Consider the following 57,671-nt stretch of genomic DNA (forward strand, 5'->3'; position numbering starts at 1 on the left):
GAACCAGCGACAGCTTGTTATGAAACTGCAACATTTAATACTACATCATGTATGTGGGAAGTAACAGGATCTCAACCGGCAGAACCAGCGACAGCTTGTTATGAAACAGCGACTTTTAATACTACATCATGTATGTGGGAAGTAACAGATAACGGTACAGGAAACACATATTATAACGATAATGATGGTGATGGATTTGGAAATCCTAACATATCAATTGTTGATTGTACTGCTCCAACTGGATATGTTATTGATAACACAGATTGTGATGATACTGATTTAACTATTTATCCTGGAGCACCAGAAGTTGCAAATGATGGTATCGATCAAGATTGTGATGGATCAGACCTAACTACTTTAGATCTAGATAAATTAAATATTAATAATATACTGGTTACACCAAATCCTTTTAATAATAATATTACTATTAACTTACCTTTAGGTTTTGATAATAATGAATTTAGTATTAAAGTATTTGATTTGAATGGTCGTCTTATAATTGACAGAAAATATACTAGTATGAACAGTAAAATTAATGTTGATGATTTAGATAAATTAGATCAAGCACCTTACTTATTTAAGATAGTAGATATTAAAACTGGTTTAACTTCTTACAAGAGATTGATTAAGTATTAATATTAGTTAACAACTAAAAAAAGGGATGAATATAAATTCATCCCTTTTTTTGTTAAATATTGTTAATTTTTTTAAAAATAAGGAATCAAATACAATATTTTAAATAACTGATTTTCATGTACTTATATTATTATAATGCATTTCATCGATTATATTTGTATTTCATGGAGTAATAATATACTTTTGAGACATAATAATTAGTCCCAACCTAAATTTAACCTCTTATGAAAAATATTACTTTTTTAATAAGGTCTTTTATTCTTATTTTAAGTATAATGCTTTCGGCTTATTCATACTCTCAAGTTTCTATTGCTAGCCAATCATTCGATTCTAATGCATCTGGTTATGCAGATGATTTAGGATATACTGTTTCAAGAACAGATCGTGTAGCTATTAGCAACACAACATTTGAATCTTCGCCAAATTCTTTAAGGTTTCGAAGAAATAGTGGCTCAAATAGAGATTCTGATGTAATATTCGATAATGTTGATATTAGTGCCTATACAAATGTTACTGTAACGGTTTCATTTAGGGCTGATAATGTAGATAATGATGAAGATTTAGATTTTTATATATCCTATAATAATGGAACTAGTTACACATTAATAGAAGAGCTTATTGATGGTAATAATTGGAATGAAGACAGAGATTGGGGAGAAACGGATACAAGTGGTGGCACAGCAACTTCTAACCCTTATACTTTTAATGTACCAAACGGAAACACTCAAGTACGTCTACAAATTCAAGCTGAAAACTTAGATAATGGTGAATTCTTTTATATTGATAATATTTTAATAGAAGGAGATTTAGCATCAACTACTCAAGAAATTAACATAAGCGGAAATAGCACTTCAATCACCTCTGGTGATACAACACCAAGCACAACAGATGATACAGATTTTGGAGATGTAGATATTGCTTCTGATACAAATGCAAATACATTTACTATAGAAAATATTGGAGTATTACCATTAAACTTAACTGGTGCTTCTCCTTATGTAACAATAACTGGAGCACATGCTTCAGATTTTACTTTAACAACCATTCCTTCCTCTCCTATAGCGGCAGGCGGAAGCACAAATTTCATAATTACATTTAACCCTAGTGCACCAGGTTTAAGAACAGCTACAATTAGTGTAGCCAATGATGATTCAGATGAAAACCCTTATACTTTTAATATTGAAGGAACTGGTATTGTTGGCCCAGTAGCAATTTATTCTGAAGATTTCACATCTGGTACTGGAGGCTGGACCGTTACTAGTACAGGATCCGGAACAGGTGCTTGGATTAACGGCACTAACGCAGCACATTCTGCAGGTGCAACAGGAAATTATTTTTACACACAAAGATATTCAACAAATTATAATAGTAACACTTATATTATCGCAACGAGTCCAACAATAAACACAGTTGGTTATACTAACATAACATTTGATTTTGATGCTTGGTATAATACTGAATCTGGTTGGGATGGTATGCAAGTTGAATATTCTCTTAATAATGGAGCTACTTGGGCAGATTTAGGTGTTGTTGGAGGCAATTGGTATAATGATACTGATGTTGATGGAATTACTAATAATGCTGATGGCTGGTCTGGAGATAGTTCTGGTTGGATAAACAGGAACATGGACTTAAGTGCTTTTAATGCAGGTTTTGATGGAAATGCTCAAGTACAATTTAGAGTTATTTTTGGATCTGATGGAAGTGTTACAGATATTGGAGCAGCATTCGATGAAATACTAGTTCAAGGAATTAGCTCTTCTGCACCAGAAATAAATATAGAAGGTAATTCAGTTTCAATAGTTGATGGAGATACTACTCCAAATACCACAGATGACACAGATTTTGGTTCAATAGTAACTTCTACAACTTTAGACCATACATTTACAATACAAAACATTGGTACAGGCACTTTAAATCTTACTGGAGGAACACCTATAGTTGATATAAGTGGACATGCAGCTTTTACAATTTTAACACAACCTACTGCAAATAATATTGCATCTGGTGGAAGTGATTTAACATTTGTAGTTAGGTTTGCTCCAACTGCTGATGTTACTAATGTTCAAGCAACCATATCTATTGATAATGATGATAGTAGTGAGAACCCATATACTTTTGTAGTACAGGGGTCTTCTTATACACCAGGTCCTGAAATAAACATTCTAGGAAACGCTACAACTATTACTGATGGCGACACAACACCTGTGACAAGTGACGATACAGAATTTGGAGCTATTGCTAATTCTACGACACTAGACCACACATTTACCATTGAAAATACAGGTACAGCTACTTTAAATTTAACTGGAGGAACTCCAATAATAGATATAAGTGGTCATGCTGCTTTTACAATTTTAACTCAGCCTACTGCAAATAGTATAGCTAGTGGAGGTGGCAACCTTACTTTTGTTGTAAGATTTGCTCCTACTGCTATTGTTACTAACGTACAAGCAACCATATCTATTGACAATAATGATAGTAATGAAAACCCATATACTTTTGTAGTTCAAGGGTCTTCATTTAATCCTGCTCCAGAAATAAATATTACTGGAAATGGAACTAATATTAATGATGGTGATACAACACCAGCAGTTACTGATGATACTGAGTTTGGAAATACACCTATAGGCTCAACCATAGACCATACATTTACTATTCAAAATATTGGCACAGCAACTTTAAACCTAACTGGTGGATCACCTTTGGTTGATATAAGTGGACATGCTGCTTTCACAATTTTAACTCAACCCGCTGTAAATAGCATCAATTCTGGTGGAAGTGATCTTACTTTTGTTGTTCGTTTTGCACCAACTGCTATAATAACAAATGTTCAAGCAACTATATCTATTGATAATAATGATAGTAGTGAAAATCCATATAATTTTGTAATTCAAGGATCTGGAATAACAGGTGTTCCTGAAATTGATATTGAAGGAAACTCAACAAGTATTTCTGATGGTGATACAACTCCAAGTTTATTAGATGACACAGATTTTGGAACAATTAGTACTAGTGGTGGTACAAATACTAGAACTTTTACTATAAGAAATACTGGAACTAATCCTTTAAATTTAACTGGTACAACACCATATGTAAATATTACTGGTGCACACGCTGGAGATTTTACAGTAACAGCTACACCAGCAACACCAATAGCAACTAGTTCATTTACTACGTTTAATATAACTTTTAACCCAAGTGCTGATGGTTTAAGAACGGCTACTATTACAATTAATAATAATGATAGTAATGAAAATCCATATAACTTTAACATCCAAGGTACTGGTGTTAGTGGTATTACTCCAGGACATACAATTTATTATGAAAACTTTGATGCTAATGATGGTGGCTGGACATCTAGTACTGAACTCCTAAAAAGTGGCTCGTGGGTTTATGAAACAACACCTACCTTAGTTTCAGAAGGAAACTATTGGAGAGTAGATAGTTTTAATGATTATGGAAATGATTATTATACTTACTTAACTAGCCCTATGGCTATATCAACTTCTGGTTTTAACAATGTTACTTTTTTCATGGACATAAAACATGACACAGACTCTGATGTTAATGACGGTGTTCAAGTTCAATACACAACAGACCCATTTGGTGTTATAGGATGGACAAGACTAGGAAATAATGGCGATGGATTAAATTGGTATAATGATACAGATGTAGATGCTATTGCTAATAACCAACATGGTTGGACTGGATTGAACTCAGAAAGCTCTAACAGTAATTCAAAATTTATGGAAGCTTCTATTACTAGTAGTGCTTTAGATAATCAATCTACCGTTTGGATTAGAGTACTTTTTGCTAGTGATGCTTCTTTAATAGATGATGGTGTAGCAATTGATAATATTTTTGTTAAAGGTGATTACATTACAGCACCATCAGATCCTACTTATGGTCCAGGTAATGCTAATAACAACCTAAAATTATGGTTAAAATCTGATGTTGGTACAAGTACTACAACAGATAATACTGCTATTACATTATGGGGAGATCAAGCTTTTGATAACGATGCTACTGCCTTTGGTAGTGAAAGTCCAATTTACAAAGACAACACTAATGATAATATAAATTACAATCCAGTTATCGATTTTGATAAAAGTAATGGAAACATTATGAAAGGTAAAGGTGGTTATTGGACACAAGATTATTGGATAGTTGTTCAAACTAATGATACATTTGATAAAACAACAGCAAACACACAAACACCTATTTCTGGAAAGTTCACAAAAGTTGGATTTAGTGTTGATGGAACTGGTTTAGGCTTTGGTAGAATCTCTTCAAGGTTTAATAGTGACAATTTAATTTCTCATATGTTAAGTTCTTATAATAATAGTACTTCAGGAAGTGCAACTCCTGGGGTAGATTCTTATGGTAGAGCTTATGCACCAGCAACAACAAATAATATTGGAACAGATGTTATGATTTTAAATGTAAAATCAAACACAGCTGTTTCTCCAGCAATAAGTGAAATTTATTATAACGGAAAAAGAGTTGATAATCATGCTGGTACTACTGGTATGTCAGGAACTGGAAATGATCTTTTACATGCAGAATTGAATAATCTAAGATATACTTTAGGTGCAGGTCAATTCTCTATTAACGGGCATGCTTTAAGTTCTTTTTTAGATGGAAAAATAAGTGAATTTGCTAGTTACTCTAGCCCAAACTCAACACTAAACCAACAAAAAATTCAAAGTTATTTAGCTATAAAATATGGAGTAACATTAAAAGAGTTTGGTACTTCAAAAGAAGCTTTTGATTTTGAATGTGATACAGATTATATTGACTCTCAAGGATCTGTAATATGGGATGCTAGCGCTAATAGCGGTTTCAACTTTGATGTTGCTGGTATTGGTCGTGATGATGATTCAGAATTAAATCAAAAACAATCAAAAAGTCAAAATGTTATATCAGACGGAACAGATGCCTATGGCCCTACTTTAACTAACGGGTTCTTAACTATTGGTTTATCTGATGTTTATGATACTAACAATACAAATATTGCAACAAACTCAACAAACTTTAATAATAGAGAATATCTAGTTTGGGGTAATAATGGTGTTGATATTAACTTAGCATCAACAGCAATAAGTGTAGATATGAGTTCTGGGATTTCTGGTTTATCTACTCCTGTATCATTTATTGCTATGCAACGTGTATGGAAAGTAGTTGAAAACGGTGGAGACATTCCTTCTTGTAAAGTAAGAATACCTGAAAATGCCATTAGAAACATTACACCACCAGGAAGTTACTACATGTTTATATCTGATACTGGTATATTTGACCCTACTGCCGATTATCGAATATTAACTCCAGATGGTAATGGAAACCTGGAAGCTAATTATGATTTTAATGGTGAAAAATATATCACTTTTGGTTATGCACCACAAATTATAGTTGAACGTTCTGTATATTTTGATGGCGCTGTAGACTATATTGATATGGATAATAATATTGATTTAAACACAAGTGCATTCACCATATCTGCATGGATAAAAAGAGACCCTGGAACAGTAAATGCTTCAATTGTCTCTAAAAGAAATGCAGCGTTTACTGAAGGGTACGATTTAAAAATAAATGGATCAGGAAGATTAGAAATGGCATGGAATGGAGGTGCTGTTTCAATAACCTCATCTGTAGTAATTCCAGAAAATGAATGGCACCAAGTTGCGGTAACATATTCTGGCGGAACTGGTACATTGTATATTGATGGTGTAGAGGATACAGCCTCAATTGCTTCTTCTTTAGCATCACCAGTTGCAACGTCTCAAAAATTCCTTATTGCAGCAGCAGATGGATGGGATCCAAATACAACTGATTATTTTGCAGGTAATATTGACGAAGTTAGAGTATGGAATGCAGCCCTTACCCCTACACAGCTTAGATACATTATGAACCAAGAAATTATAAATGATGTTTCTTTAGCCCTAGAATATGGTGATGTGATACCTACAACTATTTCAAAAAACGAAATAAGTTCTATTCCTTGGACAGATTTAGCAGGGTATTACCCAATGTCTGTTTATACTTATACAAATACAGATGACATGTCTGGGAACAACAATCAAGGCGCGTTAAGAAATTTAAATACAGTAGACTATCAAACGGCACCACTACCATATGAAACACAAGCAGCTGGTTCATGGGATACAGATGCTACTTGGTTAAACAACTCGGTGCAAACACTACCTAATTCATTTTCAATTATTGATGGTACTACACCTATTGATTGGAATATTGTAGAAATAAACCACGACACTTATCTTGGTGCAACTGCTACAACTGAAAGAAGTAGAGATTGTGCAGTACAAGGATTAATTATTAATAGTGGTGATTTACAGGTTAATGGTAATACTGCTTTAAATACTGGTATTGGACTAACAGTTACACATTATTTAAAAATTGATGGCTCTATTGATTTAGAGGGTGAATCACAATTAGTACAAACAGATCAAAGTGATTTTGATATAGCTAGTTCTGGAACATTAGAAAGAGACCAACAAGGTTATTCAAATACTTTCTTGTATAACTATTGGTGTTCTCCTGTATCACCAACTAGCAATGCAAACTATACAGTAGACGATATAATAAGTAATGTTGGATTCCTAACTTCTGGATATAATGGAACAGCATCTCCTGTTCAAAATGCAGATTATTGGATTTGGAAATATTCAAATAGACCAAATGATGCTTATGCAGAATGGCAACATGTTAGAAGTACTGGATTACTTTCTGTAGGAGAAGGCTTTACAATGAAAGGCCCTGGTACAGCGACTCCAGATCAAAATTATGTTATGTTAGGCCAACCAAATAATGGAGATTTTAATTTATCTATAACCTTAGATAATGAATATTTGGTTGGAAACCCATACCCTTCTGCTTTAGATGCTGACCAATTCATTTTAGATAATATTAGTACTGCCGATGGTGGTAATAATTCAACAAATGTTATTAACGGCGCACTATACTTTTGGGATCACTTCTCGGTAAATAGTCATTATTTATCAGACTATGAAGGTGGCTATGCTATATACACTTTATTAGGAGGTACACTTGCTATATCTACAGATGCTAGAATCAATGCTACTTACGTTTCTGGAACTAAATTACCAGAAAGATATATTGCTGTTGGACAAGGATTTTTTGTTTCTGCAGTAGATGATGGTGGATTAACTGGTTTAACACAACCAATTGTAGGTGGTGATATTGAATTTAAAAACAGTCAAAGAATTTTTCAAAAAGAAATTGTTTCTGGTACTAACTCTGGTTCTACATTCTTTAAAACAAGTAAAAAATCAAAAACCAGTTCAAGTAAAGAAATAGATACTAGAGAAAAAATTAGATTAATGTTTGATTCTCCAGACGGGTATCACCGCCAGTTATTAGTTGGTGTAGATAAAAATGCTTCTAAGGATTATGATTTAGGCTATGACGCCTTAATGATTGAAAACAATAAAGAAGATATGTACTGGAATTTAGATGACAGTAAATTAATCATACAAGCTCTTAGCAATTTTGACGAAGCTCAAAAAATACCATTTAGTTTCAAGATAGCAAAAGAAGGAACAGCTATAGTTAGTATTGATGATTTAGAAAACATAGACAGTAACAAAAACATTTTTGTTCATGATATTGACTTAAATACCTATCACAATTTAAGAGAAAGTAAGTTTAGTGTAACATTAACACCTGGAGAATACAATGATAGATTTGAAATCACTTTTTCTAACAATTCTTCTTTAAGTACTGAAGAATTTCAGGAACTTGGGTTAGATGTTTATTTTTCAAATAATAAAGAAAGCCTAGTTATAAATAACCCAAAATTATTAAACATCAATTCAATAGAATTGTTTAACGTTTTAAGTCAGTCCGTTTTCAAGAAAATAAATAAAGAAAATGAACTTAGTAAAGCTTATAATGAATACAGGCTTAATAAATTACAATCGGGTGTTTACATAATTAACTTAAAAACAGAAAACAAGACCATTTCTAAAAAAATATTGATAGAATAGAAAAGATAAAAAAGTTTCTTTTAAGCAATTAAAGCCCTAAAATTTATTAGGGCTTTAATTTAAAAATAAACACTTTATCGGATTTTAACACCATTTAATCGATTTTTAAAAAATAAACAGTATATTGAAAATATAAATAAGGCGTTACAATACACCTCTTATTTAGCCCAAAATAAAAACCTAATATGAAGCAAATTGCTATTAAATTAATGATAGTGTCCTCTCTCGTTTTTTGTAACACAAAAATACACGGACAACTTCATCAAACTCCAACTTGCGGACAAAACTTTAATTTAAAATGGTCTACAAGCACAGTAAGTGATGACCAATACTGGCCACCAGGAGAACTATCTAACACATATACAAATGTTGATAATTCTGGAACAGATATAACAGTTACTTTTACTGGAGAAACCAGCACATTAGGTTTTTGGGCAGGACAAACTCCAAAAGTAGGAACACAATCAAGTTATTTATACAAAGGCCTAGATTTATTAAGTAATGGTTTTTCTGGTACAGGTATTACATGCACCATAACTTTTAGCAAACCAATATATGCTTTCTCTTTTGATATACACCATATAAATGTTCATAATGGTAGTGGAGATAAATATACCATAACGGGCAAAGATAAATATGGTAATATTATTTACCCAGAATTTACTAACTCTACTGCTCCAACTTATACTTCAAATAATGAAACAGGCGAAGTAAATGCTATTGCAAATTTAACTTCTGGCACTAATACTATTGTTGGTGTTAATTTTGCAGATTCTAACCACATACAAAGTGTTTCTTTTCTATGGGAAGACTGTGATACTTGCAATAACAACAGTCCTCATGCAACAGGTATTGGCGATTTTAGTTTTTGTACACCCCAAACAATAGATTTTGATGGAGTAGATGATTATGTAAATACAGATCCGTTCTTAGGTGGACAAAATGAAATAACCATGATGTCTTGGATTAAATTAGATCAAGGGTTTGATGGAGGAGACATAATGGGGCAAAAAAACTTCAGATTATTTATAGATTCTGATAATAAATTAAATGCATTTATTAAACCAAATATTGGAGCTGCAATCGAAACACCTAAATTAATAGAGCACACTTTAAATGAAGATATTTGGTACCATACAGCACTAAAATATAATAATACTACAGGCTTTATAACTTTATATTTAAATGGAAAAGAAATTTGGAATTATTCTGATAGTGAATTAATTGGAAATACAATTATTAATACTGAAGAATGGAATTTAGGCCATGATTTTGAAATTGGAAGAAATTCTGGTTCTAAAGACAATTATTTTGAAGGATCTATTTATGAATGTAGAGTTTACAATAAAGCTTTATCTCAAATTCAACTACAGCAACAAATTAATCAAGAAATTGAAAATAACAATGGACAAATTAGGGGTTTAATAATACCAAGAGATATTGATGGTTTATTGTGGAGTGATTTATTACTTTATTTTAAAATGAAAAATGGGGATTCTGGTTTTGTACAAAATGAATCAAACTTGAATTTTACTGGCAAACTTAACAACATGTCTATTCTTCAAAAAAACCAAGACTATACAGCACCTTTACCTTATGTAACTAAAAAAGCATGTAATGGAAACTGGCATGATTCAACTAATTGGCTACATGGTAATAATTGGGATCTTAATAATACTACAGGCTATTCCATTATTCAAATAAATGGAAATTTAGAAATAAGTACAGACTTGAATACAGCAGGACTAATAATAGATCCTGGAAGTACATTAAAAATTTACAAAAATTCTCAAATAATTAATTCTTGGTATTTAAAACTAGATGGAACTTTAAATTTAAAAAAAGACTCTCAATTAATCCAATCAGAAAATAGCATATTAGATAAAACAAGTTCTGGTACTTTAGTTAAAGATTTAAAAGGAACTGCAGATAAATATACTTACAACTATTGGTCATCACCAGTAGGTAAAACAAATAACACTACAACAAATAATAATTATACAGTAAAAGATATTTTTACAAACGTTAAGTTTATATCTACTGGTTATGATGGAGTTAGCAATCCATTATCAATTGCAGATTACTGGATCTGGAAATTTAATAACAGACTAAGTGATAATTATTCTTCTTGGCAGCATATAAGGAGCTCTGGCGAAATTTTTCCAGGTGAAGGCTTCACAATGAAAGGTCCTGGAACAGGAACTGTAGGAGAGGAACAAGACTATACATTTGAAGGTAAACCTAATAACGGAGATATTAGTTTAACAGTTTATGAAGGTAATGATTATTTAATTGGTAACCCCTACCCTTCGGCTATTGATGCTGTTAAGTTTATTCAAGATAATAAATCTACTATTGATGGTGAAGGAGCCATAAATGGAACTCTTTATTTCTGGAAACATTGGGGAGGTGCATCGCATTTAGCTAGTGAATATCAAGGAGGATATGCAACATTTTCACTTTGTGGAGGTATTCCTGCTATATCAAAAAATACTGATACTGGAATTATTTCAACAAGTGGTTCGTCTAAAGACGTCCCTGGTAGATATATACCTGTTGGCCAAGGATTTTATACAACTGCAGATACAAACGGAACTATTATATTTAATAATGGGCAACGCGTATATCATGTAGAAGAAAGTAATACACCTGCTTATAAAACGAATAATGACAAAAAGTCTTCAAATGAAAATGATGTTAGAGAGAAGTTAAGAATTGGATTTAAATCTGTAAATAATTTGCACAGACAATTATTAATTACCGCAGATGAAAATGCAACTATAGATTATGATTGGGGTTATGACTCTAAATATATTGATACACAAATAGATGATATGTATTGGTTAATAAATAACGAAAAACACACCATTCAAGGTATTAACGAAATAAATAAAAAAACTATTCTTCCTCTAGGAATTCATACAAAAACAGATGGACTAAATAGTATAAATATTGATGAGCTAGAAAATACGCCTAACGATATCGAGATTTATTTACATGACAAAGGTTTAGGTATTTATCATAATTTAAGAGAAAGTAAATATGAAACTTACCTTCCAACTGGGCAATATTTAAATCGTTTTGAAATTACATTTTCTAAAGCAAACACTTTAAGTGCAGAAGAAAATAATAACAATCAAATAGAAGTTTATTTTTCAAACGAAAAAAATAGTATTGTTGTAAATAATCCAGCTTCAAAACATATTGAAACAATAGAAATGTTTAACATCTTAGGACAAACACTTTTCAAGTTTAATATCAACACAAATAATAATCATATAGAATATAATTCAAGTCAAATTAAAACTGGAAATTATATATTAAAAATTGAAACTGAATTTGGAGTTGTTTCAAAAAAAGTATTAATAAACTAATTATAAATTTCACAAAAAGAAATTGAGAGTCTAGTGACTTACGATAAAAATTGTGTCTTAATATTAAACATTAACACTCTCAATCTCATTATATAATGAACAAAAATACATTCCTTTTTTTAGCTTTAGCTTCTATATTTTCAACATATTCTCAAACACCAGGAATATCAATTTTTTATGAACAAACACCAGGAGATAATAGAGGATATATTGAGTATATACCAGGAAATTTACCAATAATAATTTCTGCACCTCATGGTGGTGTAAAGCTATCTGGAAATACTATTGGTGAAGTTAATTATCCAGATAATGATACTTCTTTGCCAGACAGAAATTGTGGCACAAATGAAAGAGATGACAATACAGACATACTTATAAGAGAAATTCAAGCAGAAATTTTTAACCTAACAGGCTGTTATGCACACATCATTATTAACAACTTACACAGATCTAAACTAGATCCTAATAGAGAAATAGTTGAAGCTACTTGTGGAGATAATGATGCAGAAGACCATTGGAATGCATTTCATAATTTTATTGATCAAGCTAGCAACTCGGTTGAAACCAATTGGGGGAAAGGTCTTTTTATAGATTTACATGGACAAAGCCATTCAATTGCAAGAATTGAACTGGGATATAACATATCATCAACACAATTAAATAATTCAAACTTAAACGATACTTCCATTATAAACAACTCTACTATTAATAATTTAGTAGCTAATAACTTAGGTGGATTAACTCATGAACAATTAATAAGAGGTAGTGAAAGTTTAGGCTCTAAATTAAAAGCTACAACGGCAACTTTTTATAATAACAATATAAATCCTGGTTGTGGTGTTACTAATGGTTACAGAACTATACCTAGTAACTTTGATAGTGGCGCATCTAACAGTTGTGATGATACTAGACCATTTAACTTTGCTTATTTTGCTGGCGATTATTATAATAATTTAAGACATGGTTCTGGGCCAGCTGCAAGCGATGGTACTGGAGGTAGTGGAAATATTGACGGTATAATGTCTGAAGTTAATAGACGTGTAAGAGACCTTGGTACTTACAATGGTAATGTATACGATACAAGACCTCAAACCTTAGTGCCTTTTGCTAAAGATTATGCTGCTGTTATACTTGATTATATTGATATACATTACAATAATTTTGCCGATTTCTCATTTGGCTTAAGTAGTTATGATGTTAATGATAGTGATCCTACTGCAACAATATCAGGAATTGCAGGTGGTACATTCTCTAGTACTAATGGATTGGTTATTGATAGCAATAGCGGTGTAATAGATCTTTCTGCATCAAATGTTGGCGATTATACTATTACATATTCTGTAGGTAATTGTAGTTATTATCAAACAACTCAAAATATATCAATTACTGATGCTACATTAAAAGTTAATGAATCAATAATAAAAACATTTAATATATACCCAAACCCTACTAGCTCTATGCTTTATTTTGAAGCATCATCAAGTATTAATAAAATACAAATTTATAATACTCTTGGCCAACAATTAGGAAATTACAGTTTTAATACATCCAAAGGAGAAATAGACACTTCTCGTTTACCAGATGGTATGTACTTATTAAAGGTTATTGAAAAAAACAACAACGTTTTAATTACTAAACAACTACTAAAAATTAATAAATAAAAAGTTAAGTTATTAATGTAATTATTTTGAAGTTAGTCACAATTTAAATTGTACCAAAACTTAACTTATATAAAGTCCTGGATTAACTTTCAGGACTTCTTTATTTTTAATACTAAAGCTTCAAGAGAAACTTTATCTTGTTCACCAGAAATCATATTCTTTAAAGTGTATGTGTTTGATTCTATTTCTTGTTCGCCTACTAAAACCACAAATGGAATATTACGTTTATTGGCATGATTCATTTGTTTTTTCATTTTGGCAGCATCAGGATATAATTCGGCATTAATACCATGTGTACGTATTTGTTTAATAGCTTTTAAACTAAAAAGGGCCTCTTTCTCACCGAAGTTAATAAATAATACCTCAACACTTTTTGTAACAGTTTCTGGAAATAATCCTAATTCTTCAATAACCAAATAGATACGATCTAAACCGAAACTAATACCAACACCACTTACATCTTTCATCCCAAATATACCCGTTAAATCATCATAACGGCCACCACCACCAATAGAGCCCATCTTAACATTTTCTGGTGCTGCTACTTCAAAAATAGCACCTGTGTAATAGTTTAGCCCGCGAGCTAAAGTAACATCCAATTGTAATGTTGCAATTGATAATCCTAATTGAGAAATAGCTTTATTTATAAAATCTAATTCTTCAATACCTTTTTGTCCTTCTTCGGAAGTATTAAGAATTCCTTTTAAACTTTCAATTTGAGATTCAAAAGAACCAGATAGTGTAAATAAGGGTTGTAATTTTAAAATACCTTCCTCAAGAATTCCTTTAGAACGCATTTCTTCTTTAACCTTTTCCTCACCTATTTTATCAAGTTTATCTAAAGCAACTGTAAAATCAATTAATTTATCACTTGCTCCAATAACTTCGGCAATTCCAGAAAGTATTTTTCTATTATTTATCTTAATAGTGACACCTTCTAATTTTAGAGCCGAAAACACCGAATCGTATAACTGAATAAACTCCACTTCTTGCCAAAGTGACTTGCTTCCAACCACATCGGCATCACATTGAAAAAACTCTCTAAATCGTCCTTTTTGAGGTCTATCTGCTCTCCAAACAGGTTGGATTTGGTAACGTTTAAACGGGAATTCAATATCGTTTTGGTGTTGTACTACGTAACGCGCAAATGGCACGGTTAAATCATAGCGCAAAGCTTTTTCTGATATTGAAGAGGTTAACTTATTTGAATCTTTTTCTGAATAAGCTTTCTCATTGGCTTTTACTAAATAATCACCAGAATTTAAAATCTTAAAAATTAAACGATCACCTTCTTCACCATATTTACCCATTAAAGTATCTGAGTTTTCAAAACTAGGTGTTTCAATAGGTTGAAATCCAAACGTTTCAAAAGCACCACGAATAGTGTTAAAAATATAGTTTCGTTTTGCTACTTGCTCTGGATTAAAATCTCTGGTTCCTTTAGGAATACTTGGTTTTTGGGCCATTTGTTATATGGTAATATTTTAATGAATTCCGTATAAAATACAGAAAAAAAGGTGTTTAATTTATCAACTTATAAAAATATTGGTACAATTCGCCTTTAGTAATAACAGCTCCTTGTTCAATCATTTTAAACTTATCTAAGTTTTTATCTTCTGAGTATTCTTTATCGGCTTGCAAGAACTCAACATTTTCGTCCATTAAATTTTCTCGAAGCCAATCATATCCTTCTTGAGTAGTAATATCTACATCATTTTTTAAATTCACAACAATAGCATGCATATTATTTTCTTCTAAGTGAAACAAATACATATGTTGAGGTGCAAAATGTTCTAAATACTCTGCTTTATTTAATGCGCCTTCCCAAATTAAATCGCTAAAAACATCTAATTCCATTTCAGCTAAATCTGGTTTATTAGCTTTTAAATTTGTCCACTCATCAGCAGTTATAGATTGTGTAGCCAAAAAATTAATAAATTCTTGGTGTAATTCTTCAAACTGTTCTTTTGTAAGTCTACTATACTTCATAATTAAAATAAAAAAAATGCGCTCCTTTAAAATAAGAGCGCAAATTTAAGAATATATATCGTCTTATCTTAGAAAATATAACGTAATCCTACTTGTGCTTGCCATCTAGAAGCTAAACTAGAATCGAAACCAAATGTTTTCTCACTACCATTAAAAGAATATGTTGGCACACCAGAACCATCAACCGAAACACCTATTGGCTGAATGCTATTTGGTTGCTGAATAATACCCCAATCTGAATTTAATAAGTTACCAATATTTAACACATCAATACTAAATTGAATGGTATTGGTTTTGTTTTCAGATACTTTAAATTTATAATCTTGTAAAAATTTAACATCCCATTTACCTCTCCATGGTGCTAGTGCTCCATAACGTTCTGCATATTGCCCTCTTCTACCATTTAAATAATCATCTTGAGAAATATAAGCTTCTAAAGCTGCTGCATCTGCAGTAGTTGCAAATTGCATTTGGTTTATTTCTGTAGATGTAGGTATATAAATTAAATCGTTTATTCTAGAACCATCACCATTTATATCACCTCCATAAGTATAATTAAAACGACCTCCTTGTGCATATTCAAAAAATGTAGAAATAGTTGTTGACCATTTATCATTACCATAATTCCATTTTTTACTAGCAACACCAATAAAACGATGTGTATCTCCATATTTAGAATAAGATAAAACATCATCATTAACATTGCCAACTACAGGATTACCAGCAAAAGCATCACTTGTAATTTCTGCTTCAATAGAGTTTACATCCTTAGAGTTTAAAAAACTATAAGCTAACATAGTATACAATCCATTTTCAAAAGATTTTTGAGCTTTTAATGAAGCATTCCATATTCTACCTTTATCAGAATTTGTAAATACAAATGCTCCATCAGCAGGATTTCCATCAAAAGTAAGAATATCAGCAGCTGTATAAATAGGTCTATTATCAACTCCTTGTAAAGTTCCAGAAGGTGTTGATAATCCCCAATGCTGAACATGCGCTCCATTAATATCTTTTGTGTAAGAAAGATCTGCTGTTAAAATTAATCCGTTTTCAAGTTTTTTATCTGCACCAATGTTAGTACGCCAAACTTGTGGATATTTATAATCTGGATCTACGGCCTGTAAAAAGAATGCATCTGGTGCAGCGATTTGATTTCCTAACCATACAAAAGGAAAACGTCCTGTAAATAATCCTGAACCACCACGAAGTTGAAACGTATCATCGCCATTAACATCATAATTAAATCCAATTCTTGGAGACACTAACCAATCGTTACTAGGCATTTGTGTATTATCAATTGTAACTGCCTCTCCTGTATTAGGGTTTTCATATTGTACATCTGGTAATACAAACCCTCTATCAATAACATCTTGAGCTTTTTTAGCCGAATCAAAAAACATAGGTTTATCAAAACGTAAACCATATGTTAATTTAAATTTTTCTGTTACATTCCACTCATCTTGTACATAAAAAGATAATTGCCCTACGTTAGTTTCTGCTAGAGCCCAACCATCTCCTTCACCTGCCGCATTATTTGCATTAAAAGTTTGTTGTGGTGTGTTAAAATCATAATTTGCTGCATCAAAATCATTTATATCAACAGATCCAAAAAGATCAAAACCATAACTTGTTAAATTAAATGAGTTATCAAATTGAAATTTTTCGAATGAAAACCCAATTGTAAATGTATGATCGCCTTGAAAGAAGTTTAAATTATTTGATAATTGAAACACTTTTTGATCTAATCGATTATGTACAGAAAATGGTTCATGACCAGCAATAATATAGTTTGAACCATCTTTTGTAATATTAATTGATGGTGCCGGTGTAGAAAAAGGATTTCTAAAATCGTTAAAATGCGTATAACCAACTTGTAATTTATTGGTTGAAGTTTCTGAAAGAGTAGAATTTAATTCTAACTGCACAGATTTAAGCTCGTTATTAATTTCGTAACCTGAGTTTTGGAATTGTAACGTATTAGCGTCTGGACCTCTAAAGCCTAAAGCTGATGGATGTGCTGGTTTTTCTTTTGAAGCATTTAAGAAATTATATATAACAGCTAAACGATGATTATCATTAATATTCCAATCTAGTTTAAAAATTCCCTTTGTAGATTTTGCTGCATGGGTAAAGCCCTGATATTCTCCCGGATTATAGCCTACTGCTAATAATGCATCTCTAACAGCAATTAAATCGCTTTCTAAAACTCTAGACTCACTAATACCGCCAGAACCTGTATTTGGAGTCCAACCGTTTGTACCTAGATCGTCACGCTCATCTTTTTCAAAGTTTGCAAAAAAGAATAATTTATTTTTTACAATTGGCCCACCTATACTTACACCGTATTGAGTTTGATTTAAATCTGGTCGAGCAACCTCTTCTCCTTTAATTTTATTACCTGTCATAGATTCATTTCTAGTAAATCCATAAACAGTACCATGAAACTCATTTGTTCCACTTTTTGTTACAGCATTAACTGCAGCACCTGTAAATCCAGATTGTGTAACATCATAAGGTGCTGTTGATACTTGAATTTGCTCAATTGCATCTAATGAAACCGGTTGTGCATCTGTTTGTCCTCCTGGAGTAGCAGCATCTAACCCAAAAGGGTTATTAAAAATAGCACCATCCAAAGAAAAGTTATTAAATTGATCGTTACGACCACCGAATGAATTACCACTTGCGGTTGGCTCTAGTCTCGTAAAATCTGATGCTGATCTTGAAATGGTTGGTAATCGAGATAATTCTCTTCTTCCCACACTTGTTTCTGCACCTGTACGGTCGCTTCCAAAAGTACCAGAGCCTTGATTAGCCTGAATAACTACAGCATCAAGTTGCTCACTATCACTTACCATTACAATATCAATATTTTGAGTTTTACCTAAAGTTAAAAACACATTGTTAAAAGATTGATCTTTGTAACCTACAAAACTAATTGTAATTGAATATGGCCCACCTACTCTTAAATTTAATAAGTTAAACCTTCCATCAAAGTTTGTTGCTGCACCATACTTAGTACCAGTAGGTGTATGTACTGCAACTACATTAGCACCAGGAAGCGGTGTTGAACTTTCGTCTAAAATTAATCCTTTTATGTTGGATGTAGTAACTTGAGAAAAAGCTACTAAACCAATAAATAAAAAGAAAATTAAAATGCTCTTTTTTTTCATTCTGAATACGTATTTGAGTTAGTCATTATAGATACTATGTAATATAATACCTATTTTAAACAAAAATAGTACAAAAAAAAGCCACTCTAACGAGTGGCTTGTTATAATTTAAAGCATTTATTAACTAATTGTTAACTATGCTTGAGCAATAACTTCAAATTCTAAATCTACAGATACTTCTCTGTGTAAACGTATTACAGCGGTATATTTACCTAAACGCTTTACAGTAGTAACTGTTATGAATTTTTTATCTATTGACTGTCCTTCTTTTTCTAAAGCAGCTGCAACATCAATGTTGTTTACAGATCCAAATAATTTGTCTCCTGTACCAACTTTAGCAGGTATTTTAATCTCTAATGCTTTAATTGCTTCTGCAATTACATTAGCATCATCAACTATTTTCTTTTCTTTAAAGGCACGTTGCTTTAAATTTTCAGCTAAAACTTTCTTTGCAGAAACAGTTGCTAAAATAGCTTGTCCTTGAGGAATTAAAAAATTTCTACCATAACCGTTCTTAACTGTTACAACATCGTCTTTAAATCCTAAATTATCAACGTCTTGTTTTAATATAAGTTCCATTGTTATCGGTATTTTATTTTAATAAATCTCCTACGTAAGGCATTAATGCTAAGTGACGTGCTCTTTTTACAGCTACGGCAACTTTTCTTTGATACTTTAATGACGTTCCTGTTAAACGACGTGGTAAAATTTTACCTTGTTCGTTAATAAAACGCATTAAAAAATCTGGATCTTTGTAATCAACATACTTGATACCAGTTTTTTGAAACATACAATACTTCTTAGCCTTGTTTGTGTCAATATTAAGCGGCGTTAAATATCTAATTTCACCGTCTTTTTTTCCTTTTGATTGTTGTTCTATTGATGACATAATTAAGCTTTTTGTTTAAGTTTTTCTCTTCTTCTCTCTGCCCAAGAAACAGCATGCTTATCTAACGCTACAGTTAAATAACGCATAAAACGCTCATCACGTCTAAACTCAACTTCTAAAGGGTTAATTACCTCTCCAGATACAGTGTACTCAAATAAATGATAAAAGCCACTTTTCTTGTTTTGAATTGGGTAAGCTAATTTTTTAAGCCCCCAATTTTCTTTTGATACCATCTTAGCGCCGTTAGAAACAAGAAAATCTTCGTATTTCTTTACTGTTTCCTTTATCTGATCTTCAGATAAAACGGGATTTAAGATGAAAACAGTTTCATAATGATTCATAAAAATCGTTTTTATTGTTAAAAATTGGCTGCAAAAATAACTATTATTTATAATTCTGGCAACGTTTTTGTATATTAATAATTTAGATATTTCAATTTGTTAAAAAATGTTAAAATAAGCATTTAAACGATGTTTTTTGGTTTTTAACCGAATTATTCGTACTATTGTCGATATCTTAACCGAAATAATATAAAATGTTATGACTTTAAACTGTGTAGTAGTAGACGATTCAGCAATACAACGTCTCTCAATTGTTAAGTTAGTAGAGAATCACCCCTCTCTAAACTTAATAGCAGAGTACAGTAGTGCTTTAGAAACTAAAAATGGTTTAAATACGCATCAAGTTGACTTAATTTTTTTAGACATTGAAATGCCAGTGCTAAATGGATTTGAACTTTTAGACGTATTAAACAACAAACCCCAAATTATTTTTGTAACCGGTAAAACCGAATATGCTTTTAAAGCATTTAATTATGATGCTACCGATTATTTACATAAACCAATTACAAGAGAACGCTTTAACACTTCTGTAGATAAAGCTCTAGAGCAGCATAGATTGACTTTAGACTTTAATGAAGAAGAAGGTGAACATATTTTTGTAAAAAGTAACCTTAAAAAACGTAAAGTTTATATTAAGGATATTAAATGGATTGAAGCTCTTGGTGATTATGTAAAACTTGTTACAGAAGAAAACAGCTTAGTAGTACTTTCTACAATGAAATCTTTTGAAGCTGAATTACCTGAAGGGAAATTTTTAAGAATTCATAAATCTTATATCGTGAATCTAGATAAGATTGACAGATTTAACAGTAAAAATGTTGAAGTTGGCGCTTACGAAATTCCGTTAAGTAGAAATAAAAAGACCCAATTAGTTGATGCTTTAAATAATATTTAAACACAACTACAAAACTAAATTAAAAGTTATCGACATTTAGAATAACCCTAACAGACCGAAAATCTTTTATACTCATGAAGCTATTATTAATTTTAATAATGGCTTCTTTTGTTTTTGCTAATGATTGCTGTTTTGGAATTTTTACTAAAATGTTTTTATGAAACTGATTTCTAATTCTTGAAATTGGTGGAGACTCTGGTCCTAATACATGATCTTTAAAAATTTGTCTTAACGATTTTGCAAACCAAATCGAAGCCGTCTCAACTCTATTATAGTCTTTATGTTTTAAAGTAATTTTAATTTGTTTGTAAACAGGTGGATATTTAAAATTATATCTATCATTCATTTGTTCATTAAACATATCAATATAATTATTTGTAGACACTTGCTGTAATATGTTATGATAAGGGTTATATGTTTGAATTAACACTTTACCACGCTCTTCGGTACGTCCTGCCCTACCAGACACTTGTTGCATTAATTGAAAACTACGCTCGTGTGCTCTAAAATCTGGGAAATTCAACATATTATCAGCATTCATAATACCAACTAGCTTAACATTTCTAAAGTCTAATCCTTTTGTAAGCATTTGTGTCCCAACCAAAATATCAATTTCCTGTTGCTCTAAAGCTGTAATAATTTTTTCGTAACCATATTTTCCACGTGTAGTATCTAAATCCATACGGGCTACTTTTTTTTCTGGAAACAACAACTTTACCTCCTCTTCAATCTGCTCTGTACCAAAACCTTTATTATCTAAATCCTGACTACCACAAGCCTCACAATCTTGCATCATAGCAGCGTTATAACTACAATAATGACATCGTAATTGATTTCTATATTGATGATATGTTAAACTTACATCACAATTTGGACATTGAGGTGAATGCCCACAAGTTTTACATTCTACTATTGGTGAAAATCCACGTCTGTTTTGAAATAAAATAATTTGATGCCCTTCTTGTAATGTTTCAGTCATTTCTTCAATCAATCGATCGCTAAAATGCCCTTTCATGCGCTTTTTTTTCAGCTTATCCTTAATATCAACTAATTCAATATCCGGCATTAATACATCATTATAACGCTTAGTAATTTCTACAAAACCATACTTATTTTGTTTCGCATTAAAATAACTTTCTAAACTTGGTGTAGCCGAACCTAAAAGGGTTTTAGCATGATGCATATGCGCCAATACAACTGCCGTATCTCTGGCATGATAACGTGGGGCCGGATCAAACTGTTTGAACGATTGCTCATGCTCCTCATCAACAATAATGAGTCCTAAATTATTAAAAGGTAGAAATACAGATGATCGTGCTCCTAAAATTATTTTTGATTTAGCAGAATTACGCAGTACATTATTCCAAACCTCTACCCTTTCATGAGTTGAGTATTTAGAATGAAAAACAGCTACCTGTTCTCCAAAATAATTTTGAAGTCTTGTAACCAATTGCGTGGTTAATGCTATTTCCGGAAGCAGATACAAAACCTGTTTTCCTTCTTTTATAATATCCTCAATTAATTTAACATAAACCTCGGTCTTACCTGAAGATGTCACACCATGTAACAAGGTGACTTGATGTGTTTCAAAAGATTCCTTTATTTCTTTTAAAGCAATTTTTTGATATTCATTAAGTCTTTTAGATGCTTCAGTTTCTTCACCAGAATACTCTACTCTATCTGTTTGAATATGGTATTCATCAAGAATACCTTTATCAATCAATGCCTTTATAATTGATGTCGAAGCTCCGCTAACATCTGATAAATCTGAAACTTTTACAGGTTTTTTTGTTTTAGCAGAAACAGAAAATAAAGTCATTACAACATCGCGTTGTTTTGGCGCTCTACTTAATTCTTCTAACAAATCTTGGAGTGCATTTTCAGATGAAAAATTAGCATGTAATTTTACATATCTCACCAATTTGGGCTTGTATTTTTCATAAACTTCTTCTTCAACAGAAATAGCCCCTTTTTCTATAAGGCGTTTTATTACTGGCAGTACATTCTTTTTATCAAGTATATTGGATATATCATGAATCTTTAAACTTGATTGATGGTGTAATGCTTCAAACACTAAAAACTCATCATCTTTTAAAATAGACTCATCAATAGTTTTAGTTGCATTTTTTGTAATTACAGTTTCACTTTCTAAAATAAAAGCACTTGGTAATGCAGCTCGCATCACATCACCTAACGTACACATATAATAACTAGCTATCCATTGCCACAATTGTAATTGTATTTCATTTACAATAGGGGTTTCATCTAGAATTTGTTGAATATCTTTTGCCTCATAAGCTGTAGGTCCATTAGTGTGAATTTTATAAACTATACCTGTATATATTTTTGAATTTCCAAATGGCACAGAAACACGCATTCCTACTTTAAGAAAATCGGCTTCTGAGGCTGTAATTGTATAAGTAAACAGCTTTTGAAGAGGAATAGGAATAATTACATCTATGAAGAATTTCATAGTTCAAAAATAACACCATTAAACAAATAACACTAAACTTAATTTATGAAATTTTTACTTTAAGTTATTCTAATGTTTCTCTAGGATATTTTTTTAAAAATTGTAAAGATGCATTTAATTCGTAACCTAATAATAAAATATTAGCATTAAGCCACAAATAAAACAGAAGAATTAGTAATGCACCAATAGAACCATATAGTTTATTATACTGTCCAAAGTTTTCAATATAAATACCAAATAAATATGAGGTTAAAATTATTAATAGCGTTGTAAACAAGGCGCCAACAGAAAAGAAATTAGACTCTCGCCCTTCTCTAGTTCCAAAATAATATAAAGTTGCTGTAGCGATATAAACCATAACTACAAAAAATAGATATTGCACAATGTTTGTCCAAAATACACCTTCAGAATCTACCTGATAGCCCCTATCCTCTAACGCATGTAATAATCCTTGTACCACATATATTTGAATATATCCTAAAACTATGATAGTGATAATGAGTAAAAAAGCTAATATTAAAGCAATTCCTAACGCATAAATATATTGCTTAAAAACATTTCGGGTTAATTGTTCGTGATAAGAATTCTCGAAACCTGAAAAAACGGCATTTACGCCATTTGCCATTAACGCTATGGATAACACAAAAACAGAAGACAACAAACCACCTCGTTGAGACTGATCTATGTTTTCAAAAATATTCTCAAAGAAAAAATCTGAAGTACTTGGCGGCAAAAAGGATTCTAAAAATTGTAAAAATTCAATTTTAAAATCGTCAATTGGTACATAAGGAATGATAATTAAAACAAATAATAAAAAAGGAAATATTGCAGTAAAAAAGCTAAACGCTATAGCACTTGCTCGTGTTGTTAATGCACCTTTAACTATACCTGTAATGTAAAGAACTATTAAATCATAAAACGACAAACCTTCAAGACCTGGTAATTTTAATTTTTTTAAAAACCGCACCAAGATATTAATCACAGGGATTTTATCAAGCTTGTCTTCAAGTGATTTTGTCATTAATAATTTGCTTTTATGGTATTAGCAAAGTTATTAAAAAGGTGGGTATTAAATTCAAAAGTTATTAGCTATTATATTTATTACTTAATTGCTTTTAAGCTTAAGTCCATATTATAAACCGAGTGAGTTAATGCTCCACAAGAAATGTAATTAACACCACACTCTGCATAATGCCTTATTGTTGTTTCGTTAATATTTCCAGAAGATTCAGTTAAACATTTATCTCCAATTAACTTAACAGCTTTTCTGGTATCTTCATAATCAAAGTTGTCTAACAAAATTCTATAAACACCATCATTATTCAAAATCTCTTGGACTTCTGTTAAATCTCTGGCTTCTACCATTATTAACAAATCTTTTTGAGTATCATTTAAATATTGCTTAGTCATTTCTATTGCTTTAGTAATACCTCCTGCAAAATCAATATGATTATCTTTAAGCATAATCATGTCATACAATGCAAATCTATGATTTTCTCCACCACCAATTTTAACAGCCCATTTTTCTAAAACACGAATACCAGGAGTTGTTTTTCTTGTATCTAAAATTCTTGTTTTAGTTCCTTCTATTAAATCAACAAACATTCTTGTTTTGGTAGCAATTGCACTCATGCGTTGCATCGCATTTAAAACAGTACGTTCCGCTTTTAAAATAGATTGCGAAGATCCTTCAACATACATTACAATATCTCCATAAGTAACTTCTGTTCCGTCTTCAATACGAACATCTAATTTTAAATTTTTATCAACGTAAGCAAATACTTTTTTTGCAAAATTTACTCCGCCAATTACACCTTTATCTTTTACTAAAAGTTTAGCTTTCCCTCTTGCATTTTCGGGAATACAAGCTAAAGAACTATGATCGCCATCTCCTACGTCTTCTCTTATGGCGTTTTCAATAATCATCTTAACTTCCGTATCAAACTGCTCTTGTGTAATCATAATATTTTGTTAGTTAATTCGAACAAAAATAAGAAATAGATTTACTAAATTTAATTTTACAATTACGAATTTTTTAATTTTTTCTTATTTAAATGTATTATTCATAAATACGAAATAGTAATTTTGCTTTTATGACTATAAGACTAATCGCCATTGGCAAGACTGATAATAAACTACTTAAGCAATTAATTGAAGACTATATTAAACGTTTAGATTTTTATATAAAGTTTAGTTTAGATATTATTCCAGACATTAAAAATTCTAAAAATTTAAGTGAATCGCAACAAAAACAGAAAGAAGGCGAGCTTATTTTAAATAAGATTAATACTACAGATGCTTTAATTTTGTTGGATGAAAATGGAAAACAATATGATTCTATTGCTTTTTCATCTTATTTACAAAAACATATGAACTCTGGAATTAAGCATTTAGTTTTTGTAATTGGTGGTCCTTATGGCTTTTCTGAAGATGTTTACAAAAAAGCAAATGGGAAAATATCATTATCAAAAATGACCTTTTCCCATCAAATGATTCGATTGTTCTTCATTGAACAATTATATAGAGGATTCACAATTTTAAGGAACGAACCCTACCACCATCGTTAATATGTTTTATAAATTTCTTTACGTTTTTTAAGTTGACGCTCTAAATCACCTATAGTTTCTCTAACAGAGACTTCATAATTACGTTCGTTTGAAGTGGCAAAAATTCTAGGCCCTGGCAAACTTAACTCGATATTACAAATTTTACCATTTTTATGGTCTTTTTCATCTTGCTTAAAATGCACAGATGCACTTATTAAAAACTCATATTTGTTAAATAATTTCTCTAATTTTTCTTTTGTAAAAGATGTAAGTGTTTCACTAACATCTAGACCTACATATTCAATGTTTACTGTCATATCCGTTCTCGTTTTATGTTTAAATTATATTCTAATATACAAGTTTTTTAGAAAAAAATATATAACAAAAATCATAAATTAAAGATAATTTTTTCTTTTAAAAATATATTTAGCCCTACACCATTTAAAATCAATTAATAGTATTTTTGAAATCTTAAACAAATAAATATATGCAACTCGTTTTCGCCACTAATAATTTAAATAAAGTTAAAGAAGTACAAGAATTAATTCCATTAAATATAAAAGTACTAAGCTTAAAAGATATTGGATGTTTTGAAGAAATTCCCGAAACTCAAGATACTATAGAAGGTAATGCTATTCAAAAGGTCGAATTTATTAAAAAACATTATGATTATGACTGCTTTGCTGATGATACTGGACTGGAAGTTGAAGCTTTAAATGGTGCCCCAGGAGTTTACTCTGCACGTTATGCAGGAGAACTAAGAGATGCTAACAATAACATGAATAAATTACTAACAGAATTAGCTAACCATAATAACAGAAATGCACAATTTAAAACAGTAGTAGCGCTTCATATTAATAATACAACGCAAACTTTTACAGGTATTTGCCAAGGAGAAATTACTAAAACAAAACATGGCGAAAATGGTTTTGGTTATGATCCCATTTTTAAACCAAATGGCTTTGATGAAACATTTGCTGAAATGGATTTGAAAATTAAAAACAGTATTGGGCACCGAGGAAAAGCTATTGCCAAACTAGTAAATTTATTAAAAACTATTGAACAAAAATTTAGTTAAAAAAAACAAATTTGAGGTTGGCTATTAATATTCTTTATCTTACTTTTAATTTATGACAGAGGAAGCTATAGAAAAAGAAAATGGAGCCATTGCTAAAGCCTACAAGGAACTATTAAAAGTAAGCTATACAGCACTTTCTGATAACGACAAAAAGCTTATACGTAAAGCTTTTGAGGTTGCTCTTGATGGCCATAAACACCAACGCAGAAAATCTGGAGAAGCTTACATTTTCCATCCATTGGCTGTTGCCAAAATTGTAGCTCAAGAAATTGGATTAGATGCTACATCAATTGCCGCTGCCCTTCTTCATGATGTTGTTGAAGATAGCCCAGATTATGAAATTGAAGATATTGAAAAACAATTTGGACCAACTATTGCAAAAATTGTTGATGGTCTTACAAAAATATCATCTTTAAGTAAAGAAAAAGATATGGATGTTTCTTTGCAAGCAGAGAACTTTCGTAAAATGCTTTTAACTCTAAATGATGATGTTAGAGTAATTATTATAAAAATTGCAGACAGACTCCATAATATGCAAACTATGGATTCTATGCGTGCTGATAAACAAATCAAAATAGCATCTGAGACCTTATATATTTACGCTCCTCTTGCACATAGAATTGGACTCTATAATATTAAAACCGAATTAGAAGATTTAGGTTTAAAATATACTGAACCCGATACGTATAATGACATATTAGATAAAATAAAAGAAAGCAAAGAAGAGCAAGATGAGTATATCAATCAATTTAGTGATGTTATAAAAAATTCTCTTGACAAAGAAAATCTTAGATACACTATAAAAGGAAGACCAAAATCCATTTTTTCAATTCGAAAAAAAATAATAAATCAAGGTGTTTCTTTTGATGAAGTATACGATAAATTTGCTATTCGAATTATTTACAAATGTGATTCTGACCCTCAAAACGAAAAGTTTTTAGCTTGGAAAATTTATTCAATAGTAACAGATCATTTTAGACCAAACCCAATACGATTACGAGACTGGATTTCCTCACCAAAATCAACAGGTTATGAAGCTTTACACATAACTGTAATGGGACCAAGAGGACGATGGGTAGAAGTGCAAATACGTAGTGAACGTATGCATGAAATTGCCGAAAAAGGCTATGCTGCACACTATAAATATAAACAAGGTACCGAGAAAGAAGATAATTTAGAAAGCTGGATAAACAAGTTGCAAGAAGCTCTTGAAAATCCCGATATGAATGCTGTTGATTTTGTTGAACAATTTAAATTAAATCTATATTCTAAAGAAATATTTGTTTTCACTCCTGCTGGAGATTTAAAATCTTTACCCAAAGGGGCTACTGCTTTAGATTTTGCTTTTAATATTCATACCGAAGTTGGTATGAAAACACGAGGTGCTAAAGTAAATGGTAAACTAGTACCTTTAAGTCACGAATTAAAAAGTGGTGACCAAGTAGATATTATCACTTCAGAAAGTGTAAAACCAAATACAAACTGGCTAGATTATGCTACAACAGCTCGATCTAGAAGTAAAATTAAATCTGCCTTAAAAGAAGACAAAAAACTTATTGGTGAAGATGGTAAAGAAATTCTAAGACGAAAGTTAAAACAATTAAAAATAACGCTTGATGAAAACACCATTAACGAAATGGTTAGCTTTTTCAAGCTTAAAACGAGTCTAGATTTATTTTACAGAATTGGCTTAGGGTCTATTGATAACACAATGTTAAAAAGCTATGCTTCCTCAAGAAGCAATGCTTTAATGAGTTATATAAAAAACAAAATTTCTAGAAAACAAACCATCTCTAAAGAAGAAATAGAGAAACAAGAAATTACTTTAAAATATGATTCTATAGTTTTTGGTAAAGAAGAAGAAAAACTAGACTACAAATTATCAAATTGTTGTAACCCAATTCCTGGCGATAAAGTATTTGGGTTTTTAACCGTTAATGAAGGTATAAAAGTACACAAGAAAAACTGTCCTAACGCTGTAAGTTTACAATCTAATTATGCTTACAGAATCATGCCTGCTAAATGGATTGATTCTTCACAACAAGAATTCCAAGTAAAAATAGAATTAACTGGAATTGACCATATTGGGTTAGTAAACGACATAACTAACATTGTTTCTGAGAACATGCTTGTAAATATGAAAAGTATAAGTTTTGAAAGTAACGACGGGCTTTTTTCAGGAAAAATTAATGTAGTAGTTAAAAATAATACCATAATTAAAAAGCTTTTTGAAAAACTTAAAAAAATTAATGGTATTGATAAGGTAAGAAGAGTATAAAAAAGTGTAAATTTGCGACGCAATTATGGACGAAAAGGCAGATTCAAAAAATCAGGAGATTGTTAAAAGTGTATTCACAAGCTTTTTAGAAAGCAACGGGCATCGCAAAACACCCGAACGCTACGCCATACTCCAAGAGATTTACAACAATACTGAACATTTTGATATAGAGTCACTATATCTTAACATGAAAAACAAAAAGTATCGTGTGTCTCGTGCAACACTTTACAATACCATAGAATTACTTCTTGAGTGTAAATTAGTTAGAAAACATCAATTTGGGCAAAACCAAGCACACTATGAAAAATCTTATTTTGATAGACAGCACGATCATGTTATTCTAACAGATACAGGAGAAGTTATAGAATTTTGCGACCCTAGAATTCAATCTATTAAAAAAACAATCGAAGAAGTTTTCGATATTGAAATAAATAACCACTCGCTCTATTTTTACGGAAATAGAAAATCAACAACTAAAAACTAAATTTTTAAAATGGCAGTAGATTTACTACTTGGACTACAATGGGGAGACGAAGGCAAAGGAAAAATTGTTGACGTACTTACTTCAAACTACAATATTATAGCACGTTTTCAAGGTGGCCCAAATGCAGGACACACATTAGTTTTCAACGGTAAGAAACATGTATTACACACTATACCATCAGGAATTTTTCATGATGATGCCACTAACTTAGTAGGAAATGGTGTAGTTATAGACCCTGTAATATTTAAAGGAGAACTAGATAAATTAGAAGAGCAGGATGTTGATTACAGAAAATCTTTAATGATTTCTAGAAAAGCACACATTATTTTACCAACACACAGGTTGCTTGATGCCGCTAGTGAAACTTCAAAAGGCAAAGCTAAAATCGGTTCTACTTTAAAAGGAATTGGACCAACTTATATGGATAAAACCGGTAGAAACGGTATTCGTGTAGGCGATTTAGAATTAAGCGACTGGAAAGAGAAATATAGAGCACTTGCAGATAAGCACGAATCTATGATTGCTTTTTACAACGTTGAAATAGAATACGATTTAAAAGAATTAGAAACCGAATTTTTTAAAGCTGTTGAAGTTTTAAAGTCTTTAAAGTTTATTGATTCTGAGGAATATATTTATCAAGCACAAAAATCAGGACAAACAATATTAGCAGAAGGTGCTCAAGGATCTCTTTTAGATATTGATTTTGGAACTTATCCATTTGTAACCTCTAGTAATACAACAGCAGCAGGTGCATGTACAGGATTAGGTGTTGCGCCAAATCAAATTGGCGAAGTGTTCGGTATTTTTAAAGCTTATACTACACGTGTTGGTTCTGGACCATTCCCTACCGAGTTGTTTGACGAAGATGGAGCAACTATGGCTAAAGTTGGTAACGAATTTGGAGCTACTACAGGTAGACCAAGACGTTGCGGATGGTTAGATTTAGTAGCCTTAAAATACGCCTGTCAAGTAAATGGTGTTACACAGCTTATGATGATGAAAGGCGATGTACTTTCTGGTTTTAAAACATTAAAAGTTTGTACTGCTTATAAATATAAAGGCGAAGTTATCGAACATTTACCTTATAATATTGAACCTGAAAATGTAGAACCAATTTATTCTGACTTTAGTGGTTGGCAAGAAGATTTAACAGAAATGTCTGAAGCTTCACAAATGCCTAAAGCACTAAACGAGTATATTGAATTCTTAGAAAAAGAATTAGAAATTCCTATAACTATAGTTTCTGTAGGACCAGATAGAAAACAGACTATTTTTAGAAAGTAAACAAAAATCAACTACATATTAAATTAAAATTAAAGACTACTTGATAAGTAGTCTTTTTCTTTATATTTGTTTTATGAATGGTTTGAATTTTAATGTTTTTAATATAATTATTATTTCAGGGGTTTTACATGGAATAATTTTTAGTGTTATAGTTTTAAGTCAGAAAAAAAATATAACAAACAATACAATTTATCTTGGCCTTACAGTTCTATTTTTATCACTAAGTAATTTTCAATATTGGTTAATTGATACTAATATTACGAATAAGTATCAGTTCTTGAATTATATATTTATTCCATGGCAATGGTTAATATTACCCATGTTCTACATGTACGTTCATAAATTTATCGGTCGCAAAAAGTTAAGTCTAAAAAAAAAAAATAATCTTATCCCCTTTTTTAATTGTATTATTAATTCATATAATACAAATTACACTTAATTTTCCCCATAATACTTTTCAAAAAGCTTCTATACATTTCCAAAAAGGTATATACGTATATATCGAATTTGCTTCTGTCATTTTTAATATTTCAATAATATTTTTTGTTTATAGAATGATTTTAAAGCATGAAAAAGACAAAAGCTTTAATATTCTTTGGGTGAAATCTGAAACTAATTGGCTTAAGAAACTAGTATATACTGGACTTATAGTTTGCTTGTGTTGGACAATAGCACTAGTAATTATTGTAATATTTAATTTAAATAAATCTTATATTTTTTATCCATTATGGATAGGAATATCAATACTTATATATTGGATTGGTTATGTTGGAATTAATAAATCTCAACAATTAAAAAGTAGAATTGAATTACGTAAAAAAAGAGTTTTAGAATTTAAACAAAAAGAACTTAAAACGCATAAAAGCAACAATTCTAAAAGCTTTAACAAATTAAGAAACCATATTAAAACAAATAAAAGTTTTCTTAATCCAAATTTGTCTTTAGAAATATTATCCAAAGAGCTAAACATAAGTGAAGGATATTTATCGCAACTTATTAATAAAAACTCTGATTTAAGTTTTAATGATTATATAAATTTTATGAGAATTGATGAAGTAAAAAACATGTTGAATAATCAAGACTATAAAAACTATACTATTGTGGCAATTGGATTAGAAGCTGGTTTCAACTCAAAGTCTAGTTTTTACTCAGCATTTAAAAAATTTACAGGAAAAACACCTGTTGAGTATAAAAAAAGTGTCCGAAATCTTTAAGTTTATAAACATACTGGACTTTAACCTTTTAAAATTGCAATACTATTGTTTCATTAATTAACCAAAACTATATTTACAAACATGAAACATTTTTTAAAAATCACGTTTTACTTTTTTTAACAGTTATTTTCAGTAATTGCGAAAAAGATGATAATATCATTAATGAAACCATTAAAAAAAAGAAATAACAAGTAATGTTAAAGTTAAACAAGTATTACTAGAAGAGATTAAAGCAGCAACAAAATTAGATAAGACCATAAATAAAATTGCTAAACAATATAACTTAATTAATAAAACAACAAATGCTTCAAAAACCAGTAATTCAAATAACCCATTTACAATATTAACTGATGAAATTTATCAAGCCATTACATCTACTTCAGAGGCTTATACATTTAAAATGGAAAGTCCTATAAATCCTGAAGCTACGTTCGAGAATTTTATTATAGAAAAACGTGCGAATCAGGAAAGTTATCACTTTTATATTTATAGTTATAAAACTATTAATTTACCAAACTGCTATTCTCCTTTATACCCTGGAGGAGGAGGTTCTGCCCCTTCCGTTTTAGGTGAGTATATAAAATATTTACCAGAAAATGATGAATATACAACTGAAACTACTACTAATAATGCTCCTTAACAATCAGGTGATTGTGATTAAAAATTAATTCAAAACGAAGATTATCTTTACTTATAAAATAAAGATAATCTTCTAATTATTTATATTATGAAAAAAAAACTTTACCTTATTATTATTTTTCTATTATTTATTTCCTGTGGTAATACAAAAAATAATTCTACAATCGAAAAAGACAAAAAACTTATCAAAAATTTTATAGAAAATATACTCGTAAATAGAGAGAATAACTATGAAAGTATAATAGAACTTAGCAACAAATACAGTCAAATAAGAGAACTGGAAAGCAAAAAAAATGGAAGAAAAAATCTTGATAGTCTAATCCAAATAGCTTACAGAGAAGGAAACAAAAAAAATATAAAAAAACTAAATAAACAATATAATGAGTTACAAATTAGTAAAATTGAAAGTCATGCAAAGAATAGATTCGAAGAAGCTTTAAAACTTAATATTGACAATAATTTTATTAATTCCAATTTCTCAATATATAATAAAACAAAAAAAGACAGTTTAAGTATTATAGAAACTATTGGTCAATATTCAGCTATGTACAAAGAATCCTATGATAAAGAATCTTGGCAAGATTATAAAATTATTCATTATTCTGAAGTAAAAAACCATGCGAATTTATTGAAATCTGATATGTATTTAAGTCTTGAATACAATAAATTAAAATCGATTTATTTTGTAATGTTCGATAATAAAACAAATAGAGTTATGCTATTTACTATTGAAAATAATAAAATCATTTCATTCTTTCCTCATTTAGTTTTTGGAGTTGGACCAACTAAACCTTACTTATTAAATGAAAAGCCATAAGTTGAAATTTAAGATATAAACTTCAAAATGTAATTAACATGTACTATCTTTTAGTCTTCTCATCATTTTTAATAATTTTTTTAATCATATATTTTTTAGGCTATAAAATGCTCAAAAAGTATTCAAAACGGACTAAAATAAAAATCAGGTTAATAATTTCAAGCATGTTAATTATACTAACAAATGCAATTAGTTATGACGGAGGCTTTGGGAATTATTTTTTTGGGACTTTAAATTATTGTTATAGTGATAAAAATTATAGTTTCCAAGATTGTGAACTTTTAATAAAAAATAAAAAATATCATAATATTCAGAAAGTATTTGAACACAACAAGAAAATAAAAAACATAAATTCCAAACAAGTACTTTATAGAAATTTCAAGAAAAATTATTTGTTTTTTTGGTTGTGGTATGATTATTCTTCACATCCAAAGTGGAAACTTAAATATTTACCTCCTAAAACGTAAGAATTGAAATCAAGAAAAATTATGAAAAAAGCAATAATTAGTATTCTTATTTTAACTTCTTTTATATGTTTTGGACAAGACAAAAAATTTGAGAATTGGACTGAGAATGAAAAATTTCATTACCACAAACTTTTAAAGTTGGCTAAATATGTTGAAGGACAAAATAAAAATCAAATTTCAAAAGATACATTATTCGATAAGTTTATATTTTTCGACTATGTCTTAAATGATACAATTACAGAAAGACGAGAAAAAAGACTTGAGGTTTTTGACACACTTTTCTATAGTTTTAGAAAAACGATTGATAGTTTTGGTCTTGAAAATTTAGATGCCAAACCTGTAAGGTTTTATAAAGAACATGAAATTTATAAACCATTTGATGAAGACCAAGCAATGAAAAGTATTAGTGGTGAAAAAATGTATGAAAAAGATTCAAATGTTTTTGCATATTACAGAAAGGAAGAACCAGAAACTCCACTAGGAACATTGCTTTTTGAACCTGAAACAGGAAAATTAGTTGCTTGGATTATGATAGACCAAGGTGGTTACAAATACTTTTTGACCTTTAATTTGTTTTAAACAAACTAACCCTTAAACGCTCCAAAACATTTTGGAGCGTTTTTAAAAATAACCCATTTATGAAAATAAAAATCTGTTTGTTTTTACTAATCTCAATTAATATTTACCCTCAAAAAGCTGACTTAAAGTGGGTAAATAAAACCAGAGTAAATACAGATTTAATACCAATAACTCAAACACCTAAAAGCAGAAACTATCAAAATATAGAAACGCTTAATAGTGTAGCCAACTATATTAATTCTGAATTAAGCAAAGTTTGTGACTCTGTTACGTTTCAACAATTTAAAGTAAATGGCAATGTTTACAAAAATGTTATTGGGTCTATTGGCATAAAACATAAAGAAAGAATCATAATTGGTGCTCATTATGATGTATGCGGTAATCAACAAGGAGCTGATGATAATGCAAGCGGAACAGTTGGACTAATAGAGTTAGCGCGTTTACTCTCAAAAGAAAAACTAAATTATAGAATAGATTTTGTAGCATACTCTTTAGAAGAACCACCCTTTTTTAGAACGCCATATATGGGCAGTTATATCCATGCCAATTATTTACACACTAAAAAAATTAAAGTAAAAGGGATGATTTGTTTAGAAATGATTGGGTATTATAGTGAAGAAAAGAATTCTCAAAATTACCCAATAAAAGAAATGTCTTTAAAACATGGTAATGTAGCAGATTTTATAACTGTAGTTCAAAGTGAAAAAAGTGGAGCGTTTGGTAAAGAAATGGAGGCTTTAATGAAAGAACAATTTCTAATTAAAACTATTAATTTTAAAGGTTCTAGTTTAATAGCTGGTGTTGATTATTCTGATCATTTAAATTATTGGAAATTTGATTATCCTGCCATTATGATAACAAATACAGCTTTCTACAGAAATAAAAACTATCATACTGAAAATGACACTATTGAAACCTTAGATATTGATAAAATGTGTGCTGTAATCGAACAATTATTTTTGAGTATAAAACAATTAAAGTAAACACTCTTGAAGCTAATCAAAAAAACGCTCCAAAACATTTTGGAGCGTTTTTTGTTTCAAAACAATTATACATTATAATTATCGTTATTTTTGCGACAAACATTTTACATTTTGAACAAACTACAAGCACTACTTTTTATCCTATTATTTGGTTTTGTATCAACAATGAGTTTACATGCCCAGTCTACAAAAAAAATTAAAATTGAGTATGCTGGTAAATTAACTATTGATGAAGCTAATTTTCCTGGAGCAAAAATTTTAACTAGAGATGATGCCCAACAAGTACATATAGAACACGGAGGCGCTAACATGTGGTGCGATAAAGCTATTCATTATAGTAAAGATAATTTTATTGAAGCCTATGGCAATGTTATTTTAAAACAAGGTGATACCATAAACATGACTTCGCAATATATTGAGTATAGTGGCTTAACAGAATTAGCTTTTGCAAGTGGAGATGTTGTTATGAAAGACCCTAATTCTACAATTAAGTCTGACACTTTATATATGGATAGAACTAGGCAACAGGCATTTTACCGAAGCGGTGGTACCGTTGTAAAAGATTCTTCTGGAACCATAACCAGTAAAATTGGTAGGTATTACATGGATATTAAAAAATATAGATTTGTTGAAGATGTTGTTTTAGTAAGTGATGAATCTACAATAAACTCAGATTACTTCGATTTTTATTCAGATACAGGTTTTGCATATCTTTATGGGCCATCAACAATAACTACAGAAACAAGTAAAACCTATTGCGAAAAAGGATTTTATGATACCGAAAACAAAGTTGGGTATGCCTTAAAAAAGGCAAAAATAAATTACGATAACAGAATTATTGAAGGGGACAGTTTATACTTTGACAACAACAAAAGTTTTGCCTCTGCAACCAATAATATAAAAGTTACAGACACTATAAATAACAGTATTATTAAAGGACATTATGCCGAAGTTTTTAAAGAAAAAGACTCTGTATTTATTACTAAACGTGCTTTAGCCATAACGGTACAAGAAAAAGATTCGGTTTACATTCATGCCGATAAAATTATGGTAACGGGAAAGCCCGATAACCGAATTATTAAAGCTTACTATAACGCTAAAATTTTTAAAACAGATTTAAGCGGAAAATCAGATTCTATTCATTCAGATCAAAAAACTGGAGTTACCAAATTATTAAATATTGATAATTTGTCTTCGGGTGATAAATTTTCTGTAAAACGAAAACCAATTCTTTGGAATTTAGAAAACCAAATGACAGGAGATACAATTCATTTACTTTCTAATAACGAAACAGAAAAAATTGATTCACTTTTAGTTTTTGAAAATGCCTTTATTATTAGTAGAGATACGATTAGTAAAAATGGCTATAATCAAATAAATGGTAAAAGATTGGTAGGCTTATTTGATAATGAAAATCAACTAAAACAAGTTGATGTTACAAGAAATGCACAATCAATTTTCTATGCTAGAAATGACAAACAAGAACTTATAGGAATTGATAAATCTAAATCTGGTAGTATTACCATTTTATTTGACAATGGCGATATCGATGAATATACAAGGTATAACCAAATAGACGGAAACTTATTTCCAGAATCTCAATTTCCAGAAAAAGAGAAATTTTTAAAAGGTTTTGATTGGCGTGAAGAAGAACGCCCGCAGAGCGTTGATGATTTATTTAAAGACGACCCACCATTGGAATTGCCAATAATTAAAGGATTGGAAGATTATATACCTCAAGACGATTTTGTAGATAAAGACATGCTTGAACGTATAAAAAATGCAAAAAAAAATACCACAACTAATCCAGGTGTCGCATCAAAAGCAGCAAGAAACTTACCAAAAACTACAAAAAAAGAAAAAGATGAGGCTCTCTTAAAAAAGAAACTTCAAAAAACTCCTAAAAAACTTATTCTTCCAGTAAAAAAACCTGTTGCTAACGAATAGACATAAATGAAGTCTGAATTCTTTAAATACCAAGCTCAAACAACAACTCACCCATTAGCCATGGAGATTTCTCATGCAAAGGGTTCTTATATATACGATACTAATAACAAGGCTTTTTTAGATTTTGTTGCTGGTGTTTCTGCATGTCCATTAGGGCATAATCATCCTAAAATTGTTACTGCCATAAAAAAGCAACTAGACAGTTATATGCATGTAATGGTATATGGAGAATATATTCAGAAACCAGCAGTAGAGCTCACAAAATTACTGGCATCTCATTTACCAAAAACTTTACAAAAAACATACTTAACAAATTCTGGTACAGAAGCAATTGAAGGTGCTTTAAAATTAGCTAAACGCGCTACAGGACGTAGTGAGATTATTGCGGCTAATAAAGCATACCATGGTAATACCATGGGAGCTATGAGTGTTATGGGTTTTGAAGAACGTAAACAAGCTTTTAGACCCCTTTTACCAGATGTAAAGTTTATTCACTTTAATAATGAAGATCACTTACTACAAATAACTACAAAAACAGCATGTGTAATCTTAGAAACCATACAAGGAGGTGCTGGTTTTATTGAACCATTTAATGGCTATTTAAAAAAAGTTAAAGCTAGATGTAATGAAGTTGGTGCGCTTTTAATCCTAGATGAGATACAACCTGGCATAGGGCGAACTGGTAAACTTTTTGGTTTTGAAAACTACCAATGTATTCCTGATATATTGGTTATGGGCAAAGGACTAGGTGGCGGCATGCCAATAGGTGCTTTTACAGCTTCAGAAAAACTCATGGATTTATTTCAAGACCACCCTAAATTAGGACATATCACAACTTTTGGTGGACATCCTGTTATTGCAGCCTCTGCCCTAGCGACTTTAAAAGAAATTACAGAAAGTAATTTAATACACGAAACTCTACAAAAAGAACAATTATTTAGAAAACTGTTAATTCACCCCTTAATTAAAGAAATTAGAGGAAAAGGGTTAATGTTGGCTTTAATAACTCTATCAGCAGAGGTAACAAATTCAATAATATTAAAATGCCAAGAACGCGGATTAATATTATTTTGGCTTCTTTTTGAGCCTAAAGCAGTAAGAATTACACCACCTTTAACCATCTCTAACGATGAAATCATTAAAGGATGCCAAATAATTATGGATGTTTTAGACGAAATACAACATACTTAAAAACCACATAACTCGCTAAAAACCAACACTAAATAGTGTTAAAAACCACTAAACACCTCTAATGTTGATTACTTTGTTAAAAACATTTGCTCAATAATCTATAGTAAAGCAAATAGAAGCTTAAATTTATTCAAGTAAAAAACTTACAAAAGCGCTTATGGAGTTAAGTCATAATGACAACAACAATTTGCCCCTTACCAAGTTTGAATCGATGTTAAAAACGAATCATGTTTTATTCTTTGATTCTGAAGAATTTGAAAACATCATTCATCATTACCTTAATCAGGGTAAGATAGCGCTAGCCAAAAAAGCCATTAAATTAGGTTTAGATCAACATCCAACTTCAATTAATTTAAGACTCTTTAAGGTTGAAATTTATGTTTTTGAAAACAAGCTTACTGAGGCTGATAGCCTTTTAAATGACTTATATACAATAGATCCTAAAAACGAAGAAATATACATACAAAAAGCTAATATTTTCTCTAAAAAAGATGATCATGAACAAGCAATTGAAGTTCTTAAACAAGCTTTAGAACTTACTAATGATGTTGTAGATATATATTCGCTTATTGGTATGGAATATTTATTTTTAGACCAATATGAAAACGCTAAAACATTTTTTATGAAATGTTTAGATGTTGACATAGATGATTATTCTGCACTTTATAACATTATTTACTGCTATGAGTTTTTAAATCAAAATGAAGATGCTATTTCATATTTAAATACATTTTTAGACAAAAACCCTTATTGTGAAGTTGCATGGCATCAATTAGGAAAACAATATTATACTTTAAAAGATTATAATAAAGCATTAACAGCTTATGATTTTGCTATAATTTCTGATGATACTTTTGTTGGTGCTTACCTAGAGCGAGGTAAAGTTTTAGAGCATTTAAAGCAATATGAAGATGCTATTGAAAACTATACGATTACTTTAAAATTGGAAGAACCAACTTCGTTTGCATTATTACGAATTGGTAATTGTTATGAAAAGTTAGAGAATTTCGATTTAGCGCTTCAATATTATGACAGAACGGTACATGAAGACCCTTTATTAGATAAAGGATGGATTGCCATTACTAAATTTTACAATAAAAAAGGAAACTATCAAAAAGCATTATTTTTTATAAATAAAGCTATAAATATAGATTCTGAAAATGTTAAATACTGGAAATTATACTCGCAAATAAATCATCGTTTAGCCTTTTATGAAGAAGCCGAACGTGGTTATAAAAAAACAATAGATTTAGGTAACTACGAACTTAACACATGGCTTTCTCGTGGCGATTTACTAATAAAATTAGGTGAGCCACAAGCAGCAATTTTTAACTTTGAACAAGCTATTGAGTTTTACCCTGAAAATGCTGAGTTAGAGTACAGATTAGCTGGATTATATTTTACATTAAAAGAACATGATAAAGGTGCTTTTTATCTTAAAAATGGTTTTAAGCATAATGAGGAATACACTTTTATTCTAGAAGAGCTCTTCCCTAACGTCTCAAACGAATTACTTGTTAAAAACATACTGAAACAAATTTACAAGTAAGGCTTTCATACGCTTATATTAATTTTTTTTTAATTCTCAATTGTATACCTTTGGTTTTCGCAAATAAACTAACATGCAAAGACGTCTCAAAGATTACTTAATCATATCATTTAAAGGCTTAGCCATGGGTGCAGCAGATGCTGTTCCTGGAGTTTCTGGTGGTACAATCGCTTTTATTTCTGGAATTTACGAAGAGCTAATATCTACAATAAGTAATATTAATGGAGCACTTTTTAAAACACTTTTTAGTAAAGGATTAAAAGCTTTTTGGCAACAAGCAAATGGTAATTTTTTATTGGCACTACTTTCTGGAATTATAGTGAGCTTTGTATCTTTTATGAAACTCGCTAAATATTTACTGGAACATCATCCTATACTAATTTGGTCATTCTTTTTTGGGCTCATTGTAGCTAGTATATATTTTGTTGGCAAACAAATTACTAAATGGAGTCTTGCATCTATTTTGTGCTTAATTGTTGGTGCTGCTTTAGCCTTTTATATTAGCAAATTACCATCTTTAGGCACCAATGATAATCCATGGTTTCTATTTTTAGCAGGTGCCATAGCTATTTGCGCCATGATACTTCCTGGCATCTCTGGATCTTTTATTCTTATTATTCTAGGAGCTTATAAAACACTTAGTAACGCTATTCATGATATCGACATAAAAAAAATAATCATTTTTGGCACAGGTGCTATTATAGGTTTACTTAGTTTTAGTCATGTGTTAAAATGGCTTTTTAAAAACTATCACAACATAACCTTAGCGCTTTTAACAGGCTTTATTTTTGGTTCGTTAAATAAAGTTTGGCCTTGGAAAAACACGTTATCTTGGCATACAGATTCTAAAGGCATAAAAGCCCCTTTACTACAAGAAAGCATTTCTCCTTTTTCTTTTGAAGGTGACAACCAATTTATGTTAGCATTTCTCTTAATGATTTTAGGGTTTTTAACCATTTTTATTCTTGAACGCGTAGGTTCTAAAAAATAACAATGGAAAGCACCAGAACTCTTACCGATAAACTTTTTCTAATTTTAAAAGGATTAGGTATGGGTGCTGCTAACAAAGTACCTGGTGTTTCTGGAGGTGTTGTTGCTTTTGTTGCTGGCTTTTATGAGGAATTTATTTATTCGCTAAGAAAAGTAAACAAAACTGCATTTAAACTACTTATTAACGGACGTTTTAATAGTTTTTATAAATATATAAATGGGCGTTTTTTAAGCTTACTATTCCTTGGAATGATTGTAAGTTATTTTAGTATTTCTAAAGTGTTAGATTACCTAATAAAACACTACGAACTCTTTGTTTGGAGCGTTTTTTTTGGTATGATTATAGGTTCTATTTATTATATAAATAAAGATTTTAAAGACTGGAATTATAAAACATACATCTCACTTGCTATTGGAATAATACTTGGTATTAGCATTAGCTTTTTAAACCCTGCGAAAGAAAACGATAATCTTTGGTTTGTTTTTTTCTGTGGTATTATTAGTGTTTCTGGTATGACACTCCCTGGTTTCTCCGGTTCATTTATTCTTATTCTTTTAGGAAATTATGTTTTGTTATTAGTTGATTCTGTAAATGCATTATATGATACGTTTACAGAAATTATTCGTGGCGACTTCGGTTTTATTAAAAATTTAGAACGCATAAGAATGTTAAAAGTCTTAGCTGTATTTACGTTAGGTTCTGTAACTGGTTTAGTAACCTTTTCGCATGCTTTAAGTTATATTTTAAATCACTACAAAAGCATAACACTTTCTGCTATTATTGGTTTTATTATAGGTTCTTTAGGTGTTGTATGGCCTTGGAAAAAAACAATTTACAATTTTGATGCTTCTGGAAATGTTCTTTTAGATTCTAGGGGCGAAATGATAATTAAAAACTACCAACGATTCATTCCAGAATTAAATAGCGAAACTTATTATGCTATTTGTTTCATTATCCTAGGAATTGCTATAGTTTTGGCATTAGAATGGTACGGACAAAAAACTAGAAAAATAACATGAAAAAGTTAGGTTTATTAGGTAAAGATATTTCATATTCTTTCTCAAGATCATATTTTAAAAAAAAGTTTGAAGATGAAAACATTAATGATATTTCATATGAAAATTTCGACATTAAAAATATCGATTTATTTCCTTCAATAATCAAAGACACAAAAAACTTAAAAGGATTAAATGTTACTATTCCTTATAAAGAACAAGTGATTCCTTATCTAGATAAAATCAATAAAAAAGCCAAAGCTATTGGTGCGGTAAATACCATTAGAATTACAAAAAAAGGCAAACTAGTAGGCTATAACACAGATTGCTATGGTTTTAAAAACACACTAAAACCTTATATAAAATCACATCATAAAAAGGCATTAATTTTAGGCACAGGTGGCGCAAGTAAAGCCATTGCATATACTTTTAATGAACTTGGCATAAGCTATCAATACGTTTCAAGAAACTTAAAAGATGGTGTTAGTTTCACTTATAATACTTTAACAGAAAAAGATATAAAAGAACACCAAATTATTGTTAACTGCACACCTTTAGGAACTTTCCCTAATATTGAAGATTGTCCAAATATCCCATATGCAGCCATTACAAAAAACCATATTTTATTTGATTTAATTTATAACCCAGAGGAAACCAAGTTTTTAAGTCTAGGCAAACAAAATAAAGCCACAATAATTAATGGTTTAAACATGTTAAGACTGCAAGCAGAAAAATCTTGGTCTATTTGGGATATTAAATAAAACCGTTCGTAGTACTTTGTAATTACTCTACTTGTTAGTATCTTTAATGACTAAAGTAATTTTTGACGAACCTTAACATTTTAAAAATGTCTGATATTAACAAACCTCAAGAAGTAGATGGTACCGAAGAAGTAAAATCTAATACTGATTCTACTCCAGTAACTGATAATCAAAACACAGAAAACACATCTACAGATGCTGAAACTGTAAATAATACTACAGAAACAGATCAAGTTATAGCAGAAGAAGGCGATGAAGTTATTAATGAAATAGACGAATCTAACGCTGAAGATGCCGAAGACGAAGGCAATAAAGAAAGACATACCATTGAGGTAAAGGCCTATGATACTATGTCTTTAGAGTCTTTAGCTATTGAGTTAGAAAAACTTGTTGAAAATGAAAAAGTACAAGCAATTAAATCTCATGTTGACAATATAAACTCGGAGTTTAAAACAAAATTCCAAGCCTTAATAGATGAAAAAAAGGAAGACTTTATAAATGAAGGAGGTAACGAAATAGATTTTTACTACGCTTCTCCTGTTCAAAAAAGATTTAAAGAAGCTTATAGAAACTACAGAAAAAAAGTACACTCACACTACCAAAGTTTAGAGCAAAATTTAAAACAAAATTTAGCTAATAAGCTAGAGATTATTGAAGAATTAAAAGGTTTAATTAATGTAGAAGAAAACATTAATACAACCTACAAGCACTTTAAAGAGTTACAAGAACGTTGGCGAAATACTGGTCCAATTCCAAGAGATAAATACAATAATGCTTGGAATAGTTACCACCACCATGTAGAGCGATTTTATGATTTTTTAAATATAAACAGAGAATTACGCGACTTAGATTTTAAACACAATTTAGAAAAGAAATTGCTAATTATTGAGCGTGCTGAAGAGTTAGCTGGAGATGATGATGCAATGCGTGCTTTTAGAGAGCTGCAAGAACTTCATAAAATGTGGAAAGAAGAACTTGGCCCTGTACCAAGAGAACATCGCGAAAGTATTTGGGAACGATTTAAAGTTGCAACAAAAACTATTAACGACAAGCGACAGGCTTATTACAAAGAAATAGATAAAGTTTACGAGAAAAATCTAGAAAACAAACTTGAAATTATTTCTAAAATAGAAAACATTGCTACCCAAGAAAACAAATCGCATGGTAGTTTACAAAATAAAATTAAAGAAGTAGAGTCTCTTAGAGAAGCCTTTTTTAATGCAGGTAAAGTACCAATTAAGGTAAATGAAGAAACTTGGGCAAAATTTAAAGATGCCGTAAGGTTATTTAACAGAAAAAAGAATGCCTTTTATAAAGATTTAAAAAAGGGACAATTTAATAACTTACAGCTTAAACTAGATTTAATAAAAATTGCTGAAGACAATAAGGATAGTGAAGATTTTGAGGTTACCACACCATTGATGAAAAAAATTCAAAGTGATTGGAAAAAAATTGGTCATGTTCCTAGAAAAGATAGCGACAAAATCTGGAAACGCTTTAAGGCAGCCTGTAATTATTATTTTGACAGAATACATGCAAGCAGAAATGCAGCTAGTAAAGAGCAAGTTGATGCATATAACAAAAAGAACGAATTTTTAAACACACTTAAAGATTTAGAATTACCAACAGATAAAGCAGAAGGTGTTAAAATTATAAAAGAGCAAATTAAACAATGGCAATCAATAGGGCGTGTACCTAATGATAAACGCTATATTGATGGTAAGTTTCAAAAAACAATTGATGGTTTATTAACTAATTTAAAAGTTGATAAAACTGAAGCTGAAATGATTAAGTATGAAAACAAACTTGATAGCTTAGTAAATCCTGATGATACTAGAAACTTAGATAACGAACGTACTTTTATTCGTAAAAAAATTGATGAAGTAAAAAGTCAAATAAACCAATTAGAAAATAATTTACAATTTTTTACGAATGTTAATGACGATAACCCATTAGTAAAAGAAGTACATACCAATATTAAAAAACACAAAGAATCTTTAGATGTTTTGAAAGCCAAACTCAGAAAAATTAAAGATTTATACTAACAAATTAAAAAACCTCAAAAGCTAATAAAACTTTTGAGGTTTTTTATTTACACTAAATTTTTTTTGCCTCTTCCCAAAACACATCCATTTCGGCTAAAGTCATATCTTTTAAAGGTTTATTTAAACTTTTAGCTTTACTTTCTAAATACTGAAAACGTTTTGAGAATTTCTTATTAGTACGCTCTAAGGCATTTTCTGGGTTTATATTTAAAAAGCGGGCATAGTTTACCATAGAGAATATAACATCACCAAACTCGCTTTCCATGTTGTTTTGGTTGCCAGATTGTACCTCGGCTTTAAACTCGTTAAGCTCCTCCTCTACTTTTTCCCAAACTTGCTCTGGTTTTTCCCAATCAAAACCAACGCCTGCCACTTTTTCTTGAATTCTATTTGCTTTTACTAAAGCAGGTAAACTTTTGGGCACACCCTCTAAAACACTTGTTTTACCTTCTTTTAGTTTTAAGTTTTCCCAATTTCGTTTTACATCATCTTCATTTTCCACTTTTACATCGCTATAAATATGTGGGTGCCTGTGTATTAGTTTATCGCAAATGGTATTACAAACATCGGCAATATCAAAGTCTTTGGATTCACTTCCTATTTTAGAGTAAAAAACAATGTGTAATAACACATCTCCCAATTCTTTTTTTACTTCTTCTAAATCTTTGTCTAAAATAGCATCACCAAGCTCGTAAGTTTCCTCTATGGTTAAATGCCTAAGCGTTTCCATGGTTTGTTTTTTATCCCATGGGCATTGCGCTCGCAACTCGTCCATAATGGTTAATAATCTATCAAAGGCTTTAAGTTGTGCTGCTCTAGAATTCATGCTTGTAGTTTTTGTAAAAATACAATTTTGATTAGGTTGCAAAGAAAAATAGTATTCAAAAAATACACTTTCAAAAATTTTAAAAACCGAACTAGGAAATGGTTGACTTTGTCAGAAAAATTAGCTAATTTCGTTTAACTCTTGTTAAAAAACATTCAAACGATTTTTTATCAGAGGAACATTAAATGAACATCCCCCCAAAAAAAACAACTTTAAATTAGAAAAACCAAGTTGGCAAACACCAGCGATAGGGATAGCAGCGGAAAGCCCACAGCCCGAAGGTGCGAGGACTTGTAGTGTATAGCCCGACCTATACCCTGAACCAAATTCAGGGTATAGGTAACGCCCAAAACATACTTTATTAAATTAAAAAACCAGCTAAATAGCTGGTTTTTTAAATGTATATTCTTGAAAATTATGCGTTTTGCTTTTTAATTAAGTTAAGCGCAGAGCCTTCGTGATACCAAGCTATTTGTGCTTTGTTATAAGTATGATTTAATTTGATGGTATCTTTAGTACCATCTGCATGAACAGCTTCTAGCGTTAATTGCTTTCCTGGAGCAAATTCGTTTAAATCTAAAAAGTTAAAGGTATCGTCTTCTTGAATTAAATCGTAATCGGCTTCGTTAGCAAACGTTAAGCCTAACATACCTTGCTTTTTAAGGTTTGTTTCGTGTATTCTGGCAAACGATTTTACAATAACTGCTGCAACGCCTAAATGACGTGGTTGCATGGCTGCATGCTCTCTTGATGAGCCTTCGCCATAATTATGATCGCCAACTACTATGGTTTTTACTCCTGCTGCTTTGTAAGCACGCGCTGTAACCGGTACGCCACCATAATCGCCAGTTAATTGGTTTTTAACAAAGTTTGTTTTTTTGTTGAAGGCATTAACTGCGCCAATTAATGTATTGTTAGCTATATTATCTAAATGTCCTCTAAAACGTAACCATGGGCCAGCCATAGAAATATGGTCTGTAGTACATTTACCAAATGCTTTTATTAAAAGTTTAGCGCCTGAAATGGAATTTCCTAAAGGCTGAAACGGTGTGAGAAGTTGTAAACGTTCTGAGTCGTCTTTTACAGTTACTTGTACATGGCTACCATCTGCTTCTGGTGCTAAATAGCCGTTATCTTTTACTTCGAAACCTTTTGGTGGTAATTCCCACCCTGTAGGCTCATCGAACATAACCTCTTCGCCGTTTTCATTAATTAACTTATCTGTTAACGGATTAAAATCTAATCGGCCAGCAACTGCAATGGCTGCTGTTATTTCTGGAGAAGCTACAAAGGCATGTGTGTTTGGATTACCATCGGCACGCTTTGCAAAGTTTCTGTTAAAAGAATGTACTATACTATTTTTTGGTGCATTTTTGGGATCGCTATATCTTGCCCATTGCCCTATACATGGCCCACAAGCATTGGTGAATATTTTAGCATTTAGGTTTTCGAAAATACCCAGAATACCATCGCGTTCTGCTGTGTAGCGTACTTGCTCTGACCCTGGATTGATACCTAACTCGGCTTTTATTTTTAAGCCTTTATCTAGCGCTTGTTGTGCTATGGAAGATGCTCTTGATAAATCTTCGTAAGATGAGTTTGTACAAGACCCTATTAATCCCCACTCTACTTTTAATGGCCAATCGTTAGCTTTTGCTTTTTCAGTCATTGTTGAACCTACTTCTGTAGATAAATCTGGTGTAAACGGACCGTTTAGTAATGGGCCTAATTCAGATAGGTTAATATCTATAACTTGATCGAAATATAGCTCTGGGTTTTCATACACTTCGGCATCGGCAGTTAAGTGTTGTTTAACTTTATTTGCAGCATCGGCAACATCAGCTCTATCGGTAGCACGTAAATAACGTTCCATAGAATCATCGTACCCAAATGTAGATGTGGTTGCACCAATTTCGGCACCCATATTACAAATGGTTCCTTTTCCTGTACATGACATAGAGATAGCTCCAGGCCCAAAATACTCAACAATAGCACCTGTACCACCTTTTACAGTAAGAATTTCGGCAACTTTTAAAATAACATCTTTTGGAGCCGTCCAACCAGATAATTTTCCGGTTAATCTTACCCCTATAAGTTTAGGGAATTTAAGTTCCCATGCCATACCAGCCATAACATCTACCGCATCTGCGCCTCCAACACCAATGGCTACCATACCTAGTCCGCCAGCATTTACGGTGTGCGAATCGGTACCAATCATCATACCTCCAGGAAATGCATAATTCTCTAACACCACTTGATGAATAATACCAGCTCCAGGTTTCCAGAAACCAATACCATATTTATTTGAAACAGATTCTAGAAAATTAAAAACTTCGCTACTTACGCTATTTGCATGTTTTAAATCTTTTTCGGCACCATCTTTAGCCTGAATTAAATGATCGCAATGCACCGTTGTTGGTACTGCAACCTTAGATTTTCCTGCTTGCATAAATTGCAATAATGCCATTTGAGCTGTTGCATCTTGACAGGCAATGCGGTCTGGTGCAAAATCTACATAATCCTTTCCTCTAGTAAAAGCTTTAGTAGGTGTACCATCCCAAAGATGAGAATATAGTATCTTTTCAGATAGTGTTAGTGGTTTCCCTACAATACTTCGCGCTTTATCTACACGCTCTGCCATTTTGGTGTAGACACCTTTAATCATATTAATATCAAATGCCATAAGTTTACTATGTTTTTAAATTATGTTTTAAGTACTCTAATATACAAAATAATGAATGACTTTGAAAAGGGTTTTTAGTTTGATGGCATAAAAAATCCCGAGTGAATGACTCGGGATTTATAACTATTATTATTTAAACTATTGATTATAGTACTAATCGCTTTTGAGATGGCTTAAATTTAGTTAGAACAATACCATCAACAGCAGCTTCGTACTCTGCTAAAGTTGGTGTTCTTCCTAATATGGTAGATAATACAACCACAGGTGTTGATGATAATAATGATTCTCCTTTTTTCTCTCCAGAATCTTTTACTACACGACCTTGGAATAAACGCGTTGATGTTGCCATAACTGTATCACCTGGTTCTGCTTTTTCTTGGTTACCCATACATAAGTTACAACCTGGACGTTCTAGATACAACATGTTTTCGTATTTAGTACGTGCTAATCCTTTTGGTGCGCTATCATCAAACTCGAACCCAGAGTATTTTTGTAATACTTCCCAGTCTCCTTCTTCTTTAAGTTCGTCAACAATATTGTATGTTGGTGGTGCGACTACTAAAGGTGCTTTAAATTCTACTTTACCTTCTTGAGCTTCGATGTTTTTTAACATCTGCGCTAATATTTTCATATCGCCTTTGTGAACCATACATGACCCAACAAAACCTAAATCTACTTTTTTAGTACCACCGTAATAAGATAATGGTCTTATATTATCGTGTGTGTATCGTTTTGAAACATCTTCATTGTTTACATCTGGATCTGCAATCATTGGCTCTGCTATCTGATCTAAATCGATAACAACTTCTGCATGATACTTGGCATTTGCATCTGGTCTTAATGATGGTTTAATACCTGTTTTAAGTTCGGTAATTCTAGTTTCAGCTTTTTCAACAAGTCCTTTAAGTACTTGCTTAGCGTTATCCATACCTTTATCTATCATGATTTGGATACGTCCTTTTGCAATTTCTAGAGACTCGATTAAGGTATCGTCTTCAGAAATACAAATAGATGCTTTAGCTTTCATCTCGGCAGTCCAATCTGTAAATGTAAAGGCCTCGTCTGCTGTTAAAGTACCAATATGTACTTCGATTACACGACCTTGGAATACGTTTTCGCCTCCAAATTGCTTTAACATTTGTTGCTGCGTTGCGTGTACCACATCACGGAAATCCATATAAGATTTCATTTGCCCTTTAAAAGTAACTTTAACTGATTCTGGAATTGGCATACTTGCTTCTCCTGTAGCTAAAGCTAATGCAACGGTTCCTGAATCTGCTCCAAAAGCAACACCCTTAGACATACGTGTATGAGAATCTCCACCAATAATAATATCCCAATCTCCTACAGTAATATCATTCAATACTTTATGAATAACATCGGTCATTGGAAAATATTTTCCTTTAGGATCGCGACCAGTAATTAAACCAAAGTCGTTCATAAAACTCATTAACCTTGGTATGTTAGCTTTAGATTTATCATCCCAAACAGATGCTGTATGACAGCCTGATTGGTAAGCACCATCAACAATTGGAGAGATTACTGTAGCAGCCATCATCTCTAACTCTTGAGAGGTCATTAATCCTGTAGTATCTTGAGATCCAACAATATTTACTTCTGCACGAACGTAAGATCCCGCATGTAATGTTGCACCAGATGTACCAACAGCATTTTTGTTAAATATTTTTTCGACAGCGGTTAAACCTTGCCCTTCAATAGATACTTCTTTCGAAGCTGCATATACTTGAGGCACATCGATACCTAATACTTTACAAGCAAATGTTTGTAATTTTTTACCGAAAACAACAGCGTATGATCCGCCTGCTTTCATAAACTCCATTTTTTGTGGTGTAAATGCCGCAGAGATATCTTTTAATTCTTTATCGCCGTTATAAAGTTTCTTTTCTTTTGTATTTATTGTAAGAACGGTGCCTGTTTTTACAGAATATACTTCTTTTAAGATTGGTTCGCCATCTTCATCTACAATAGTATTACCATCTGCATCTTTTTGTTGCACCCAGTTTTTAAGATCTAAACCTATACCACCTGTTACACCAACTGTTGTTAAGAAAATTGGAGCAATACCATTTGTACCTGCAATTACTGGAGCTATATTAATAAATGGCACGTATGGGCTTGAAGGTATTCCTGTCCATAATGCTACGTTGTTAACACCAGACATTCTAGATGACCCTACACCCATTGTTCCTTTTTCTGCAATTAGCATAACACGTTTATCTGGATGTGCTTCTTTTAATGCTAATAATTCTTTTTGCATGTCTTTGTTATGCTCAAACATACATTGACCATGTAACTCACGGTCTGATCTTGAGTGAGCATCGCCACCTGGAGATAATAAATCTGTAGAAATATCACCAACCCCAGCTATGTATGTTACAATATCAATTTTTTCATCTAACTCAGGAAGTTTTGTGAAAAATTCTGCTTGAGCGTAACTTTCAATAATATCTTTAGCAATTTCGCTTCCGTTTTTGTAAGCTTCTTCTAGACGGTCTGTATCTGCTTCGTAAAGAAAAACTTGTGTTTTTAATACTTCTGCAGCTTCTTTAGCAATAGCAACATTAGTACCTAAGGCTAAATCTAACAAAACCTTTACTGAAGGGCCACCTTTCATGTGAGAAAGTTGTTCTAAAGCAAAAGTTGGTGTGATTTCTTCAACAACCGATTCTCCTAAAATAATTTCTTTTAAAAACTTAGCTTTTACACCAGCTGCACTTGTGGTTCCAGGTAAAACATTATAGATAAAAAAGTTTAGAGAATCTGCTCTATAGGCGTTATCTACATCTTTAATTTGCGCAATGATTTCGCTTAATAATTCTGCTCCATCAATTGGTTTTGGATGAAGCCCCAGACCTTTTCGTTCTTCAATCTCCTTGATGTAATCTTTATAAGTGTTCATAAAAGAAGTGTTTTCATTTTAAAATGGCATAAATTGTTAGATTCAATACCATATGATTTATATTAGAGTTGTTTGTTTTAGTGTTTGCAAACATAAAAAATTTAAAGCAAAGTTTTAAAAAGAAACCATGTAATACAACAAGTAGTAATAGTTATTTATTATAGTGACATTTATTATTTAATTGATTACCATTTTGATATTATTTTTCAAATAAACTTAAAGATTATTCAAGAAAACAAACTCAAAACCTCCTTATACACATTAGATTTCTTAAAACTTTGATTAATATTATTGTAAATACAAGAAAACTGTAATAAACTCAAAAAAAATTGTATAAATTATAAGAAGACAGAACTTGATAAAGTAAGAAATTATAATTTGTGAATCATAAAATATTTCACTTTTTAGGAGTAAACGAAGACACCCCGTAAATTATAATATAATTACAGCAAAATTAAATATTAAAATGTAGGATTATGTATTATAAAATTTAATCTAAAACAAGCTTTTAATAATTTGCTCTTCTGAAACACCTTCTGCTTCTGCTTTATAGTTTTTTATAATTCTGTGTCTTAATATGCTTTGCGCTACCGCTTGCACGTTTTCTATATCTGGTGAGAATTTACCATTTATAACAGCGTGCGTTTTGGCTGCTAAAATTAAATTTTGTGATGCTCTAGGTCCAGCTCCCCAATCAATATAAGATTTTACAAGTTCTGGTGCTGCATTAGAATCTGGTCTTGTTTTCCCTACCATTGAAACGGCGTATTCAATAACATTATCTGCAACTGGAATACGGCGAATTAAACTCTGAAAACTCACAATTTCTGGTGCAGAAAATAAAGCGTTTACAGTAACTTTATTATCTGTTGTAGTCGCTTTTACAACTTGTACTTCTTCATCATAAGAAGGATAATCTAATTTTATAGCAAACATAAATCTATCTAACTGAGCCTCTGGCAACGGGTAAGTTCCTTCTTGTTCAATTGGATTTTGTGTTGCTAAAACAAAATAAGGTAAATCTAATTTATAATGATGTCCTGCTACGGTTACTGCACGTTCTTGCATAGCTTCTAATAAAGCAGCTTGAGTTTTTGGAGGTGTTCTATTTATTTCGTCTGCTAGAATAATATTAGCAAAAATAGGGCCTTTTATAAATTTAAAGTGGCGGTCTTCATCTAATATCTCACTACCTAATATATCACTTGGCATTAAATCTGGCGTGAATTGAATACGCTTAAAATCAAGACCTAATGCTTTAGCAATTGTATTAACCATCAATGTTTTTGCTAAACCAGGAACACCAATTAATAATGAATGCCCACCAGAGAATATTGAAATAAGAATTTGAGTAACAACCTCATCTTGCCCAATAATAACCTTGGCAATTTCTAATTTTAATTCTTTAAACTTTTTTACAAATCCCTCAACGTTAGCAACATCTGACATACAATCTATTTTTTTAACCAGTTACCAGAAAAATCACAAGATCTGTGCTCTTTACTTATTTTTATATAAGTGTCAAGTATTTTTTCTTCTTGCCATTTTTCAATGGCTCTAATTTTCTTTTCTTCTAGAGCTAAATCTTTTATCTTTAAATAATCACGTGCATAATCGGCTTCATGCTCATCAATTCTATCAGTAACCATAAGTATTTTAAACTTTTGCCCACCTGTTCTGTCTTCTTCTCTTAAAACTAAACTTACTTCGCCATCTTTTAAATTTTGAATTTGTGCATATAGTTCAGGATCCATTCTAGTTAGCTCAAAATTGTAATCTTGAGTGGTTGGGTTTATTAATTGCCCGCCATCATTTCGTGTTTCTTTTTCATCGCTAACTTCTCTGGCAGCATCAGCAAAAGAAATATCTCCGGCTACAATACGCTCTCTAACTTTTTCTAGACGTTCTTTGGCGTCTTGAATTGCTTCACTTGAAACCTTTGGTGTTAACAATATATGTGCAACATCGTATTCTTGACCTCTAATTTTTTCTAGAGTTATAATGTGATATCCAAAATCTGTTTTAAAAGGCTCTGAGACTTCACCTTCTTGTAATGCAAACGCTACTTGTCTAAACTCTTTAACCATTCTTGGTTGTTTTTTGTTTAGTGTGTATTTACCACCTTTACTAGCAGAACCAGGATCTTGAGAATATAAAACAGCTTTTGAACGGAAACTTGCTCCTCTTTCAATAATATCTGCTTTAAATTGTTTTAAACGGTCTATAATTTTTTGAGTTTCTTCTTCTGAAACCTTTGGCTCGGCTACAATTTGAGCTACTTTAAGTTCTGTACCAAATGTTGGTCTTTGATCTTTAGGAATTTTATTGAAAAATGATCTAACCTCTTCAGGTGTAATATCTACTTCTTCAACAATTTTAGATTGCATTCTTTGAGCTAATAAATTTGATTTATTAATTTCAAACATTTCATCTCTAAAACTCTTTTCATCATCTTTATTATAGAATTCTAAAAGACGCTCCATAGACCCGTTAGTTTGTTGTAAAAATTGTTGTATTTGATAATCAACATTTTTTCTAACCTCAGCATCAGAAACTGGTACACTATCTTGTATAGCATGATGTGCATATAACTTTCTTTCTAACATTAAACCAAATAGTTCGCAATCTTCAACACCTTCTACTGAACCACCACTTGCCTTAATTTGATCTTTTTCTTTTTGAATGTCTGAATCTAAAACTATAAAATCGCCAACGACAGCTGCTACACCATCTACCTTTTTAGCCATAGATGTATCAACAGAATCTACTTTTTTTGTAGCCTCTTTTACTTCATCTTCAATAATTTCTTGAGCGTTTGAGATGCCTAGTACTAAAAAGGCTAAACATAAAGAAAGTAAATGTTTTGGGTTAATCGAATATTTCAAATTGTTTGTTTTTAATAGCATCTTTTGTGATATCTTTTTCTAATTCTCTTATTAATTCAAGCTTTCGTTTATTAATCACTATTTGATCAATAGTTGGCTTTACATATTCTAATGGTGCTGTATCATTTCTTACTAAAACATCATTAATTTGCATCAAATATACTCCTAATGAATCTTTGAGTTGTACAAAATTAGATTTTTTTAACAGTTGATTTCTGTTTTCTGAATTTACAGCCGGAATTTTCTTGATAACTTGACTCAATTTAATCCAAATGGAGTCATTTAGTGAATAAGATTTAAATTGAATCGAGATAGAATCTAGAGTTATTTTATCTTGTTTATTGTAGCGTTTAAAGCTTTTCTTAATGTTATCAAAATCTATAATATTTTCGTTTACATGAATATAACGAAATTTAATAAGCTCTTCGTTTAGTTTAAAAACCTCTTTATTATTACTATAATAAATTTCTGCTTCATTTAGTGGAACAACCGTATCTATACTCCTTTTTACTAAGGCCTCGATATAAGCTTTACTGTATAAATCGTTTTTATATTGATCTACTAGTCTATTATACTCTTGCTGTTTTTGTTCGCTTAAATTTAGTTTTGCACCATCAACAAATAATTGTTGTGTTGCCCAACGTTTAATAAAATTTTGAATTAAAAGGGTACTATCTTCTTTTGATAAGTCTTCTGGAACTAAACCTTCAATATCATCATGATATAGATAATTTTCATTAACTCTGGCAATAGGGACTTTCTCATCCGATTTTTTTAATAAATCACATGAATAAACTAAAACTAATAATAACAGTATAAAAACTTTATTTCGCACCTTTATTGTTTAATTTTAGATTTAATTTCCTTTAAAACGTCTTGATTAATTTCTATTTTGTATTTAGCTTTTAAAGCTTTAATCCAGTTTTCCTCTTTATAATTTTGATAATCGCTCATAATAGCACCTTTAGCTTCTTCAAAAGATTTTTGTGTTTTTGGTAACACCTCTTTTACTTTAACTAAAACAAATCCATTATTATGCTTATAAATTTTTGAAATCCCTTTTGAAAATTGAAAATCAACAGGAAGTGCTTGATGCTTAGCATCCATAATATCTGAAGTAAAAATAACATCTACCTTTTCATTACTATTTACAAGAGATTTTATACGGTTAATAGGCATATCTTCAACAAAAAGCTTAGATACTTTTTTTAATGTTTTTTGTTTTGTTGAAGCTGCAACAATAGCATCTATACGTTCTGGTAACATGTAATTAGATTTATGCTCATCATAATACATTTGCATCTCTGTTGAGTCTGTTTTGGCTGTATCCCATATGGTGCTTTCCATAAGATCGAATAATAATAAACCATCTCTATATTCTGACACTATGTTTGCAAAATCTTCATTCTCTTCTTCTAAATGATTTTCTTGATATTTAACCAAACTTTCACTTAAAAACGCATTATATTTTTTACCTACTAATGTTTCAAAATTTTCTTTGCCAGCAGTATTACGTTGAGAGTTGGTTAAATAAACACCAAAATCGTTATATGTAAATTGCTTATTACCTATTTTAACTAGTGGTTGGCTGCCTTTAAAATCTGCTGGAAGCCTCCATGTTCTTTTAAAATAATTATCATTTAATATTGAAACAAAGTAATTTAAATCAGGTGCTGTATCATTAATATTGTATTTTGTTTTTAGCTTATTGGTGAGTGCATTATCAATTAACTTAGATCGGGTATCTCGTTTTACTTTTTCTACTAATTCAGGTTTAATGGCATCAATACTAGGAACTGGAGTGATTTTATGTAATTTTACAATATGCCAACCAAAATCTGTTTTAAAGGGCTCAGAAACATCACCAATATTTTTTAAATTAAAAGCTATTTTTTCAAATTCTTTAGCTCTTAACTGGCCTTGTGAAAAGGATTTTAACTTCCCGCCTATTGAAGCAGAGTTTTTATCATCAGAAAATTGTTTAGCTAAAGCCTCAAATGTCTCTCCTTGATTAAGTTTTTTATAGATATCTTGAATTCTAACTTCTGGTTTCTCGGCTAATGAATCTTTTTTATTTTCAACAACCATTATGTGAGCTACTGTGCGCTCACCTTTAGATTTTCTTTTATCGATAACATTTACAATATGATACCCAAAACGGGTTCTAAATGGCATTGAAATATCTCCTACATTGGTACTAAATGCAGCGTTTTCAAATTTATAAACCATTTTAAAACCACCAAAGTAACCTAATTTCTCACCAAATATAGTTTGCCCATTATGTACTTCTGAGCGAACTTTTTCAAAACCTTCTTTTAATGCTCTATCTCTTAACAAAGTTATTTTATTATACGCTGCTAATGAATCCTGTGGACTGGCATTATCATTAACTTTTACTAAAATATGGTTTGCGTTAACCTCATACAACATTCTTTCATAAGCTTCTTCTACCAATGCATCAGTAACTTTTGAATCTGTAATATAATTTTTAGATAATTGTTTCTTATATTTTGCAAGTTCTCTTTTGTAAGAAGGTTTTTCATGTAACCCTAGAGATTTAGCTTCTTGAAGTTTTAATTTATAATTAATAAAAAGTTTCAAGTATTCATCTACATCTTTTTGAGATTCGTCTTGAACTAGATCTAAATTCTTGTTATAAACCCTTAAAAATTCCGAAGCATATACAGGCTCATTATCAACTACAAAAAGTATATCTTCACTTTTAGTCTGTCCATTTACATTTAATAAGAATACTGTAAATAATAAAGTAAATAAATATCTTAATTTCATGGAGGGAATTTTTAAACGATTACAAAAATACTAATATTAACCTATATTACAAGTTGTTTTGCAAACGATTAAAAAAAGTAATTATTATAATAATTAAACTAAAAAAGAGTCATTAAATACGTTTCTATTACCTTTATATTCTAGTAAAAAATTATAATAAAATTTTTACTAAAAATTATTAAACAAAACACATGCGTAAACTAAAATTAATATGGGATTTTAGGGGTCCTGATGCTAGTAAAATTGCAGAACACCACGAAA

Annotated in this window: 40 protein-coding genes (1 of these 40 running past the window's edge); 23 read left to right on the forward strand and 17 right to left on the reverse strand. The window is 30.8% G+C overall.

Translation table 11 applies throughout. From position 1 onward, the window contains the following. From Q0842_RS10655 to Q0842_RS10670, 4 genes are all read left to right on the forward strand, one after another. The coding region (locus Q0842_RS10655) for a MopE-related protein (RefSeq protein WP_298497848.1) at positions 1-636 on the forward strand (636 nt) is incomplete at its 5' end. A 224-nt stretch (positions 637-860) separates the two neighbouring features. Further along, complete coding sequence (locus tag Q0842_RS10660) at positions 861-8,663, forward strand: choice-of-anchor D domain-containing protein (RefSeq protein WP_298497850.1); 7,803 nt, start codon at positions 861-863, stop codon at positions 8,661-8,663. Between the two features lie 185 nt (positions 8,664-8,848). Further along, entirely contained in the window at positions 8,849-12,037 is a 3,189-nt protein-coding gene (locus Q0842_RS10665) for a LamG-like jellyroll fold domain-containing protein (protein WP_298497852.1), read from the forward strand. Positions 12,038-12,132: 95 nt separating this feature from the next. Then, positions 12,133-13,698, forward strand: a complete 1,566-nt coding sequence (locus tag Q0842_RS10670; RefSeq protein WP_298497854.1) for a T9SS type A sorting domain-containing protein — start codon at positions 12,133-12,135, stop codon at positions 13,696-13,698. Between the two features lie 89 nt (positions 13,699-13,787). On the opposite strand, the gene hisS is transcribed toward Q0842_RS10670, so the two are convergent. From hisS to rpsF, 6 genes are all read right to left on the reverse strand, one after another. Next, on the reverse strand, positions 13,788-15,164 hold the full coding sequence (gene hisS / locus Q0842_RS10675) for a histidine--tRNA ligase (protein WP_298497855.1): 1,377 nt from the start codon (positions 15,162-15,164) through the stop codon (positions 13,788-13,790). A 55-nt stretch (positions 15,165-15,219) separates the two neighbouring features. Further along, positions 15,220-15,687, reverse strand: coding sequence for a DUF6495 family protein (locus Q0842_RS10680; RefSeq protein ID WP_298497856.1), 468 nt, complete (start codon positions 15,685-15,687; stop codon positions 15,220-15,222). 68 nt (positions 15,688-15,755) lie between these two features. Next, positions 15,756-18,860: a TonB-dependent receptor gene (locus tag Q0842_RS10685; protein ID WP_298497857.1), complete on the reverse strand. Its 3,105-nt coding sequence runs from the start codon at positions 18,858-18,860 to the stop codon at positions 15,756-15,758. 135 nt (positions 18,861-18,995) lie between these two features. Then, complete coding sequence (gene rplI, locus Q0842_RS10690) at positions 18,996-19,439, reverse strand: 50S ribosomal protein L9 (protein WP_298497859.1); 444 nt, start codon at positions 19,437-19,439, stop codon at positions 18,996-18,998. Between the two features lie 13 nt (positions 19,440-19,452). After that, complete coding sequence (gene rpsR, locus Q0842_RS10695; protein ID WP_181364065.1) at positions 19,453-19,752, reverse strand: 30S ribosomal protein S18; 300 nt, start codon at positions 19,750-19,752, stop codon at positions 19,453-19,455. Next, complete coding sequence (gene rpsF / locus Q0842_RS10700; RefSeq protein WP_298497861.1) at positions 19,752-20,090, reverse strand: 30S ribosomal protein S6; 339 nt, start codon at positions 20,088-20,090, stop codon at positions 19,752-19,754. Before rpsF ends, rpsR begins: the two co-directional genes overlap by 1 nt. A gap of 199 nt (positions 20,091-20,289) precedes the next feature. On the opposite strand from rpsF, the gene Q0842_RS10705 reads away from it, so the two are divergent. Next, the gene (locus tag Q0842_RS10705) at positions 20,290-20,985 is read left to right on the forward strand and encodes a LytTR family DNA-binding domain-containing protein (protein ID WP_019388305.1); all 696 of its coding nucleotides are present in this window, start codon (positions 20,290-20,292) and stop codon (positions 20,983-20,985) included. Between the two features lie 19 nt (positions 20,986-21,004). Here the strand turns inward: Q0842_RS10705 and priA are convergent, their stop codons facing one another. The 3 genes from priA to nadC form a co-directional block, all read right to left on the reverse strand. Further along, positions 21,005-23,458 (reverse strand): primosomal protein N', encoded by a 2,454-nt coding sequence (gene priA / locus Q0842_RS10710; RefSeq protein WP_298497863.1) that lies wholly within the window; start codon positions 23,456-23,458, stop codon positions 21,005-21,007. A gap of 64 nt (positions 23,459-23,522) precedes the next feature. Next, positions 23,523-24,479: a YihY/virulence factor BrkB family protein gene (locus Q0842_RS10715; protein ID WP_298497865.1), complete on the reverse strand. Its 957-nt coding sequence runs from the start codon at positions 24,477-24,479 to the stop codon at positions 23,523-23,525. An 80-nt stretch (positions 24,480-24,559) separates the two neighbouring features. Continuing rightward, positions 24,560-25,420: a carboxylating nicotinate-nucleotide diphosphorylase gene (gene nadC, locus Q0842_RS10720; protein WP_298497868.1), complete on the reverse strand. Its 861-nt coding sequence runs from the start codon at positions 25,418-25,420 to the stop codon at positions 24,560-24,562. A 131-nt stretch (positions 25,421-25,551) separates the two neighbouring features. Here nadC and rlmH point away from each other — a divergent pair, with 131 nt between their 5' ends. Next, positions 25,552-26,025 carry a 23S rRNA (pseudouridine(1915)-N(3))-methyltransferase RlmH gene (gene rlmH / locus Q0842_RS10725; RefSeq protein ID WP_298497870.1) on the forward strand — a complete coding sequence of 158 codons (474 nt, stop codon included), beginning with the start codon at positions 25,552-25,554 and terminating at the stop codon, positions 26,023-26,025. Here the strand turns inward: rlmH and Q0842_RS10730 are convergent. Further along, on the reverse strand, positions 26,022-26,321 hold the full coding sequence (locus Q0842_RS10730; protein ID WP_298497872.1) for an HPF/RaiA family ribosome-associated protein: 300 nt from the start codon (positions 26,319-26,321) through the stop codon (positions 26,022-26,024). The two genes, rlmH and Q0842_RS10730, sit on opposite strands and share 4 nt — an antisense overlap. Positions 26,322-26,491: 170 nt before the next feature. Between Q0842_RS10730 and Q0842_RS10735 the strand changes: the two genes are divergently transcribed. From Q0842_RS10735 to Q0842_RS10810, 16 genes are all read left to right on the forward strand, one after another. Further along, a complete protein-coding gene (locus Q0842_RS10735; protein WP_298497874.1) occupies positions 26,492-27,082 on the forward strand; it encodes a non-canonical purine NTP diphosphatase in 591 nt (196 codons plus the stop codon). Between the two features lie 52 nt (positions 27,083-27,134). Further along, positions 27,135-29,360, forward strand: a complete 2,226-nt coding sequence (locus tag Q0842_RS10740; RefSeq protein WP_298497876.1) for a RelA/SpoT family protein — start codon at positions 27,135-27,137, stop codon at positions 29,358-29,360. 25 nt (positions 29,361-29,385) lie between these two features. Continuing rightward, positions 29,386-29,844 carry a Fur family transcriptional regulator gene (locus Q0842_RS10745; RefSeq protein ID WP_298497878.1) on the forward strand — a complete coding sequence of 153 codons (459 nt, stop codon included), beginning with the start codon at positions 29,386-29,388 and terminating at the stop codon, positions 29,842-29,844. Between the two features lie 9 nt (positions 29,845-29,853). Further along, the gene (locus tag Q0842_RS10750) at positions 29,854-31,128 is read left to right on the forward strand and encodes an adenylosuccinate synthase (protein ID WP_298497880.1); all 1,275 of its coding nucleotides are present in this window, start codon (positions 29,854-29,856) and stop codon (positions 31,126-31,128) included. A 554-nt stretch (positions 31,129-31,682) separates the two neighbouring features. Further along, positions 31,683-32,342 carry an AraC family transcriptional regulator gene (locus tag Q0842_RS10755; RefSeq protein WP_298497882.1) on the forward strand — a complete coding sequence of 220 codons (660 nt, stop codon included), beginning with the start codon at positions 31,683-31,685 and terminating at the stop codon, positions 32,340-32,342. A 400-nt stretch (positions 32,343-32,742) separates the two neighbouring features. Beyond that, complete coding sequence (locus Q0842_RS10760) at positions 32,743-32,982, forward strand: hypothetical protein (protein ID WP_298497884.1); 240 nt, start codon at positions 32,743-32,745, stop codon at positions 32,980-32,982. Between the two features lie 87 nt (positions 32,983-33,069). Further along, on the forward strand, positions 33,070-33,798 hold the full coding sequence (locus tag Q0842_RS10765; protein WP_298497886.1) for a hypothetical protein: 729 nt from the start codon (positions 33,070-33,072) through the stop codon (positions 33,796-33,798). 488 nt (positions 33,799-34,286) lie between these two features. Beyond that, entirely contained in the window at positions 34,287-34,844 is a 558-nt protein-coding gene (locus Q0842_RS10770) for a hypothetical protein (protein WP_298497888.1), read from the forward strand. A 59-nt stretch (positions 34,845-34,903) separates the two neighbouring features. Beyond that, positions 34,904-35,827, forward strand: coding sequence for a M28 family peptidase (locus tag Q0842_RS10775; RefSeq protein ID WP_298497889.1), 924 nt, complete (start codon positions 34,904-34,906; stop codon positions 35,825-35,827). A 111-nt stretch (positions 35,828-35,938) separates the two neighbouring features. Beyond that, positions 35,939-37,774 carry an OstA-like protein gene (locus Q0842_RS10780; RefSeq protein ID WP_366941119.1) on the forward strand — a complete coding sequence of 612 codons (1,836 nt, stop codon included), beginning with the start codon at positions 35,939-35,941 and terminating at the stop codon, positions 37,772-37,774. Between the two features lie 6 nt (positions 37,775-37,780). Further along, positions 37,781-38,965, forward strand: a complete 1,185-nt coding sequence (locus tag Q0842_RS10785; protein ID WP_298497891.1) for an aspartate aminotransferase family protein — start codon at positions 37,781-37,783, stop codon at positions 38,963-38,965. Between the two features lie 157 nt (positions 38,966-39,122). Beyond that, positions 39,123-40,514, forward strand: a complete 1,392-nt coding sequence (locus Q0842_RS10790; RefSeq protein ID WP_298497893.1) for a tetratricopeptide repeat protein — start codon at positions 39,123-39,125, stop codon at positions 40,512-40,514. A gap of 73 nt (positions 40,515-40,587) precedes the next feature. Then, entirely contained in the window at positions 40,588-41,505 is a 918-nt protein-coding gene (locus Q0842_RS10795; protein WP_298497895.1) for a DUF368 domain-containing protein, read from the forward strand. Positions 41,506-41,507: 2 nt separating this feature from the next. Then, positions 41,508-42,524, forward strand: coding sequence for a DUF368 domain-containing protein (locus Q0842_RS10800; RefSeq protein ID WP_298497897.1), 1,017 nt, complete (start codon positions 41,508-41,510; stop codon positions 42,522-42,524). Further along, positions 42,521-43,261 carry a shikimate dehydrogenase gene (locus Q0842_RS10805; protein ID WP_298497899.1) on the forward strand — a complete coding sequence of 247 codons (741 nt, stop codon included), beginning with the start codon at positions 42,521-42,523 and terminating at the stop codon, positions 43,259-43,261. Before Q0842_RS10800 ends, Q0842_RS10805 begins: the two co-directional genes overlap by 4 nt. A gap of 86 nt (positions 43,262-43,347) precedes the next feature. Further along, positions 43,348-45,306: a DUF349 domain-containing protein gene (locus tag Q0842_RS10810; protein ID WP_298497901.1), complete on the forward strand. Its 1,959-nt coding sequence runs from the start codon at positions 43,348-43,350 to the stop codon at positions 45,304-45,306. A gap of 52 nt (positions 45,307-45,358) precedes the next feature. Here the strand turns inward: Q0842_RS10810 and mazG are convergent, their stop codons facing one another. The 7 genes from mazG to Q0842_RS10845 form a co-directional block, all read right to left on the reverse strand. Next, on the reverse strand, positions 45,359-46,132 hold the full coding sequence (gene mazG / locus Q0842_RS10815) for a nucleoside triphosphate pyrophosphohydrolase (protein WP_298497903.1): 774 nt from the start codon (positions 46,130-46,132) through the stop codon (positions 45,359-45,361). Positions 46,133-46,547: 415 nt separating this feature from the next. Then, complete coding sequence (locus Q0842_RS10820) at positions 46,548-48,815, reverse strand: aconitate hydratase (protein WP_298497905.1); 2,268 nt, start codon at positions 48,813-48,815, stop codon at positions 46,548-46,550. Positions 48,816-48,960: 145 nt separating this feature from the next. Further along, entirely contained in the window at positions 48,961-51,735 is a 2,775-nt protein-coding gene (locus Q0842_RS10825; protein ID WP_298497907.1) for a bifunctional aconitate hydratase 2/2-methylisocitrate dehydratase, read from the reverse strand. Between the two features lie 495 nt (positions 51,736-52,230). After that, positions 52,231-53,184 carry a MoxR family ATPase gene (locus Q0842_RS10830; RefSeq protein WP_298497909.1) on the reverse strand — a complete coding sequence of 318 codons (954 nt, stop codon included), beginning with the start codon at positions 53,182-53,184 and terminating at the stop codon, positions 52,231-52,233. Between the two features lie 5 nt (positions 53,185-53,189). After that, positions 53,190-54,641: a peptidylprolyl isomerase gene (locus Q0842_RS10835; protein WP_298497911.1), complete on the reverse strand. Its 1,452-nt coding sequence runs from the start codon at positions 54,639-54,641 to the stop codon at positions 53,190-53,192. Continuing rightward, complete coding sequence (locus Q0842_RS10840) at positions 54,604-55,455, reverse strand: peptidyl-prolyl cis-trans isomerase (protein ID WP_298497913.1); 852 nt, start codon at positions 55,453-55,455, stop codon at positions 54,604-54,606. Before Q0842_RS10840 ends, Q0842_RS10835 begins: the two co-directional genes overlap by 38 nt. Before the next feature lie 2 nt (positions 55,456-55,457). Continuing rightward, positions 55,458-57,410 carry a peptidylprolyl isomerase gene (locus Q0842_RS10845; protein WP_298497915.1) on the reverse strand — a complete coding sequence of 651 codons (1,953 nt, stop codon included), beginning with the start codon at positions 57,408-57,410 and terminating at the stop codon, positions 55,458-55,460. Between the two features lie 191 nt (positions 57,411-57,601). Between Q0842_RS10845 and Q0842_RS10850 the strand changes: the two genes are divergently transcribed. Beyond that, positions 57,602-57,671: the beginning of a hypothetical protein gene (locus Q0842_RS10850; protein ID WP_298497917.1), read on the forward strand. Its footprint extends 173 nt past the window's final position; only the first 70 of its 243 coding nucleotides appear in the window; it begins with the start codon at positions 57,602-57,604; the stop codon falls past the right edge of the window.

The organism is uncultured Algibacter sp. (genome assembly GCF_947495675.1).
Taxonomy (GTDB): Bacteria; Bacteroidota; Bacteroidia; order Flavobacteriales; family Flavobacteriaceae; genus Algibacter_B.

What these genes read in the sequence shown, in the direction of transcription:
- Q0842_RS10660 (WP_298497850.1), top strand. Translation starts at nt 861, where the DNA reads ATGAAAAATATTACTTTTTTAATAAGGTCTTTTATTCTTATTTTAAGT.
- Q0842_RS10665 (WP_298497852.1), top strand. Translation starts at nt 8,849, where the DNA reads ATGAAGCAAATTGCTATTAAATTAATGATAGTGTCCTCTCTCGTTTTT.
- Q0842_RS10670 (WP_298497854.1), top strand. Translation starts at nt 12,133, where the DNA reads ATGAACAAAAATACATTCCTTTTTTTAGCTTTAGCTTCTATATTTTCA.
- hisS (WP_298497855.1), bottom strand. Translation starts at nt 15,164, where the DNA reads ATGGCCCAAAAACCAAGTATTCCTAAAGGAACCAGAGATTTTAATCCA.
- Q0842_RS10680 (WP_298497856.1), bottom strand. Translation starts at nt 15,687, where the DNA reads ATGAAGTATAGTAGACTTACAAAAGAACAGTTTGAAGAATTACACCAA.
- Q0842_RS10685 (WP_298497857.1), bottom strand. Translation starts at nt 18,860, where the DNA reads ATGAAAAAAAAGAGCATTTTAATTTTCTTTTTATTTATTGGTTTAGTA.
- rplI (WP_298497859.1), bottom strand. Translation starts at nt 19,439, where the DNA reads ATGGAACTTATATTAAAACAAGACGTTGATAATTTAGGATTTAAAGAC.
- rpsF (WP_298497861.1), bottom strand. Translation starts at nt 20,090, where the DNA reads ATGAATCATTATGAAACTGTTTTCATCTTAAATCCCGTTTTATCTGAA.
- Q0842_RS10705 (WP_019388305.1), top strand. Translation starts at nt 20,290, where the DNA reads ATGACTTTAAACTGTGTAGTAGTAGACGATTCAGCAATACAACGTCTC.
- priA (WP_298497863.1), bottom strand. Translation starts at nt 23,458, where the DNA reads ATGAAATTCTTCATAGATGTAATTATTCCTATTCCTCTTCAAAAGCTG.
- Q0842_RS10715 (WP_298497865.1), bottom strand. Translation starts at nt 24,479, where the DNA reads ATGACAAAATCACTTGAAGACAAGCTTGATAAAATCCCTGTGATTAAT.
- nadC (WP_298497868.1), bottom strand. Translation starts at nt 25,420, where the DNA reads ATGATTACACAAGAGCAGTTTGATACGGAAGTTAAGATGATTATTGAA.
- rlmH (WP_298497870.1), top strand. Translation starts at nt 25,552, where the DNA reads ATGACTATAAGACTAATCGCCATTGGCAAGACTGATAATAAACTACTT.
- Q0842_RS10730 (WP_298497872.1), bottom strand. Translation starts at nt 26,321, where the DNA reads ATGACAGTAAACATTGAATATGTAGGTCTAGATGTTAGTGAAACACTT.
- Q0842_RS10735 (WP_298497874.1), top strand. Translation starts at nt 26,492, where the DNA reads ATGCAACTCGTTTTCGCCACTAATAATTTAAATAAAGTTAAAGAAGTA.
- Q0842_RS10740 (WP_298497876.1), top strand. Translation starts at nt 27,135, where the DNA reads ATGACAGAGGAAGCTATAGAAAAAGAAAATGGAGCCATTGCTAAAGCC.
- Q0842_RS10745 (WP_298497878.1), top strand. Translation starts at nt 29,386, where the DNA reads ATGGACGAAAAGGCAGATTCAAAAAATCAGGAGATTGTTAAAAGTGTA.
- Q0842_RS10750 (WP_298497880.1), top strand. Translation starts at nt 29,854, where the DNA reads ATGGCAGTAGATTTACTACTTGGACTACAATGGGGAGACGAAGGCAAA.
- Q0842_RS10755 (WP_298497882.1), top strand. Translation starts at nt 31,683, where the DNA reads ATGATTTTAAAGCATGAAAAAGACAAAAGCTTTAATATTCTTTGGGTG.
- Q0842_RS10760 (WP_298497884.1), top strand. Translation starts at nt 32,743, where the DNA reads ATGGAAAGTCCTATAAATCCTGAAGCTACGTTCGAGAATTTTATTATA.
- Q0842_RS10765 (WP_298497886.1), top strand. Translation starts at nt 33,070, where the DNA reads ATGAAAAAAAAACTTTACCTTATTATTATTTTTCTATTATTTATTTCC.
- Q0842_RS10770 (WP_298497888.1), top strand. Translation starts at nt 34,287, where the DNA reads ATGAAAAAAGCAATAATTAGTATTCTTATTTTAACTTCTTTTATATGT.
- Q0842_RS10775 (WP_298497889.1), top strand. Translation starts at nt 34,904, where the DNA reads ATGAAAATAAAAATCTGTTTGTTTTTACTAATCTCAATTAATATTTAC.
- Q0842_RS10785 (WP_298497891.1), top strand. Translation starts at nt 37,781, where the DNA reads ATGAAGTCTGAATTCTTTAAATACCAAGCTCAAACAACAACTCACCCA.
- Q0842_RS10790 (WP_298497893.1), top strand. Translation starts at nt 39,123, where the DNA reads ATGGAGTTAAGTCATAATGACAACAACAATTTGCCCCTTACCAAGTTT.
- Q0842_RS10795 (WP_298497895.1), top strand. Translation starts at nt 40,588, where the DNA reads ATGCAAAGACGTCTCAAAGATTACTTAATCATATCATTTAAAGGCTTA.
- Q0842_RS10800 (WP_298497897.1), top strand. Translation starts at nt 41,508, where the DNA reads ATGGAAAGCACCAGAACTCTTACCGATAAACTTTTTCTAATTTTAAAA.
- Q0842_RS10805 (WP_298497899.1), top strand. Translation starts at nt 42,521, where the DNA reads ATGAAAAAGTTAGGTTTATTAGGTAAAGATATTTCATATTCTTTCTCA.
- Q0842_RS10810 (WP_298497901.1), top strand. Translation starts at nt 43,348, where the DNA reads ATGTCTGATATTAACAAACCTCAAGAAGTAGATGGTACCGAAGAAGTA.
- mazG (WP_298497903.1), bottom strand. Translation starts at nt 46,132, where the DNA reads ATGAATTCTAGAGCAGCACAACTTAAAGCCTTTGATAGATTATTAACC.
- Q0842_RS10820 (WP_298497905.1), bottom strand. Translation starts at nt 48,815, where the DNA reads ATGGCATTTGATATTAATATGATTAAAGGTGTCTACACCAAAATGGCA.
- Q0842_RS10825 (WP_298497907.1), bottom strand. Translation starts at nt 51,735, where the DNA reads ATGAACACTTATAAAGATTACATCAAGGAGATTGAAGAACGAAAAGGT.
- Q0842_RS10830 (WP_298497909.1), bottom strand. Translation starts at nt 53,184, where the DNA reads ATGTCAGATGTTGCTAACGTTGAGGGATTTGTAAAAAAGTTTAAAGAA.
- Q0842_RS10835 (WP_298497911.1), bottom strand. Translation starts at nt 54,641, where the DNA reads ATGCTATTAAAAACAAACAATTTGAAATATTCGATTAACCCAAAACAT.
- Q0842_RS10845 (WP_298497915.1), bottom strand. Translation starts at nt 57,410, where the DNA reads ATGAAATTAAGATATTTATTTACTTTATTATTTACAGTATTCTTATTA.